Source organism: Enterococcus avium ATCC 14025 (assembly GCF_000406965.1).
Lineage (GTDB): Bacteria > Bacillota > Bacilli > Lactobacillales > Enterococcaceae > Enterococcus_A > Enterococcus_A avium.
Genome location: NZ_KE136362.1, coordinates 338,343 through 396,013, shown reverse-complemented (window position 1 = coordinate 396,013; position 57,671 = coordinate 338,343). Strand labels below are relative to the sequence as shown.

Below are 57,671 nucleotides of genomic sequence, written 5' to 3'. Positions count from 1 at the left end.
GTATAGATATCATCAATATCACCGGTTAATTCAACATCTGGACTTAATGAATTTTGCTCTTCATCTTGATAATGAACGATCACCTTGCCTTGTTCAGCAGGTATTTTCGTGTACACATAAACAACTTTTGTAATTCCTAGTACATATTTTCCAGAAGGAGTTCCAACGACTTCTTTAAACACGTAGCCATCGATGACTTTTTGAGTCGTAGTATATTCACTACCTACCTCACCAGTCATAACTTCGTCGCCGATCAATGGTTTACCAGATTCATCTTGATATTGTGCAAGAACGATGCCCTGTTCTTTCACGGCCTTTGTATAAATCAATGTGATTTCTTTTGCTTCTTCACTAAAGAAGCCGGTAATTGAATCTCCTTCTTTGACCCCTGAGAAAACATAATTATCAATCTGCTTGATGTTTGCATGATACTCTGCACCTAGTGCGCCAGTTAATATTTCGTCTGGACTAATTTGTACCAGCTTTTTATTTTCATCATAGGTCATGTAATGGACCGTCACCGGTTCTGATTTTTTCCAAACAGCGTATAACGTCTCGTTGCCCTTCGGTATTGTGATTGTTTGACCAGCGGCTAAATTTTCATCCGGATCTTTCGCATCCTTTTCTTTCGACCAGCCAGCAAATTGATACCCGTCGCGTGTTGCTTTTAAATCCGTACCCGCTGGAATCGTCTGATTCAAATCCTTATAGCCAACTTGGTAATAGGTTTCAGGTTGCGTTCCTTCATAATAGATCGTGCCTTCATATTTCGACAGTGCCGTGCCTAGATCAAAAATCCCACCATTGCTGTCATACTTAATCCAATCAATTTCCACCGAACCAATGTCTGCTTTCGCTGTTCGTGGCAACCCTCGCTGATCTTCGTTCACTTCACGTAAGTTCTCAACTTGATCATCCGCCAGCTTCTCTGGCGCGATTGGTACTGTTGGCACAATTATCGCATCACCTGACGTTCCTGCAGTGATTTTATTGTAATTATCAACTAAACCAACCGGAGCGGTCCCAAAAACATTCTCCATGGTCACGGATGTAACTGTCCCATTATCGTATCCAAGATTGGATTCAATATTTCCAGCTCCAGTAACATTGGAATCTGCAATATTATTCTTGCTGGCTGTTCGAGATTTGTTTCCAGCAAATAGGTTATTCGCATAACGACCTGCAGATAAATTGGTAACATACCCAGAACTACCAATGGCTCCACCATCATAGACAGCTTCATTCTCAACAAATGAATTATTGATGTAATCAACGACGGCTCTTCTGCCTTCCATTATCCCGCCATTGGCATAAATTTGAATCGCTCCACCATTATTTGCAGAGACATCTTGTCCTAATGCCTTGTTTTGATAAAACGTGTTATTTCTAAATGTCGCTGCACTCGAAATATTTGCGTTGGTCTGAATTAAGATCGCTCCGCCATCATCCCCAGCAATATTTCTAACAAAAGAATTTCCGTCAAACTGAATATCTGTTCCATCAACTGTATTAAAGAAGGCGATCGCTCCGCCATCAGCTAGTTTCTTCGATCCACCACCAGAGACATCTTCAACCGATTTATTTCCTTCAAAATAGTTGTTCTTAAAAGTAAATTTTGCTGAAGCACTCGGTTGGAAGAAATAAATCGCTCCGCCTTCACCACCGACGTTTCCTGTTCCTACTTGCTTTGTTTCATTCGCAATAAATTTGGAATTGTAGGCTTTAAAGTTTGCCGAGTACCCTTTACTCGCGATTGCACCGCCTGAATATCCTGATGCATTGTTTACATTATTTGAGAACGTGCTATTTTTCAGTGTTGTATTCCCACTAGTATAGAAGGCGCCTCCATCATCATATCCGTGAAAATTATTGACGATTGTGTTCTCGAGAATAAATTCTCCTTTATACCCAGAAACTGCTAAAGCTCGCGTATTATTCCCTAAACCTTCAAGCGTAAAATTCTTAAGAGTCAAACTTGAGGCTGCCGTTCCAGTACCGCCCCCATAAGAAAACAGTTGTTTACTTGTAGTAGATTGAAGTGTGATACCAGCGCCATCAACCTCAACTTGATACGGTGATTCTACCAGAGCGATTGTAGCCCCAATATCTGTCGGAAAGCTTCCGCCAAGTGTAACTTTTCGATTTTCTGGCGCATTTTTTACTGCATCCTGAAGATCAGCTACAGTATTAACCGTTACTTCATCAGCTGATACTGTTTGTCCCGCTGCTCCTAATAAGAAAATACTTAAAACAAAACCAAATAAAACAATCCATTTATCCTTTTTCATTTTTATCTTCCTCTCTATCCAAATTATTAACTATATTTTTTTGTAAAATGTTTTATTTACACATACGCAAACGTCCAATTTATACATTTTTACTATACTTATAAAACCAAACACAAAGGCGACATTTTTTTCTATTTAAGTATCGTAAACTGTCATCGTTGTCCCCTTACAAGCAACTGTCGAATAGCCTTCAATAAAAACATTCGTTATTTTAAAATCATGCTCTTTTCATTATCTAAAAAACACATACTATGAATATAGTTTTGTTAGATTAATTTTCACTTATTATTCGTTAAGTGGTCAGTCCAATAGATTTATAATTATCTTTTATCTTCAAAAATTAAATAATATTTGAATTATTTGTAATCATTGTAATTTATAAAAGAAAAAACATCAACTGTTTTTTAATTAAAATATAGGATAAACTTTCAAAAAAATATCTTCTATAATTTATTTCGTATTACCAAAGCTTCAGTAAAGTTATGCAGCGATTCTTTTATGAGTGTTTCAATCTTTTTTGACAAGAAAATAAAGATAAAGTCTCGTTTTAAGTAATTTATCAAAATTATTTCGGAAATTAAGCAAATTAAAAAGCAAGAATCAACAACAACTACATAATTGCTGATTCTTGCTTTTCTTATATTTCTAAGATTTGTTCTCTTACTTTTTATGGCAGGTCATTTCCTGCTGCAAAGTACACATCATACCATTCTTGTTTCGTTAAGGTCACGTCTCCACCTGCTGCGCTTTCTTTAATGCGGGCTGGATTCATGGTACCTAAGATCACTTGCATATTTGCTGGATGGCGCAAAATCCAAGCGGTTGCGATCGCATTTTTATTCGTATCATATTTTTTCGCTAATTTGTCTAATAGCTCATTCAACTCTGGGAACTTGTCATTATCAACAAAAACTCCTTCAAAGAATCCATACTGGAATGGAGACCAGGCTTGAATTGTTACACCTTTACGACGAGAAAATTCTAATATGCCACCATCATGATCAAATGAGCGAGTATCTGTCATATTCGTGTGCATTCCATAATCAATCATTCCCGTGTGCATAATCGAAAATTGCAATTGATTCATCAATAATTTTTGATCTACCTGTGATTGCAATAATTGGAACTGTTCAGGATTGAAATTTGATACCCCAAAGTGACGAACCTTTCCACTTGCCTGTAAGATATCAAACGCTTCTGCGATTTCTTCTGGCTCCATCAATGGATCGGGACGATGCAATAGATAACTATCTAAATAGTCGATCTCCATCCGTTTCAAGATGCCATCAACTGAATCCAATAAATGCTGCTTAGAAAAATCATAGCGTTTTTCATCACCAGTGACGATTCCGCCCTTTGATTGAATAAAAAATTGATCACGAGAAATGCCCGCTTCTTTCATAGCAGCAGCAAAAACCAATTCTGATTTACCATCTCCGTACATATCTGCTGAATCAATAAAATTGATGTCACTTTCTAAAGCAGCCTCTAAAGCTGCGGCTGCTTTTGTTGGCGTTAACGCTGCCATTCGCATAATGCCTAAAGCAATTGCGGAGGTTTCCCAATAGCTGTTGCCAATTTTTCGTTGTAACATGATGTCCATCCTCTCTGGAAAAGCATTTTTTCTTACCTATAGAAGTATAGACTATTTTTCCCATAAAAAAAATCCCTAACCCCTAGTCAAAAAAGTTTGTGCTTGACCCATTAACCCTTTCTTCGTATGCTTATTTTCAAAGGAGTGGCCTATTATGTACTCAATGTTGAAAAAAATTATCACTGAAAAAGACATCCGTCGCCAGATTCTACTCTTGGAACAGCTGCTTAATCATTCCCAATTGACATCTAAAGAACTGGCGGAGAAAATTGACACCACTGAGCGAACCATTTTTTCTGATCTGCAGCTGATTCGTAGTTATCTGCCAGAACATTGGGTATTAGCTTCCGATAAAAGTGGCATTCGTTTGAGCTCACAAAAAAATTCATTAACTAATGATATCTGGGAGTCCTTTTTGCCCCATTCGGTCAGTTTGCAGCTGATCAAAAAATTATTTTTTACAAAGGAATTGAACATTCCGCGTTTTCTTGATGAAACGGGTGTCTCCTATGAAACACTCAAACGTCATCGAACAAAAATCAATCATCACCTTCAGTCTTTTAATATCAAGATTCATTTAACTTCCAAACGAGCCTACTTGAATGGCGAAGAAAGTGCCATCCGAATTTTTTATCATCGTCTGCTGCTGCCCTTTACTCATAACAACTATTTTTTTAAAGATTATGCGATTCATGAGGAGCATTATTTACGTTTCTTAACAAAAGAATTAACCGAAGAGCTAGTTGTAGATACAGAACAAATTTTTGGAATTTGTTGGTTCTTTATTAACAGTATCCGGATCAAAGCAGGTTGTTCAATCAATGATTTCAACTTTGATGCAAATGATTCACTATTTATTCTTTATGCACCCTCTCTTCAAGATTTATACAAAAAAGAGGGGGTCTATCTGAAAGATAAGGAAATCTTTTTTGCTTTCTTCTGCTTTTTAGAAAGCTGGAATTATGATAATCATCTAGGCAAAAATGTTTTAAACGCCCTTACCGAAGACTATCCCTTACTACGAGAGAAAGCTCAACAAATCGTTCAGGAAATCGCAGACAGACTAAATTTACAAGAGTTACTTCAGACAAATCTACAAACAAATTTATTGTTGCTACTATTAAAGTATGCTGAATCACCCGCACTTTCGGAGCAATTTCAATTAGAGTATCAGGAGCTGCTTCTCCAAAGACATGAGGAATACGCCTTTCTAAATGAAAAAAGTATGGCACTTTTTAATAGTCTGCCGCAGTTTTCTACGATTGAAGATACGAGCTATTTTGTTAATCTCTTTTCCTTGCTAAGTCAGCAGGCAATTTTCACGGTTCGACCTCATACGAAAACAGTCTTCTTTATTTTTCAAAGCGAGCCAGCCTGGAAAATTTTTTTACAACAAGAATTAGCAGACCTTTTAGGTAAACGGATCAACTTAGTTCCGCTTGAGGTTTCTCAGTTACAAGAAGAAATTATTCAAACCGGAGACGTGATACTTTCTAATGTTCCGCTGAATTCAACGCCCCTACCGGTAATCTACTTATCTACGATTCCAACAAAAAATGAGCTCAGCCAATTGACTGAACTCACTTCCCATTCCTATCTTTAGTCAAAACGGTTAGTCATTTTGGTAGCGACTGACCGCTTTTTCTTTTCTTCGGAAAATCCCTTTGCTAATCCGCTTCTCGATTTCGACCACCAAAAACAGTAGCAGAGCATTTCCTAAAATGACTAATTGCTGTGCCAAATTAAGCGCTGTAGTCCCAATCAGTTGCTGTCCTAATGGTAGGAAAATCACTCCTAATTGAAGAACTAAAAGGATTCCTAATGAGATAAATAAGAATTTATTTTCAAAGAAACGACGATTGATTGCCGGATCAAACATCTCTCGACAATTGATCATGTAAACCGCTTGCCCTAGAACAATACTCTGTAAAAGAATCGTTTGTTGTAAAGCCGCCCCCTCAAAGCGCATGGACAAAAAGTACGCTGGAATCATGATCAGCAGGGAAACATACAGGATTCTAAAAAAGCTGTAGCCTGATAAAATTCCCTTCTTTGTCTCTCTAGGCGGACGATTCATCGTGTCGCCGCTCGCTTTTTCAAAGCCCAAAGCATATGATAGTGTGATCGTAGTCACCATATTGACCCACAAAATTTGGGTTGGGGTCAATGGCAATGGTTGATTCATCAATAAAGCTAAAATGACTATCAGCCCTTGTGCTAACGCTGTTGGTAAAAAGAAGTTAATCGTTTTTTGCAGATTATCAAAAATCCTTCGTCCCTCTTTAACAGCCTTCACGATCGTGTAAAAATTATCATCCGCTAATACCATATCCGCTGCCTGTTTACTAACTTCACTGCCTTTGATTCCCATCGCAATGCCAATATCCGCCTGTTTCAATGCCGGCGCATCATTCACGCCATCGCCAGTCATCCCTACGACTTCCTCTTTTTTCTGTAAAGCCGTTACGATTCTAAGCTTATGATCTGGTGTCGTTCGAGCAAAGACATCGACTTTTCCAACTGCCTCCGCTAAATCCTCGTCTGTCATGCTGTCAATATCTGTCCCCTCTAAAATTTTAGAGGTGTGCTTCAAACCGACCTGTTCACTAATTGCTTGCGCCGTTGCTTTATGATCACCAGTAATCATCTTGACTGAGATACCTGCCTGCTGCGCCTGTTCAACTGCACGAACGGCACTTTCTTTTGGCGGATCAATAATTCCTGCCAGACCAACAAACGTTAAACCTGATAATGACTCGTGGGTTAACTCCTCTGAAGATACTTTTTTATAACCAAAGCCTAATACACGTTGACCTTTACGAGCTAATTCTAACCCACGTTTCTCCCAATTCGTCTTCTCCTCATTTGTTAAATCAGCTTTTTCCAATAATACTTCAGGTGCTCCCTTAACAAAGATAAGTTGATTTTCTCCATCATTATGCATTGTTGCCATATACTTGTAACTGGAACTGAAGGGAATTTTCGCTGCAACAGGTTTTAATTGCTGTTCTTCTTCCGCTATATATTTCAATAATGCAAGTTCTGTGGGATTGCCATGGATGTCTTCAATTTTTTGATGATCTTTGGTCTTTAAGTCCTGACAATTATTCATGATTTCTTTGACCCGCGGCAGATCTTCTGTTACGACTTCCTGTACAGTCATTTCATTTTTTGTAAGCGTGCCGGTTTTATCCGAGCAGATCACCGTCATTGACCCTAACGTCTCTACCGCAGGCATGGCTTTAATAATCGCGTTCTCATCAGCCATTTCTTTGACCCCCATTGAAAGGATCATCGTTAAAACTGCCGGCAGACCTTCTGGAATCATCGCAACGATCAATGCGATGCTCGCAGAAAACAGCAAGCTCCAATCCATTCCATATCTAAAACTTGTAAAGAATAAGAGGAAAACGATCAATGCCAAAATCCCTCTAAAAATTTGTTTATTCAATTGATGCATCTTTTTAACTAACGGTGTCGTTTGTGCTTGGATCGATTGCAGCGCGTGATTAATTTTTCCAATTTCTGTTGCATCTCCAGTCTCAACTACTACTCCGAAAGCTGAACCCGTCTGTACGAGTGTTCCTGAGAAAGCCATATTTAGTTGATCGCCAGCTAAGGCATTTTGCGAAATCACCGCCACTGTCTTTTCAACTGCCTCAGATTCACCTGTTAAGATTGATTCTTCAACTGTTAAATCATGAACTTCGATCAAACGCAAATCCGCTGGAATAACATCCCCTGCTTTTAGGATCACTACATCCCCTTTAACCAAGTTTTCTGAATCCAATTTTAACGGCTGACCCTCATTTAGAACAGTCGCTTCTTGTCCCATCATTTGCTTCAAGCCATCTAACGATTCTTCTGCCTTACGTTCTTGCCAATAACCGACAAAACCGTTGATAATCACAACTAGAAAAATAATTCCACCTTCAGCCAACTCACCTGTCGCAAACTTCAACAAAGCAGCCGCGATTAATACGATCATCAATAAATCAGTAAAATGCTTTGCGATTTTCCGCCATAATTTTACTTGTTCTTTTTCTTCCATTTTGTTCGGACCATTATTTTTCAAACGGGCCTCACGTTCTTCTTTAGATAACCCTGTAGTTTGTGAATCCACCTTAGTTAAAACCTCTTCAATTGATTGCTTATACCATTTCATATATGTATTCCTCCATATCATTCATTCGATACCTTAAGTATACCTATAAATAACAATTATTAAGGTCGGTAATTTCATGGAAGTCTGAAATAATTGTGTTGAAAAATGCCCCGCGAGTTCGTAAAGCCTGACATGGATATGCCTGCTGCAAAACGATTTATTTATATGGAAATTTTGTACTTTCCCAATAATTAAAAAAATCACACTTCCAAACAAGAAAGTGTGATTCTGAGAATAGATTAGTGTAAAAAGTTTTGCAGATCGTCGCCGTATTTGTCGATCTTCTTCGTTGTCAAAATTGTTCCTGCTACTAAAACGCCGCCTACAATAAGTGTACTAGCAACCATAAACTTAAATAGTGATTTCATACGATTTCCCTCCTAAGTGTTTTGATTATTGTTGAAAAACACAGTAACTAAAATTAGATTAAATGTCTCGATCATTGTATATATTTACCATAGCACAAGTAATTCTATGTATCTCCTAATATGCTCATTCTTTCTCTCAAAAATTTACACTAGAAAGGATTCTAAGCGACCGGATCACGAGAAAAAAATAGTCAAGCTTTATCTATTAAGAAAACGGCTAAACTCAGTGTCCTTTTTAGAGCGTTCTAGCTTTTGATTAAACTCGATGATTCGGTCTCTCAGCCCCATCATTTCATCATCTAATAGATGCGCTTTATCTGAACAGACGCGCAACTCATTTATTAACGCCGGATCTTTATTATCACTTTTATATTTTAATTCGTGCTCAAGGCTGGCCCAAAAATCCATCGCTGCTGTACGAAGCTGAACTTCCACAACAACATTTTTCTTCATATTAGATAGAAAAACGGGTAATTGAACAATCAGATGCAGGCTGCGATAGCCATTTGCCTTAGGACATTCGATAAAATCTTTTTCATTTAATAAAATCACATCATCTTGACCAAGGAACATTTCTCTGATTCGGTATACATCATCGATATAAGAGCAGATCACCCGAACACCGGCACCATCAAATATATTCGACAGAATTTCATCCAATTTTATAGGGATTCCTTTTCTATCACACTTTTCATAAATCGAGGTACTTGTCTTTACTCTTGAGCTAACTCCTTGAATAGATGAGCGTTCATTTTTCATTAATAATTCAGAAAAAAGAATTTGAAATTTTGTTTCGCATTCCTTCATGGCACATTCATAAAAAAACTGCGCTTGTTGGATTTCTTTTTGTTGAAATGAATGAATTTCGTTCATTTTTCCCCACCACTCATAAAATTTATAGTACAGGCATTGCTAGTTTCGTTCACAGTCTAAAAAATAAACGAACAGAGGAAAGAATAATTAGTAATAGAGAGAACAGTACAAATAATAACGAGATCATCAGCTGTTCTGTTGCAGAAAAAGTTTTTTTCCACCATTTTAGAATGATCTTAAAAAAACATAAGACACTAGCTAACAAAATAGCACTTATTGCAAGCATGCTCTTTCCCCTTTTCTTGATTTATTCCGCTCATTCAACGATTTATTGAAAGTCCTCTGTTCATAAAAAATTTCTATCGACTATTAATCCTTAAGAAGCCATCTCCGCCAATTCAATCACCAATTTAACAGCCTTCTCCATTTCTGCAACAGCTATATATTCTTCAGTCGTGTGAATTTTTTCATAGCCAATAGACAAATTAACAACTTCTTTTCCTTTTTCATTAAAAATATTAGCATCGCTTCCGCCGCCGCTAATCTCCTTTATCAAGGAAAGATCCTGTTTATGCATTGCCTTATCTAACCTTTTCATTATCACTGCTTCATCAGGAATATTGTACCCAGTGGCCATTTTTTCTACCGTCATCTCAAAGGAGCCGCCATATTTTTGCACTGCTGCACTAAAGGCCTCTTCTATTTCCTTGAGTAATTGTTCTGCTACTTCTGGCAATACTGAACGTACTTCTCCTTTTAGCACCAACGAATCCATAACAATATTTGTCGCGTTCCCTCCATTAATTGTTCCGATATTCGCGGTTGTCATCTCATCAATACGACCTATCTCAATTTTTTGTAAGGCTTCTGATAAAATTGAAACAGCAGATATTCCCTTTTCTGGTTCTATACCTGAATGCGCTGATTGTCCTTTTACTTGAATCTCATACATAAATAATGTCGGACTGGCTATAGTCACACGACCTACCTCTCCGCCGCTGTCTAAAACATATCCACTTTTGGCGTTGATCAGCTGCATATCTAAGGCTGATGCACCAATTAATCCAATTTCTTCTCCTGGAGAAAAAACAAACTCTAAATCTCCTGTTGTGATGCCTAGTTCTTGAATTGTTTCAATCGCTTCGATGATAATCGCGATTCCCGCTTTATCATCTGCACCTAGTATCGTTTCTCCTTTAGAGGATAAAATCCCTGATTCTTCAATCACTTCAATACCTTTTCCCGGAGAAACTGTATCAGTGTGGCAGGAAAAGAAAAGAGGCAATTTATTGCGGTCTTTTCCATGAAGCCTAACAATTAAATTGTTTGAACCCAATCCGGTATCTTCCTTACTGTTATCTTCCACGATCTCCAAGCCAAGCTTCATAAATTTATTTTTTAAATATTCATGTATTTTTCCTTCATTTCCCGATTCAGAATCAATCTGAACCAACTCAATAAATGTTTTAACCAATCGTTTTGTATCCATAATTTTTCCTCCTTCTTATTTTTGATACTCTTGAAATGACAACTTAACCATTCAATTCCAAGTATTCAATAATATCAGCCATATCTCCAACGGGCACAATTTTCATCTCAGTCTGAATATCCTCTGCCACTTTTCTAGCTTCAAAATAGTTTGTTGAAAAAGTTCCTTCTTCATTTCCCAGATAAGGGACAAAGAAAATATCCGCTTGCGAGTTATGTGCGGCGTAGACTTTTTGCGGAATTCCGCCAACAAGTCCGACACTACCATTCGTTTCTATCGTTCCTGTACCAGCAACCGTTCTTCCATTTAGCAGATCCTGACCTGTAATTTGCTGATAAACACTTAAGGTTAACATCGCCCCAGCTGAAGGTCCGCCGAATCCTTTAGAATTTATGCTAATTGATTCGTTGGCAGTCACTGCCAGTACACCGTTTAATAAATAGCCGCTTCTTGTAATTCTCGGGATAGATAGTTCCTGTTTATTACCTTCCCTCGCAACAACAAGCTCGGTTCGTGCTGCCCTTAATTTTTGTGGGAGTAAGGCTAGAGCGCTAGGTGTGACTGCTTCACCATTTATTGAAAGAATGACATCGTTTATTCTCAGTGAATTCAAGTTTTGCACATCTCGATTAATATTCATCACTCGTATTCCAACAAAATCAAGCTCCTTCTCCTTTTCAGCAAGTCTATGAGCCTCCATCACTGCTGTTTGTTTAGAATTTTCCATGAAAGCCCGCTGAACATCTCTGCTATCCTGTTTTACCGTTTCGTAGTTCTGGCTTTCTTTTGTTAGATTTTGATAAGGATGGATCAAGGCCCTGATTAGCTTAAATACCGTACCTTGTTCACGTTTGACTGTTGTCACCAAAATTTCTGAATCACTTTTTGAGGTGTGGTCTGCTACCGACACCATTTCCATTGCATCTGCTACTGGACCCGGCTTAGTTATATATAAATCAGGAATTCTGTAAAAAAAAGCAAAATATACAACTACAACACTTAACAAAGCAATCACAAAATATTTACTAAATTTCTTCATAATCAACCTCTTTTATCAATGAACACTTATCCCAGCATCAACCCAACAATCAACCCTCCGGTAATGACAGAAGTTATCGTTATTGTAGAAAATCCTGCCGTTACCATGATCGGTAGAATATTTTGCTCAATTACAGCGATTTCTTCTTCTGTTTCCCCTACAGCTGCAGCTGCTTCTTTGGTTAAGACCATTGTTCCTGGAAATCCAAACAAGGTTGTCATACCTACAGCAATCGACAATGAACCAGAGTAACCGACCTTTTTACCGATAAGGAATGACGCTATAAAGATTATCCCCAAACCTGCTGCTAAGTAGAAAGCAATTGGACCAATCAAATGCAATAGATCTGCCGGAACAATATCTGCTAATGGACCAAACGCAATAACCATGATGGAAATCATTAGCAAACCAAAAGAGTCGGTAGATGATAATGCATTAGGCTTCAGAATTCTGAAGTGTCGCAAAATGATTCCCAATAGTAAGGCAATCACAAAAGCATTTACTGTCCCATTAGTTAATTGACTTAAAAATCGAGAAACATACATTGTCAGTCCCAGCAAAAATAACGTGCCATAAGGTGTCCGTAAAAAATCTGGTAAAATACTTTCTTTAGCCTCCGTAGTATTTTCAGCTACTTCCTGTTCAAAAAAAGTCAGCTTACCATCACGATATTGCTTCTTCACGCGAAGCGCTTCTTTTTTCAAAATATTCGCCGTAAATAAGAAACCAACCAAATTTTTTAAGTTTAGTATCAAGAGCGGAAAAACTGCTAATAAGTAACTAGATAAAATCCCTAGATCGCCGCCAGCATTCTGAATCTCATTTACTTTTTCCTGCACCATTAAAATCGATAGTGTCCCTCCGGTTATTGATGCGGTGCCAGCTACGGCAATATTTCTGTCAAAGATCAATTCACCGATAAAGATTAGAATCACCGTCATTAAAACAACTGTTAACGATCCTACAACAAAGGTCTTCCACTGCAACTTCAAATCTTTAAAGCTCATCATTGTTCCTAAATGAACGATAATTACCCCAATAACAGCATTTCCTAAGCCTAACAATCCTGAGTCCTGAATCAGATCATGAGGTAATAAATCTGTTGCAAACCCCACCAAAAAGATCAAAGAAGCTACTAACATCATCGAAATCAAAGCCTTGCTTTTGTTTGATACAAACTCCCCAATCGTCCAAATAAACATTACAATAGTAAAAGCTAATATAGGTTCCATTATTTTTCCTCCTTATTATTGAATCGGATGATACGTGAATCCCAAGCCATGAACTTCTGCCACATTATAAGTGATCATAAAGCTTTTAGGATCAATCTCATCTACGATTTTTCTAACCAACGGATACTCCTGCCCAGTCACCACTACCATGATCATTTCTCTATCACAATCATTTTTTCCGCCTCTAGCGTCGAATACTGTCATACCTCTATCCAATTCATTTGTTAATTGATCGCGTATTTCTTTTGTATAGTCTTGACTTATGATCATAATCGCCTTTCTTCTCTTCAAACCATTTTCAATATAATTCATAACGATTGAAGTAATCCCAATAGATAAAATAGCGAACAAAAACTCTTCGAAACCAAAAACATAAAGACTCATAAATACGATCACCATATCAGTAAACAATAGTCCTAGTGATGGATTCATACCAAAATATTTTTCAAAAATCAGCGGTGGAATTGTTGTTCCTCCACTAGATGCTTGGATCTTATATAAAATAGCTACTCCGACTGCAAAAACAATACTTCCAAAAATAACTGATAGTAAACGATCTTCAGTTAGCATACCGATCGGTACTATACGTAATGCTAAAGGAAACAACAAGCTCCCAATTAACGTATTGAAGAAAATCTTTTTTCCTAAAAATAAAGCAGCTAAAATTAAAACAACAACATTCAATGATAGGACGACCCATGAACGATCGATTCCTAACGCTGATTCTGCTAAAATCCCAATCCCGCTGGCGCCTCCAGCGGCAATATCATGCGGTCCTAAAAATAAATTAATACTAATGGCTAATAGTAATACCGCCACTGATATTTTTAGTAGTTGCACCAGAAAAGAAAATAGCGTATCGCTTTTATTTTTTCTATCGACAACGGATTTTCTTTTTTTCGCTCCTGCTTTTAAGCTTAAAGTAGTATTTTCTTTCATACCCTTTCCCCTTTCGTAATAACTCCTTAATGAGTATGGTGCTAGTTTAGTAAATTAATACCGCCCTCTCAAACAAACTATTTCTAAAAATTGGAAAAAATTTGTTTGAGAGCATTACTGTTTTTTTAATATTGGCGTATTTAATAAAAAATAGCCTAAGAGAAATGGTTATCTCTTAGGCTATTAGTATCTGCTTAAACAACTATGCGGCTGTGAAAAAATTGGTCGTAATGGAAGGACTTCTTGAAAAAGCATAGATGGATATCTCTTGTTTTCTAAGTGAGGTTTTGCTTTTTTAATATTTTCTCTTGCCGCAGAGTGAACAAAAATATTCCATTACATCAGCTATCACTCTCAAGTATTTCTTTCTGCATGTCTTTCAAGGTCTGAATAGAAAAGCGCATTTTTTCTATTTCATCTTTATCTAACGGTATTTCAATGATCTCTCGAATCCCTGATCTATTTAAAACAGCATTAGAACCAATACAAACATCCTTACTATTATATTGACCCTCCAAATGTACCGAGACTGGAAGAACAGAATTTTCATCCAGCAAAATCGCTTTTGTAATCCTTGCCAAAGAAATGGCAATCCCATAATGAGTAGAACCCTTGTAATGAATGATCTCATATGCTGCATTCTTAACGTTTTCTGACAATTCTATTAAGTCAGAGTCGGAAAATTCAGGATGTTGATTCAACCATTCGCTGATCTTTAAACCACCAATATTTCCATGAGACCAAACAGGAAATTGTGTGTCCCCGTGCTCACCTAAAATATAAATATTCACGTCTCTTGGATCTATTTGAAATTTTTCTCCAATGGCACTTCTTAATCTAGCGCTATCCAAAGAGGTTCCCGAGCCAATAACTCTATTTGCGGGAAATCCTGTTAGTTTTTTTACATAATGGGTGAGAACATCAACTGGATTGCTGGCAATCAAAAATATTCCATTAAAATGATGTGCCATAACTGATTGGACAATTGACTTAATAGTGCGTGCATTGCGCTTCACCAAATCCAATCGAGTTTCATTTTCCTTCTGCGCCGCTCCAGCTGTGATAACAATTAAATCTGCATCAGAACAATCCGAATACTCTGCAGAATAAATTCTTTTAGGCCCAACATAAGCCAAACCATTCGTAAGATCTTTCACATCACCGGCAACCTTTTGAGAATCCAAATCAATAATACCTACATTATTCCCAACACCCTGTGCCATTAGAGCAAAGGTATAGCTTGAACCGACATCTCCATTACCAATTACTACAATTTTATTCATCATAATTCTCCTTTCGACTCTCTATCTTATTAATCTACTATCGAACTTTTCCTTAATGATTTTTACAATTATCAAGCAATTTCAAGGATAGCTTGTATAGTAAGTTTAGTGAACAGCTAAGCTTTTCACAAATAAACTAATTCTAGAAATCGGAAATAATTTGTCTGAAGGAATTAAAAAAAAGAAGCTTTAAATAGAAATAAATCATCTGCAAAAAATAATTTATAAATATCAAGACAAATATTTTATTTATAGGCTTCGTTCGTATTATAATGAAACCGTATCACCACTTTTTGATAAGGGGGCTTTTTCTAATGAATACCTACTCCTATGATTTGCTAGTCGATAAATCTATAAAAAGAAAAATAAAAATCCTTCAAATCTTACTTGAAGCCAATCGTCCGGTGTCATTAAAAACTTTTAGCGATCTCTGTGATGTTTCTTTCAAAACGATACAACAAGATGTCGCTTACCTAATCGATAACTTGCCAAACGCTCTCTTATTAGAAGAATTCAATCATACTTTATCCCTTGAAAAATATGGCCCGAGCCGTGAGATTGTCACTTATATTGATAGTCTAATTTCAGATAATCCAATATTTCACATTATCGAATCCATTTTCTATGAAGAAAAGAAAGATTTGGTTACTTACGCTTTGGACTTATACATTTCCGAATCAACAATGAAAAATTACATCAGAACCTTCCGAAACGTTCTTAAAGATTTCAGACTTGACCTCGATACCACTACCTTTTCCTTAGTCGGTGACGAAGCAAATATCCGTTATTTTTTCTTCCAGTATTTTCGCTCCATTCATGAAAGTAGTGCACCCATCATCCATAATGATCAATATCATGAGATAACAGAAGTCTTAGAAAAAATGAAAAGAGACTACGATCTAAATTTAAATTTTGACTACTATAGAGCAACAATTTGGATGTTCATCATAGAAAAACGAATAGAAAACCAGCATTTTATTGAGTTTGATGCTTCAATACTGGAAAAATATGAGAATAAAGATAGCTACCGTCGTTTTAAAACAGCCTTCTCTACTTATTTTCATTCAAAGGTACCTAAGGAAAACAATCGGAACCAAGAAATCTTGTTTTCTTATTTTGCACAAGTCGATACCATTATTTATGAATCAAACAGCTCATACTTAACCAATGACTTTATTCAAGAATTCACTGAACAGGATTTGCTTATTACAAATTTTTTTATCGCCTCAAAGCAGAATTTAGTACTCAACCATAAGGCAAAATCAGCTATTCAATCCTACCTCACAAATCTATCGATATTGACGGAGTGTACGGATCTGTTTCAAAAATATTCTCGCATTTTGATACGCAAGGCTAAAAATAATTACTCTGATACATTTTCTATTTGGTGTCATATTTTAAAAAATCACGAATATTTTTCACAGGTTGAGGATGTCGCCGCCAGATTAACCTTATTGTATGAGGTAAAAAAATATAATAAGAAAAAAGTACTCTTTGCGCTAACTGGAGACTCCTCTTCTGTAAGTTATTACAAGGCTCTAGCAAAAAAAGTTATTCCAAATGACGTTGAATATCATTTTTTATTCAATCGACCATTAACAAATGAATTGTTAAGTACACTGCAGATTGATTTGTGCGTATACAATTTTGAACCGCAGCTCCATCTTACATCATCAGATCTTTATCGTTTATCTGATATTCCCTTAGATACTGAATGGCAGGAACTGCAAGACCTGCTTTTTAACATCTAAAGATAAAAAACACCCCGTTGCTTTAATATCAATTAAAGCAGCGGGGTAAAAAATTCACTTAATCTTTCCTTTACAATCGTCATTGCTCTTCTTTTTTTCTGGCTTTCATTGCTTAGGCGTTCAGATCGGCGAACATCCTCTTCAAACTGTGCTTGAATTTCAGAGACCATCGGACTCGGCCCATATATAAAGGCGGATATTTCATGATTTAGATGGAAGCTTCGAATATCAAAATTTGTCGAGCCTATTGATGCGACGAGACCATCTACAATCAGATATTTACAATGTAAAAATGACTCTGCATCATACGCATAAACTTCAACTCCCGCAGACAGCAGACGATCCACAAACGAATGATTTCCATAATAAGAAATCGCTCGATCTCCTTTGCCGGGAATAATTAATTGTACCTTCAACCCGCACCTTGCTGCACGACGTATAACAGATAAAGATTCCTCGTCCGGCACGAAATATGGGCTTGCTATCTGAATCGTTTTTTTCGCCTTTCCAAACAATTCCATGATCGAATCCTTCAAAATACGTTCTGAGTCATAAGGGCCGCCAAAAATTATTTGACAGATTTCAGTTTGTTCTTCGGAAGAATTCTTTTCTAGTGGGAAGTAATTTTGTGGCTCATTAAAAAAAGGCAGCAATCCTTGTTCATCCTCATTTAAAAAAAGCCAATCCAATAAAAATGCATACTGTACATAGATCGTACTAGGTCCTAATATTTTTAGATTGGTGTCTCTCCAATAGTTAAATTTATCTGTTCGGCTGCGATATTCATTGCCTAAGTTCATACCGCCCATGTGAGCTATTTGACCATCGATGATGACCATTTTCCGATGATTTCGCCAATTTATTCTAGTGCTCAAAGACGGAGAATTCACTAAATCATACGTACGAACTAAAATACCTGCTTCTTTCAGTTTAGAAATGAACTCAAAAGGCAATTTGATCGATCCAACGCTATCATAAATAAAACGAACCTTTACACCTTGTTTGGCTTTTTCTATTAATATATCCGCTAATTCACGACCTGTTTCATCTGCCTTATAAATAAAATACATTAGATGAATATGATGCTTGGCGTTTTGAAGGTCTATCAGTAATTCTTGATAAGCTTTTTCACCATCAGCTAAATGTGTAAGCTGATTTCCTCTCAAGGATTCATTTCCAGAAAGATAAGTCAGTTCTTTCGAAATAGCGTAGGGCTCATTAATTATTTCCGGATGATCGTTTAACAACTGAGACATGTATTGGTGCAATAACTGCTCATTTCTTTTTTGTATTGGAGAAAAACGCCTAAAACTTGGCTTACCCCCTACTAAGAAAAAAAGCAAAATCCCAATATAAGGAAAAAACAAAATAGCGGATAACCAGGCAAATTTTGAAGTAGCAGGACGCTTGTCGATCAGTATTAAATACCCGCACAATGCAAAAGATACCACTTCTGCAAAGATCGTTAGGATAATCATACTATCAAAAAATTGATACGCTGCAAAGCAAACGCAAATAAATAGCAAACTGATAACCAGCAAGCGCTGTAGTTTATTTTTCATTACTGCTCTCCTCAAGATTCACATTGTCATTTATACGCATTTCATAACTTTTATTAATTTAATTTTACGCTATAATTTGGAATCAATCTAGTTTATCGAATTTCTGAATAGCTATTTAAAAAAAAGTATTCCATCTGTCATTCGTACTTCTCATTAGTTAGCTTTCCTTATATAAGAAAAGCTCGTTCGTGAAGCCGGACATGGATATAGCTGTTGTAAAGCCTTTTTTTCTGTGAAAATTCTATACTCCCTTTAATAACCAAAAAAGGAACTGACCCAAAAGTCTTTAGACTTTTGAATCAGCTCCTTTTCACGAACAAACGACAGCAGCTCATAAGTTGATGTGCCAGCGTTTATAGGCTTTATTTATTTAATGAATCTTTAGCTTGGTCAGCAAGCAAAGTCCTTTTATTGAAATTTGTACGAGTAACAATTTGCTGTTAAATCAACAAATTTAGCTGATTACGCTTTTACTATCGTTCACAGATTATAAAATCAATCTGGGTCAATTCTGGGTCAAATTGATTCAATTATTACTTTTTCTTAGTCAAAAATTTCTCATCTAGCGTGGGGCGCTATACATAGTTTCACTTACACTCACAGACCTTTTCACAGACCACCAACGCCAAGATATTTTTTATTTATCATACCTATCATTATTTGTTGTCTTGTTTTATTGCCAAGGGTATCAACATCAGCAAAAAGGAAAGTGCTAAACTTGTTAAAATATAAATCACATAACTTGTCCAGTCGACGGTACTTTTATTAAGATAACCTGATCCTATAAAATACATCAAAATAAGAGCAAATCCCTCAATCTATTGGTAAAACAACCGGATTCTATACCGTATTGTCATTACATAGAAGAAAATGAATATAGCGACAAATACAACATATACTCGTAAAGTGCTAAAGCTAAAATTTTTGAATAATGCATCATATCCCGACACAAATATTGCAACTAAAGTTACGAGTAAAACAGTTCTTAATAAGTAACTGTCCTTATATTTCTGCCTAAATTTATTTATTAATGAATTCATCGCGTTAACTCCTCATACTCTATTAATAATCCTGTCTAGTAGTAGATCATTTGATCGTTTAGTACATCTCAAAGATTTGAGGAACAACAATGTCTAATTTAAGTATCTCATCTTCCGAAAGAACCTTTCCATCTTTTCGCCAAACACGGATTTGACGCTGTTCTTTTTCAAGTGCGTAATTTTCTGAAACATACTTTGCTTGTGGGTTATTCAAAAAACTTCTTATAAAAATTGACCTCAATTTACTTAAAGTCAAACCGTTTTCTCCTTGCATTAAAAAAGGCGACTCATATTGATAAACTCGCTGGTCTTTTGAAAGCTTTCCTCGCATGTTATTCTCCCCTAGTCATCCATTTTACAAGCATAAACTAGTATACCAAAAAAGCCAATCCAAATGATGGACTTGATAATAATTTTAGCTAACTAGGCTTCTTTCCTTAAATCGTGAATATATTAATCCTATCAAGAATCCGATTAAAGCTGGCAATACCCAGCCCATACCTATATTAAAAAATGGGAGGTATTGACCAACAAAACTTAGCCATGACTCTATCGCAGGAATAGTTAAAAGTGATGATGGGCTTGCTGCTAAAGCATCAAAAAGAGCTGCAATAACTGTAAATGACGTGGTTGTTTGATAAACAAGCTTTCTGTGTTTAAATAATGGACTCATAATTGCCAATAAAATCAATGTCATGGCCAAAGGATAAATGAACATCAGTACTGGCAAAGATATTTCAATTATTTTGGTCAAACCAATGTTCGCAAAAAGACACGGTAGCACACTAGAAAGAATGATAAAGAAACGGTAGCTACGCTTAGGGAATAGCTCAACAAAAGCTTCAGAAAAGGCTGTTACTAAGCCAATAGAGGTTTTTAGACAGGCTAAAATAACAATCACTGCGAGTAATATGCTTCCTGTAGTCCCGAGATAATAATTCGCAATTTGTGCCAATGCAACTCCCCCGTTTTCACTAATGGCGAATTTGCCTAAACTCATTGCTCCCAAATAGGACAACAAGGTGTAAATAATACCCATCAAAACAATACTAATAGCCCCGGACTTAATCGTATCTCTAGCGATTTGATTAGGTTTTGTTACTCCCATAGAACGAATCGTAGTAACAATAATGATCCCGAAAGCTAAAGATGCCAAAGCGTCTAAAGTATTATAACCTTCCGTAAATCCTTTTAAAAAAGTTGCGTTTTGATAAACCGGTTGAACTGGTGCTGCTCGAATTGACCCTAGTGGTTGCGTAAATCCTAAAAAAAGTAGCCCTCCTAATAAAATTAAGAAAATTGGATTTAAAAATTTCCCCACATAATCTAAAATTTTTGTAGGTTTGCGCGAAAATAACCATGTCGTTGCAAAAAACAACACACTGAACATTGCTAAAGCAAAAACTAGATGCTTCCCTGAAACAAAAGGCGCGATCCCAATCTCAAAAGAAGTTGTCGCCAAGCGTGGCAGGGCAAAAAATGGGCCTATTACCAAGTAAATTAGGAAAGTAAAAATAAAGGCATATTTTCTGCCAATCTTTGACGCTAAATCGTAAACACCTTTACTTTGAGAAACACCAATCGCTATTATACCTAAAAATGGCAATCCAATGCCTGTAACCAAGAATCCTAGATTAGCTAAAACTATATTACTTCCTGCTAATTGCCCCATGTTTACAGGGAAAATCAAGTTCCCCGCACCAAAGAAAAGACCAAAAAGCATTGATCCTATATAGATGTACTGTTTTATTGAAAGTTTTTTCCCCATATAGCAGCTCCTTACTATGAACAAGAATAATGATGCCAACTAATTGTACACAAGTATATCAATACTGACAAAAGTTTTATTAAATACCACCAAATACCGTTTGAATTGTCAGAGTATTTTCTATTTTATGTTGCAAGCGTATCTGGATGATGTTAACCTTGTCTTAGAAATTCCTTTCTTACCTTCGAACCCAGCAGTTCGGGGGTATTTTTGTATTGCTAGCCATATAACCAAATGATAAACTACCTTTTCAACGACTATATTCTTTGAGTCTGCTGCGGAAACAGTAGGTTCTTTTTTACGCACTTCTAGGGGCAATTTGATTGATCAGGAAAAAATGATTTAGCCCCATCTGTTTTACATTTTTATCCTTCTGAGATATAACCAAAAATAGTGGCCGTTCGGATCGACTACGAGTTATTTTGACACCCTTTTGACGGATATTCTAAAGTAGCGTTACGTGACTTTAGAACTACAGTAGCTATCTATTCGATCTGGCTCTAATTCATAACGAACTGATATCACTCTGTGTGACAACAAAAAATCTGTTACGGTTTTGAATCACAGCGAATCTGATGTCGTTTTAAAACAACTACTTTTAGTCTGCGAAGCTATAAATCACTCAGGGCGGCTGATACATAAGCTTGTGCGCCAATTTAAACAGCCCACACAACTAAAGAAAACTAAATAATTTGTACGCTTTAGCTTACATGACTAAATACGTCCGTTTATCATAATTCACGCCCCGGGAATTATCCCCCTGGGCTAAAATCAAACTTTATTCGAACCTCACCGCTTTTTACTTTCTCCGCAATATCCCGAACAAGTTCAACATTATACTGGCCACTTTCCATAAGCGATTCTTCTATTTTCATCATTTGGAATCGATAACCAAAATTGGTATAAAATCCATGCTTTTCTGTGTTTATATTTCCTATGGGTGCTCCGCCACCTTTGTTCCCTATGGCGTTCTTATTGCCGTACGGCGCGCCTCGTTTCTTCGGGATCGTTAGTGCTATTTTCCCAGCAGAACGGTTCAGACGGTACTCATTTGTGCTTAAAGCAAGCAGCATATAATCAACTCGTCTTCTTTTCTCTCTTGGTTGCATTACGATCACTCCCTCTCATAAAAAAAGGCAGCCAAATCTCTGGCCGCCAATGCAATTTATTTAGAAATATAACTCATATCTGCTGAAGGATCAGTAATATCTACACCTACCCACTTTTCATAAATTTTACTCAATTCACCATTTTTTTTCATTTCAATAATAACATCAGAAACTTCTTTTCCTAATTTATCCATCTCCTTGTCACCTTTTCTATATAAGAATGCTGTATCAGTGATATCTTCAGATTTGCCTACAAATTTTCCATCCACTACTTTATTTTGAATCAATGCTATATTGGTTCCTGCTCCTTCAAAGAACCCAACTACGTCACCATTATTTAGTGCTGCAGCGGCGGTGTCTTTATCTTCAAAAATGACTGGTTCAATGTTAATTTTCTTTTCCTCAATGTACCGTTCTAAGAACTCCCTAGCGTTACTTGTGGCAGTAACCGCAACTTTTTTTCCACCACAATCTTCTAAACCAGAAATATCTTTAGTCTTATTCAAAACAAGTAATTTCATAAAACCATGAGCATAAGGTTCAGTAAAATTATACTTTTCCTTTCTTGTTGGATTAATAGCCAAGTAGCTAGATAAAAAATCTACTTCCTTATTATCGATTTTACCAAACAATACATCAAATCCAGCGGGATCAAATTCAATATTCTTATCTAGTTTCTTTCCAATGTAATTCCAAATATCTACTTCTGCTCCAACAACTTTATCATTTTTCATATATGAAAATGGAGGAACGTTATTGTTTATAGCGACTTTAATTGTTTGCGGATCCTTTTTTTCAGTTGAATCAGACTCCTTCGAATCTTTTTTTTGGCAACCTGATAATACAAATACTATTGTAAAAGCTACGATAATTGTAGTTACTATTTTTTTATAATTTTTCATTCTAAATCCCCCATTAATCTGCTTGTTTTAAAAATTCTTTAATACGTGGATTATCTGATCTATTAAATATTTCTTCAGGGCTACCAGATTCAATAAACGAACCATTTTCCATCACAAATATTCTATCAGATACCTGTCTCGCGAAATTCATTTCATGCGTTACAATCAACATTGTATACCCTTTGTCGCGCTGTTCTTTAATCAGCTCTAATATTCCTTGAATTGATTCCGGATCTAGCGAGGATGTAGGTTCATCAAACAGCATTATTTTAGGTTCAATTGCTGCTGCTCGAGCTATTCCAACTCTTTGTTGTTGTCCCCCGGACAACTGCTTCGGAAACGAATTAATTTTCTCTTGCATTCCCACGCTTTTTAATGCCTTCAAAGAAATATCATATGCAACTTCTTTTTGTAGATTTTTTACAGTAATTAAAGGCTCCATGACATTTTCAATAGCTGTCTTATTTTTGAATAGATTATATTGTTGAAAAACCATAGAAGTTTTTCTGCGAACCATTAAAGTTTGTTTCTTAGAGATGCCTGGAACTGATACTGATAAATTGTCAATATCCATTTCAAGGCTATCGGGTGTCTCTAGCAGGTTTATACACCTTAAAAAAGTTGATTTACCTGCACCAGAGGGGCCTATAATAGAAATCGTTTCACCCTCATTAATTCTCATAGATAAATTCTTTAGAATAGTTCTTTCGCCAAATTTTTTGCTAAGGTTTCTTAATTCAATCATAGTTGTGCTCCTTAACTTTTCGATAACTTTCGCTCTATTAATTTTTGAATTTGCTCAAAAATTAATATGATTCCCCAGTAGATTAGCATAGCTACTAAATAGGCCTCAAACCAATTTCCCGTTAATGAAGCTTCAACTTTCGCTTTGGATAAAATATCTATCACACCGATTGTAAATCCCATAGAAGCTCCTTTAAAAAGCATCACAAAGTTATTCCCAATAGATGGTAAAGCTATTTTAAAAGCCTGAGGCAAAATTATTCTTCTCATTGTTTGTAAATATGTCAATCCCATAGCAAATGAGGCCTCAAATTGTCCTATATCTACCGCCTCAATAGCAGCTCGAAAATTCTCAGCCATAAAAGCTGTGGTATTTAACATCAATGCCATTATCAAAACCCAAGTTGGCGATAGTCCTTGAAAGATTGGTATTATTTGTCTCAACCCAAAATATAAAAAGAAAAGTTGCGCAATAAAAGGAGTAGCTCTGAAAAATGAAATAAAAACACCTAAGATTTTGCTCAGTATAGGTACATCGAAAAAACGAATCAAAGATATAATAGTTGAAAAAACAACCGTTATCAAAAAAGCTACTATTGATACATAAAGTGTTACATAAATACCCGAAAAAGCTATCGGGATTGTTTTCAAAAAAAATGTCCAATCAATATTTTGCATATTATTTACCATACTTTTTATTTAGTAGTTTGAACGCACAGTATGTCTAAAAAGGTAGTTTACTAATGGTACTCTCTCGTCTTTTCTCACTAGTCTAATAGTGAGATACTTCACTATTGGTTTCATAAAACAACGAAACTTGGTCTTAGCAACTCTAAGAATAGATTTTACTCAACATCATGTCAGAAATTTGTTCATAGTCTCGCCTCCAAACGCCCATACCAAAAAGATCATACCAAAAAGATCATACCAACGGAATTATACCTTTTAGATAAAACGATTACAACACCATTAAAATTTGAATATCAACAAACAGTTAAATTACTGTAAATCTAATCCCTTTAGTCCTTATCTTGTATACCAATTCCTCTCCTCATCCTTGCCAATCCTTTGCGCATATCTTCCGCCATAATTTTCATACTACGAAACATGTACATGTCATACCAAAATCGGATATTGTCGTATTTTGACTGCTTCATATACTTAGGCTTGAACATCGGGAACATGAGCGGATGGTTTAATAGCTCGCTGAAACTGTTAAATCGGAAATCTTCATCGATCTTTCTTGCTTGATCAATGGCACGATTGAACCAATACCACCCATCGTTTTTAGAACGTTGCTGACTCCGATAAACTAGATCGTGGCATTTACAGCACTTCCATTCTTTACGCACCTTGTATAAGTCTCTACGCCGCTGCTGACACTCCGGACAGACAAAGAACGGAACAACACCTATGCCTAGATTGCTTGCCACATATTCGATAGTGAACATTTTTCCGAAAAGGAACACGTCGGATTCTAGCAGTTCCCCTACTTTAGTGGCTTCTTTTATATTCAATTTTGGGTATTGCGTGATAGTTCGTTCATTCATTTCTACTCACTCCGATTTTCTGCCTAAATCCCTAGAGAAAAACTGCACGTTGCGTTCTGCGTTACACGGACTAATACTTATTGCACCAGTAATCCTGTACACTTTTTTTGTGTGCTCCGTTGCAACCTTTTTTACGATCAGTTTCACTTTACCATAACTTGGAATTCTATCGCTTCTTTATACTGGGTATTATCGATGTATACTTTATCCATTTTCATCTACTCCTTTATTCGATGTTTATTGACTATCGCCCCAAGTTGCGCCGCATTGATTTTATTTCCTCGGGCTACGTACTCTAAAAATTTCTTTCGCTTCTTTTCATAGACACTCCAATGCATATTCTTAGGCTTATTAGGGAATAAGATATGCGGAGATGAACACAAATAAGAAAATCCATCCTCCCAATAATCCGAATCCAATTCCCGAGCGATCGCTTGAGCTTTGTCATACCACGTCCAAAAATCGCCTTTTGTTTCTTGCTGGCTACGATAAACCAAATTTGCACATTTTCGGCATTTCCAAATTGCATAAGCTCCACCATGAAGAAATAACTTAGTGGTTCGCCCTTCACAAATCGGACAACCAAACCAGTAGCGCTTATTACCATAGTTGCAAGGAGTCGTCTCTATAAGAATTCTACGGCCGCCTAAAAACATGTAGTTCGTTTCCCCGTTAAGTATTACTTCGACTTCTTCTTGATGGAGTATTTCTTTCTCTCCGCCACGCGTTCGGCTCCTAGTAAAAGTGTATGGAAATCTCACCGTTTTATCGATCTTCAGTAATTCTTTAAACTGCTTGATACCAATGCTAAAATAGTTTTCTGCTGTTCGAACATTCGACATAATATTCACCACTTTTTTACCAATCTCATTGTTGCACTTGCTACCATAGATGCAGAATTTGCCTAAATCATTAGAGAAACCAATACTTATCGTACTTTTTTGCTAGTTATTCTCTTACAGCGATGTGCGCCATCCCTCTAAATCAGCCGATTCAATTTGATCTATAAGCTGGGGCATGTCTCTAACCTGCGATTTATAGGCAACTAACTGGTCGTATTTCTATTGCTTTCTCCGATGGGCTCAACAGATCCCGACGGAGAAAGCAATGTCGTCTAAACTTTTGTTTACAGGCCACTTTTATCGTGCGGACCTGCAGATGCTGACCGCAAATTTTTTGGGACTTTTTTGGACTAACCTCTCCAGATACGACTTTCTTATAAAGTTCTTCATCTTCTTTTTTAGCTCTCATAACTCGTTTCATAGTGGACTCACTTATCCCTGCAATATCAGCTAATTTTTTTCTAGTGCTATATTGTTTAACTTTTGGGTCCAAGGACCTAGAAGTTAAATCATTGCGTGTACCTTGATTTTCTTTCGCTTGATTGCGAATTTTGCCAATCAAATCATCACTTCTTAAAACAATATCTACTCGCTGAGCTTTAGATAAATTCCTTCGCTCAATAGCTGTATCCCTTACAATTTCAATTGATTCTGTTTTTATTGTGAACCTTAACAATCATTAACAATTTACTCATACCAGATTGAAACATTGGTTACGCTTTATTTATGCTAGCAATTTCTTCCATGATTCTAAATCTGCTTGCTCAATATTGCGGATCGTTTCTTCTGTAGTCATATGCTGCATTCTCAGCGGATGTAGGCCTTGTAGGCGTTCTGATTCATTGGTAGCCACAAAGATGCCGCCTTCTTTGCCACGAGTCGCTACAATCGGCACGCCTTTGCTTCTTAGTGATTGAATAACCGCATAGACTTCGCGACGGTCTAGGTCTACTAGCTTAGTGATATCCGTAATATTGATTTTGCGTTCCCCACCAATGGGGAGTAATTCAGCTACTGCTCTTTCGATGATGGATAATTGGTTCATGTTAACAATCCTCCTCATATTCATACCAGATTGAAATAGTGATTTTTGTTTCTGAATTATTTAATAATGTTTCTGACTGCAGAACATGTTTTACATCAGCTACACAATAGTCCAGAAACTCGTTTACAATATTCGTTAAAATTTCTTTATTACAATCAGAAAATATTTTTACTTTCATTGTTACACCTCTCTTTTTTTATTCGGCGTTCCAAGTGTTCCATTGTGTGCCATGCCGTTCCATGCTATAAACGTTGATATGAAGCCAATGTTCCAATGTTCCATGTTTTTCACTATATCCTTTATATATTTACTTTTTTCTTCTTTTTTTATTTCATCCTTAAAGAAATAGAAGATTTATGGAACTTTTGGAACAAGCGCGGTATATCAATGTTTTTTATGGAACGCTGATGGAACACCTTGGAACTTTTGGAACACTACTCAGAATTAAAATCAAATTGTGTAATATAAGAAATGGTGAGCCTTAACCCTTGATAACGCCACTGACTGCTACCGCCATCAGAAAACCCCTGACGACTTTTTATTTTAGGAACTCCTATCGATTCTAAATAATCACGCATCGCTTGCGGATTTTTTACTCGATAACCGTTATCTCTACAAAATTGGGTATACTCTTTTTGAACAGTTGTCGCAATTTCACCTCTTGGATCGCTTAAATCTATTTCTGTTGATTCAATGACAAATTCGGCAATATGGTCATTATCCAAAAGCCACTTACTTTTTTCCCTTTCCATACTTTCAGATTTAGTGAATTGTGCTTTTTTGCCATCGAATATTTTTCTAAACTCTTGAATGCACGCATAAACGAATGCTGCTGATTCCTCTTCTACCTTGTCCATATCATGCTGTTGCCAAAAAGTCGCACCCTCTATACGCTGATTGCCGTTAATGAATGGCACAACTGCCAAGCGGTCAGAAAACCCCTCTGATTGATCCCGAAACTTTGGCAATTTGTTTGCACTAAAAATCATTTTGGCATAACTCAAAATCTGAAACCCTTGGATGCCTTTAAATTGCGCATAGACTCGGTCATTTCCGGTCAGTCGTTTGATAATACTTGAATCCTCAATATAATCATCTTTAATATCTGCGCTGATATTTGCCGACTTCCCTAACAATTCGACGACTTGAAAACGATCATTTGATAAATCCTGCGGCGTCACAACGGAATAGTTATCATTTCCTAGAATGTGATTCATAATATAGCCAATGAAAGTACTTTTCCCTTCCCCACCTTTTCCTTTTAAGAAGAGCATTTCTTGCGCGGGCGCATGACTTCGATAAAAGATATAACCGATATACTGCATAAGAAACAATGCGTTTTCACCCACTAAGCCTCTAAATAGTGCAATGGTTTTCGGTGTGGCTCGTTTGCTCATATCCAAATCGTAGTTATAAGCGTTCAAAATATAATCGTTCGGGTCATTTGGCCGCATCGTATCATTTAAAATGTTGTAAGTACCATTTTTGAAAACAACTAACTCAGGCTTGCTTGTTTCAAAAGGCGTAGAATCGGGATAATTTTTATTATAAGTTTTCTGCCAAACATAGGTACGTGTTGATGGGATGTATTTTTGATTATAAAAACCCCATGCTTGTAACGTCTCAAGTGTTTCTTTCTCAGCAAAAGTTTTCATTTCATTTTTCCCAAAATACCGCCAATAACCACGGCTGGAATCGTAAACCGCTCCCTCTAACAGCTTAGGAAATCGTACAAGATGATACTTCTTGATTAATTCATCACCCATTTTTTCATGATCGAAACTATCATAATAACTAAGCTCCTTGTCGCCTACTTCCGCAACACACCAATACCAATCTGGTGTTTTTTCGTTAATTTCTTCAACTGCTTTTACTAAAAAGTCTCCACCAGCTTCAATTCCCATCGTATGGGCTTGTTCCAAAATTTCTTTCATTTTTATTCCAATATGAAATGGCTCCAACTCTCCTTTAGTCACTCCACGCTGCTCTAATTGTATTTTGTCTAATTCTTCCAAATCCAATTGGCGTTCACTCCCTCATGCCTAAAATCGTTTTACAAACACTTGTTACGGTGTCTTTTACTTCTTTTTCTGATAGTGGCGGCTGAAAATACATATTTGCTGTTAACGCCACCTCAAGCATGAGTGATGGTTTCACCCCCTGGCGAACAAACTTTTTTGTTAAAAATGCGATACGGTTGTTCCGACCACCTTCATCACAGCCGCCGTACACTTCAGCAAACATATTATTTAAATAAGAAGCGCGACCACCCATGTAATTGTTTGCACGTTGTTGATTCCGCCGAACCGTAGTTTTATTGTTTCTCTCCCACGCCTTAGCACTTGCCAAACCGTCTGCTGTTGGGAATCGCTGTTTCCCTTTAAAAACAGTAATCAGGCTCTCTCTCGGGTTGTACTGCGTCACAATCGGTAATAGCATAAGCTGACTCCACGTTTCATTACTAGCATCCGGCTTCTTAATAATGTCTGCTAATATCTTATGTGTCACAAAACGGATAAGTAGTTTATAATCCTGTTCTTCCACTGGTTCAGTTATTGGCAATACTAACCGATAACGCACGCCTTTCACTCCATTACTGACCGATGGATAGAGCACATAATCAACTTCATAAAAGATGTTGTGTATCTTCTGTTTTAAGTCGTTTTCTGTGATGTCGCCTATATCGTCAAGATCAAGAATAAGTGCATCACGTCGGATAAGATTCTTATTCGTGCGTTTAAGCTCACTCATTTCACCACTAATGAAACCTAGTGCCGAATATTTCTTGTATGCGATCATTTGTTCTTTATCATCAGTGACTTTCACCGTTTGCGGTTTGTACTTGCTAAAAAAGTCCAGCAAAGGTAGTTTTAATGGCTCTTTCAAATCCGAAGGCGATGCGTTTCCTATATAAATCACTCGGACACCTCCATTGATTCGATTTGTTCAGCAATCTTGATTAAAGTAATACGTACAGTATCCTTAATTTGTTTGTACGCTTCTTCGCGCAAACAATTTGCTATTTCTTTACGTTCTTCCTGATTTGCCGTCATCGCTTGTGCGTATAGCTCTTTAATTGATTCTGCACATTCTTCGCCGGAATATTCAGCTAACGACATAACATGTTCATTTTGTTGTTTTTTCATGCTACAACCTCCAACGATTCTAAATTTTCAGCAACTACAATCGTGTTACCTGATTCGTTGCCACATAGATAAATGTCTGTTTGAAGCTCTAGCAATATTTTTACAAGTGATCCTGGTGCAAGATATTTTGATTTCTTTACTTTACAAACATCGCCGGCTTTAAACATTTGCAGTCACCGTCTCTTTACATGAAGAAATTTGTTTCTCATATTTTTGAATAGTAACAAGTTCTTTTTCTGTATAGGTGATGCGATTGTTTTGCTTTAACTCACTCAATATCCTTGTACCGACTTCTAAAGCAAGCATAATATCTACTTCATGCCAATCTATCCCCTGATCCAAACAGACTCGTTGAATGACAGCTTGAGTCAAGCCACTATGAGCCATTCTATTGTGTAGAAAGAAATCGTTCAGATTATTGTTATAGGGAGTCCCTACATCTAAAATATGCATCACTCAGCACCTCCAGCAGATTGTTTGTGATCACGGTTATAGGCCCATTCGTCGTATCCAAAGAACAGATAGACTGCTAAACCAGTAAAAATAAATAATTTTGCTATCAACGGTAACAAGCTGAGAATCCAGCCGATTAAAATACTTCCTATTACTAAATTAGTTCTTTTTTTCATAGTAATTTCCTCCAATAAATAGATGTGCTATAATTGAAGGACAAAAGAATACAGGCTATTTGCCTACGTTAATTGCCTTTATCACACTGCTTTGGACGGCGATTGGTGATATTGGCTTTTTTCTTTTGTCCTGCATCATAATCATTGCTCCTGTTCCATTTGTGCTAACAAGTGCTTAAAGCCTTCTACGGTATCTCTATCAACATCTAGCTTGCCTTCATCGCATCGCTGGATAATATCCGCCATGACTTCTTTTGGGATTGCTACTTGTCCATTAACAAACTGAAACATTGAATCATCATAAGGCGTGTACAACGGATGATAAACACCTTTAATTTCTGCAATACTTCCGTGCGGATTATCGTAGTTTCTGAAATTGAAATACGTGTTGATCTGATTGAAGATGTCAACGTCACAATTGTTCGCATCAAGAATCGCTTGAATATCTGCAATCACATCTTGAGACACATACCAAATACCATCTTGTTGCGTAAACTCTTTGACTGGATACCCTTTGAATATCGGATACGCTTGCTTAAATTCTTTCAAGGTGCGATGTTGCTGCTTGTATTCTGTGACAATCCCTTGCTCCAATGCCTTCTTAGTCGGCTCGCCTGTTTGTGTCAGCATTCCTTCTTGAACCATCATTTGATACACTTCTGCTTTAGATACCTTAATTCCCTGTTGTGTAATAAATCGATACGATTGTTCCACCAACGGCGGATAAATAATTTCCATCGGTACATTCCTCCTATTTTTGCATTTAGTGCAAAATCTATTCGTGCATTTGGTGCACAATTCAATTCGTCCATTTTTTTGGACAATTACAATTCGTTCGTTTTATGAACGATTAACTTTAGTGACTAACGATTGACTTAGTGACATTTCAACTTATGTGCTCTCGATTTAAGGAGTGTTCCTTCGCCCCACGCTAGGAATTATTTTGCATTGTCTCTTAAAAATCGATCAGCTTCTTCTTTGCTGATGCGTTCGTATCCATCAACCAAAATTACTTTAATTAAGCCACTGTTAATGAGCTTTTTAAGCGTGTTGTAACTCGTTGACAGATATTTAGCCGCCTGCGTGTAATTCATCGCTACAGGCTGTTCTAGCTTCTTCTTATACTCATCAATAAAAATAATCGCCTGTTGCTTGCCTTCTTCTGCAGCGGCTTCTTTGACCATCTCTAAGATGGCTGGTGATAAATCTAGTTCATCAATACTTAATTTCATACGATCACCCGCCTAATGAGCCTTCTCAGGTATTTTGAGTGTCGTCTGATAGATAACTACCCCAACATTTAGAATCAGCTTAATATCATCATATGAGCGACCTAACAAGATTAGACCTGTTGTTAACTCCTCGATCTGATTGACTGCCGCCTGTTCTTTAGTAGTGAGAAAATCTAGCGGTGTAGCTTTTGGTTTTGCTCCTCTTGCCTCACGTAACTGTTTAGCATTGAAGCCTAACGCCTTTTTGTAGACTAAATCAGTGAAGTGTTTGTAAAAATGAACGCTGAACCCTGCCTGCTTGATTGCATCAGTTAATTTGATCCGTTTAATCTTGCCGTTTGATCGTTCCAAACGTCTAGCGTTCAACTCAAATTCCATTGTGAAGAATTGTTTAACTAACTCTTTTTTAAACAATCGAACTGGCTCTGTGTTATCAAGGTAAGTTATCAGCAAAGTTGCTTGCTGCTGATTGAGATGGAATACTTTTGCTTTTTGACCGCTTGGCATAGGTCGGATTTCAAATCCGAGCTTCCCAAACTCTTTTAGATCATCTTGATAGTTTCTAATTAGCCGTGTGACGCTATCACGACTATTTCCGGAAAACTCCGCTATGACCTCATCAGTAGTGAATGGTTCACAATTCAAGTCTTCCGATTCAATAAATACTAATTCCTGCATCACTTAGCCCTCCTTTCGTTCTGCTAACAATTCATCGATTGCTTTTTCTACACGGTGTTTCCGGTCCTTGCTCAATGGTGTTCGTAACCAAACACAAAAACGACTATCAGACAACTCAAGTTTTTCCGCCACTTCCCAATTTCGTAATCGATTCATAAAAATACGATCGCGTATTTCTTGATTGGCTTTCATTTACTCACCTCCTAAATCACCGATAACGCTCCGATTTCAATTGTAGCGTTATCGATACAATTATAATACATACAAAAACGTAGCGAGTCAACAACAATATTTCCATTAATTGGAGTAGCGTTTCAAAATCAATCTTAGTGATTCGATAACGCTTCACAAAACAACAACAACAATGTATAATGATAGAAAAAAAAGGAAAAGAGATAGCAGAAATGATTTTAATAAAATTAGAAGACTTGCTAAAAGAATATAATTTAAATATTAGTGAAGTAAGTGATGCTACTGGTATTGCAAGGAGCACCTTAACCCCTTTAGTGAATAATCCTGAAACTGTAAAAGGGTTAAAAATCGAAACAATAGATACTTTATGCGATTTTTTTGGTATATCTTTGGACGAACTGCTAGAGTTTAAACAGGAAAAATCAAAATATTTCATTCAAACTTATTGGTATAACGATGACTTTAATAAATACACGTTTCTATTTGGTAAGAAAATTGGTAGCAAGATACGTTACTCGCTACTTCAAATCAATATCACAGGCTTCTCTTTTGATAACAGATATGATAAAGGAGCTATGGCGATAGCAGAGACAACTTTTTTCACAAAAGAGAAAACAGAAGAATTTTTAGAATCAGTAGATGACCCTCCTGAATTTACGAGTTTTCCAGATAAAAACATCTTTGAAAGTGACACTTCTAAACAACCTGATAAGAACATAAAAATTATTACAAAAATAATTTTTGATTTGATCAAAGACAAAATAATACAAATTGAACTTTTCAAAAAGGCATCAGTGGCTTACTTTAAGATATTATGGGAAATCAATCAAAAGCATTCAAAAAGAAAGCTTGAATTCATATACGATATTTCAACTTCTGAGGTATCGGAATACGAAGATAAAATAATTAATCCTAGTGAATTAAACCGACACTGATTTCCAAAATACTTACTCACTTTCTGTGTTGAGATATAGCTGCACCCTCCATACATACCCATCGCCCCACGTTAGGTACTGGGAGGAAAACACAATGGCAACACAGATAAAAAAATACACAAAAAAAGACGGTTCAACCGCCTATATGTTCAAAAAATATCTAGGGGTTGACCCGTTAACTGGAAAACAGAAAGAAACGACACGTCGAGGTTTTTCATCAATCAAAGAAGCTAAATTAGCTCTATTAAGACTAGATGTTGAAATTGCTGAGGGTGGAATCAACAAGCGCCCCACAAATCGAAGTTATCAAGAGGTATTTGATGATTGGTTTGAATTAGTGTACAAGCACAAGGTCAAAGAAAGCACGTACTGGAACACTCGTATAGCTTTTGATAAGCATGTTCTACCAGCTTTTGGGAGCTATAAGATAAAAAAAATCTCAGTCACTGCTTGTCAAAAACAAGCGAACCAATGGGCGGCTGAGCAGCCTAATAGATACCAACGGTACATTAATTATGCTGGTATGATTTTCAAGTATGCCGTTTCAATTGATGAGATCAAAACAAACCCCATTGAAAGAATTGAAATACCATCAGTCAGTAGCAACGCAACCGATATTGAAGAAGAAAATTTTTACGATAGAGATGAGCTGCTCGATTTTTTGGAAAAGATGAAAGATAATTTCCCAGCAAAACGTTATACCCTGTTCTCTGTACTCGCATATACTGGATTACGTAAAGGTGAAGCCTTGGCATTAACTTGGCGTGATATTAACTTTAGTAATCAAACAATCACTATTGATAAAACCCTTGCTACTGGTAAAAATGGTACTTTATTGATTCAACAACCTAAAACAAAGGCAAGTAATCGAACCATTAGTTTAGATAGCTCAACGATAGAGTTACTAAAGTTTTGGCGTATCAAACAAAAAGAGGAATTAAGGAAGCTAAACATTATGCCATCAGTCAATCAGCTTGTTTTCTCAAAAATTGAGGATAATGGATATATCTACCCTAGAACGCCTCAAACATGGTTGAAAACCTTCTATAATCATCATAAAGGACTGAAACGGATAACGCCGCATGGGTTTAGACATACGCACTGTAGTTTATTGTTTGAAGCTGGTGCAAGCATGAAGCAAGTACAAGCTAGATTAGGTCACAGTAACATCAAAACAACGATGAACGTATATGCCCATGTAACAAAAGAAGGCAAAGAAGAAACTGCCGATATTTTCGGAAATTATATGAAGAATGGTAAAAATCTGGGTCAATCTCTGGGTCAAAAGAAAAACCCCGCTCAATAAAGGCGGGGTTAACGTTGATTTATCAACGTTTATAAGCTTATTTAGCTAATGAATCTTTTGCTTGGTCAGCTAGTGCTGTGAAAGCAGCTGCATCGTTAACTGCTAAATCAGCTAACATTTTGCGGTTGATTTCGATACCGGCAACTTTAAGACCGTGCATTAATTTTGAGTAGCTCAAGCCGTTCATACGAGCTGCAGCGTTGATACGTGCAATCCACAATTTGCGGAAGTCGCGTTTCTTTTGACGACGATCGCGATATGCGTAGTTGTATGAATTCATTACTTGTTCTTTAGCTGTTTTAAATAGAGTGTGTTTAGAACCGTAGTAACCTTTAGCTAGTTTTAATGTCTTTTTACGACGTTTACGAGTTACTGTTCCACCTTTAACACGTGCCATGTTTAATTCCTCCTAATAAATATAAATCATTGAATTTTTTAAGTTGTAAAGCGGGTTGCGCAATTATTTCATGCGTGCCAATTGTTGGCGGATACGTTTGTAATCGCCTTTTGAAACCATAGACGCTTTACGTAATTGACGACGTTGTTTTTTCGTTTTTCCGTGGAAACGGTGACTTGTGAACGCGCGGAAACGTTTCAAACCGCCTTTACCAGTGCGTTTTACGCGTTTTGCTAAACCGCGATGTGTTTTTTGTTTTGGCATGACTAAATTTCCTCCTACTTTTCATTTCGCATACTCTTTAACTAGAGTCAAAGAAGCATTCTCAAAATTATTGCTAGTCTTTCTTCTCTTTCGGTGCAAGCACTAAGAACATGCTACGTCCGTCCATCTTCGCTTTTTGTTCCACTGTCGCGATATCGGCAGTTTCTTCAGCTAAGCGATCAAGAACTTTTTGACCAATATCTTTGTGGGTAATGGCACGGCCCTTGAAGCGGATCGAAGCTTTCACTTTGTCGCCTTTTTCCAGGAATTTACGCGCATTACGAAGTTTTGTATTAAAGTCGTTCACGTCGATCGTTGGACTCAAGCGAACTTCTTTAACGTTGATCACTTTTTGTTTCTTGCGAGCTTCACGTTCTTTTTTCTGTTGTTCGAAGCGGTATTTCCCGTAATCCATAATACGCGCTACAGGTGGTTTCGCACCAGGAGCTACTAGGACTACATCCAGATTTGCTTGTTCAGCAATCTTTAAGGCTTCTACTTTCGATTTAACACCTAATTGTTCGCCGTCTTGTCCGATCAAACGTACTTCACGTGCACGAATGCCGTCGTTAACCATCATATCCTTTGCTATGGTCATTCACCTCCAAAATTTTTGAGAGAAAAAAAGCAAATAAAAAAACGAGTTCTTTACGAACCCGCACGTAGTTCGACTCATCAAAATGACTCGTCATTAACTATCTGGCCCAGCGAGATATTCGCGTAAGGCGAGAAGCGGGTGCTTCTGCTTTCATTTCTCAACTTTAACAGTATACAAGCTAAACTTCATGTTGTCAACCACTTAAGACTCATTTCTGTTTACTTTCAGAAACTTTCTATTGAGTTTTCTTTGGCTTGTATGCTAACCTGTAATTGAAGCTTTTTTTTACTTTAATACATACATAGCTTAAAAACTTAATCCATTATTTATAGAAGGAAGTGATAGGATGGAACAATCCTTTTTTAAAGAATTGATTCATTACAACAAACCAAAGGAATCACCTGTTCGCTTAATCGGCGCCGGCCTTTGTATGATCAGTGTGTTATTCACCGGTTATTTATTCCACCAGCTCGCAATCTCTAGCTACGGTTCTTTAGGTATCTTCACCTTTCTTTATTATCAACGACTTCCATTAAAACAATTAATGTTACGTTTATCAATAGTAGGTACTTTTTTGACTGCCGCTAATTTTCTTGGCATGCTCTCAACTCATGCTGTTTGGATCGCACCAATTATTGTTGCGGTGGTCGGTTTTTTAGGACGCTTTTTCTTCCGTTTGTATGGCATTGCTAAACCAGGACCTTTTTTTATTGTTATGGTCACGGCAATGGGCGTTAGTACCAATGTCCCATTGGCTAAAATCCCAGTAATGAGCAGCTATTTTTTTATCGGTGTACTATTTTCTTTGGCGGGGGCTTTTATTATGCATTTCATAGAAAAAGAACCCTTGCCTATCAGTAAAACAAAAAAAACACTCAAGTCACGAATTGATGAAGATCCGGCTGTAGTTATCGATAGTCTACTATATAGTGGCATCCTTTTTTTCGCAGTCTACCTAAGTATGGGCTTGCAACTGAAAAATCCTTACTGGCTAGTTGTTTCTTGCGCCGCTATCTTACAAGGAGATAATCTTCGCGCAATGGCCCACCGTAATATCCAACGCATTTTCGGTACAATTATTGGTCTAGCGATCGCTGCATTTCTGCTGAATCTACCTTTATCAATTTTCGAAACACTGTTAATGATCACAGTCTTATTTGTAACAGTGGAATATTTTGTGAAGCGCAATTACGCGATCGCTCAATTCTTTACTACTCCGATGTCATTGATGCTGTCCATGCTAGTGAAGCAGCAATATCTCTACAGCCTGATTCAATTTCGTTTTCTCGGCATTGTAATCGGTAGCCTGTTAGGCTTACTTGCTGCTTGGATGATGACCACCAGTCTGAGTTTTTATAATCGGAAATTTCATTCAAACTAAATATGATTCACCGAAAACCGAGTGGGAACACTCGGTTTTTGCTATAATGAGGACTATATAAATTGAAGGAGGCTCTTCTATGTATCGATTAATCGCCTGCGACTTGGATGAAACCTTGTTAGATAAAAGTCGGCATGTTTCAAAAAGGACGCAGGAAACAATAAAAATGGCCGAAGCACAAGGGCTGATATTTGCACCAGCCACTGGACGCGGCTTTTACTCAATTAAACAGACTTTGGAGGAATTGGAGGCTGTAAACAAATCCAATCATTATATGATAGGGTTTAACGGCGGCGTAGTGGTAGAAAATCACGGACCTACCATTATCAAAGATTTCCCTATGCCCTTTGAAATCCTGTCACGTTTGTTTGAATTCGGTTGCAACTATCAGGTAGCAATCCATCTTTATACGTTTGAACAAACCTATGTCTATCACAGTAATCCTGAAGAAGACGCCTACTTAACGACGATTCCTCACGAAAAAAGATTCGATGATGATATTCACTTTTTAAAAGACCACGTATGTTACAAAGCTTTGTTTCAAAATTTGGACCGCAGCTATTTAGAACAATTAGAGCAGGAAATGCCTAAAGAGCTGCACGATGTATTGGAGATTAGCTATTCCTCTAATCGTTATATCGAATTCAATCCAAAGGGCGTTAACAAAGGTGCAGCATTGCGAACATTGGCAGATCATTTAAGTATTCCGATGAACGAAACCATCGCCATTGGTGACAATATCAACGATCTAGCCATGATCCGCGAAGCTGAATTAGGAATTGCAGTAGCGAATGCTGTGCCTACTATAAAAGAAGCAGCGCAGCATACAACCGTTGCAGATCATGAACAAAGCGCTGTGGCCGAAGTCATCGAAACCTTCATTCTATAATCTATAATAGAAAAAAAGCGAAGCAACTCATTTGAGCTTGCTTCGCTTTTAACGTATTCTGCGCCATAAAATCAAAATCAACCAGATGGACAGTCCAATACTAATCACTACCGTAATCACCCAACCGATTTCAGAATGGGTAAATGGCAGCGGCATGTTCATTCCGAAAAAACCAGTCACAATTGTTGGTATCGTTAATAACAACGACCAGATCGTTAAAATTTTCATTGTGTCGTTCAAATTATTGTTCAATAAATTATTGTAAGTTCCCGATAGCTGATCCAGGACCTCACTGGACAGCCTGGTCATTTCTACCGCCTGCTTGGCCTCGATCAACGCATCATCTAACTCTTCTTTTTCTTTATCTGTGAAACTCGAAAAGATCACTTGGACTTTGACCTGCTCTAAAAGTACGGCATTCTGTTTTGTCGCAGTTACTAAGTAAACTAAACCAATCTCTAGATCAGAAAGTGCTAATAAATTTTTATTTGTTGTTTTCTCTCGAAGTTTTTTATTTAATTGTATTCGTTGGCTATCAACTTCCTCAACTAAAGGAAAATAATAATCAGAAATCAAAAATAGGGTATGGAACAATAAACTCGCGGTGCTTTGATTCGGCTCATTCATTAATAAATTGTCGATAATATTTTCAACATAAGCGGTCCGCTCATTTACAAAAGAAAAGAAATAATGATCCTTTAAAATAAAGGCCATTGGACTTGTCTCATAATGATTATCCTTTTTTAACAAGTTCGGTACATTAAAAATCAGCAGCAAGGCTTTTTCCATCGGATCATACTCCACACGTGCCCGCTCATTATCGTCCAGCGCGTAGGTCAACATCTCATCACTGATTGCGTAGCTTTCCCGCAATTTCTTTACTTCGTGAGATTGCGTGCTGTCCACATTAATCCACGAACACATCTCTTGATTGAATGTTTGTTTGCTGTCCATTAAACCCCTCCTGGTCTAGATCGTTCTAGTCCAGTATAACAAAAACTGGGCTTTGATAGTTCACTGCCGCCCTCCAATAAAAGAAAAACAGAAACGAACTCTTGTCGTTCCTGCTCTCTATCACTTCATTAATTATCCTTTCACGCCGCCAGCTGTGATTCCTTCCACATAATACTTCTGCATCACCATAAACAACAGCGTGATTGGGATCGCGATAATTACACAACCCGCTGTAAAAGGCATAAACCAGTGATTAATTTTATCCGGCTGCAGCATCGTGAACAATCCGATCGCTACGGTATATTTTTGTTTTTGCTGACCCAAAATTACTTGGGCGAAAATGAAATCCATCCATGGAATCATAAATGTCATCAAAGCCGTGTACACAATGATCGGCTTAGATAACGGCAATGTGATTTTAAGGAAAATATCTTTTTTCGTAGCGCCATCAATCATCGCCGATTCATCCAGTGAATACGGAATCGTATCGAAAAAGCCTTTAGCAATATAAAAACCTAACGCGGCCCCTGCAGAATAGACGATGACTAGTGCAACCAGCGTACCATCCAGCTCCATCGCCTTTAAGATGTAATACACAGCGATCATGCTCATAAAGGCCGGAAACATATTCAAAACTAACGCTAATTTCAAGAAACGATTACGAAACTTAAACTTGATTCGAGAAACAGAATAAGCGATCGCCACTGTAATAAAGGTTGAAATAAGGCACGTAGCGATGGCGACAATCAGCGTATTCATAAACCAGCGGGCAAACGGATACGAGCTATTGGTGAATAGCATTTTGTAATTTTCTAACGTGAAGGTTTTTGGAATAATATAATTAACCGACATGGCACCTTCTCCACGAAAACTGGTCAAAACGACCCATAAAATCGGAAATAGCCAAATCACTGAAAGAATGATCAACAAGACATAGACAAACGTTAAGGTACGGCGTTTTTGCTTTTTCATTATTGCAGACCTCCTTCATAAGATTTCGAGCGTGTGTAGGCCAATAAGCTAAAGACCGCACTCAACACAAAAATAATGATTCCGATAACACTAGCCAAATTATAATCGCTGGCGATGACCGTCAGCTTGTAGAGCCAAGTGACCAGCAAATCGGTGTCTCCGGCTTGATACAGGGCAGAGTTGTTCGGCTTGCCCTCTGTTAATAGATAGATCACATTAAAATTATTGATGTTGCCAATAAATTGCTGAATCAAATTTGGTGTCATAATCAACAAAATTTGCGGAAACGTAATCGAGCGAAAAACTTGAAACTTATTCGCACCATCAATCTCTGCCGCTTCAATCTGTTCAGTTGGCAAGTTCATAATGATTCCAGTCGCAATTAGCATCGTCACCGGAATTCCTACCCACATATTGACAAAAATAATTGAAAATTTTGCCCAAGTACCATCACTCAGAAACGGTAATGCGTTAGAAATCAATCCCCATCTCTCTAGCAGCGCATTCACTGGTCCCCAATCGGCTAATAAATTACGCATAATCAACAAAGAGACAAATTGCGGTACCGCCATCGTAATAACGAAAATCGTTCGAAAAATCTTTTTTCCGCGTAAGCCTTTGGTGTTGATCAATAATGCCAACAAAATTCCAAAGAAGAAATTGGTCGCTGTCGCAGCAACGGCCCAGATCAGTGTCCAAGACAACAGTGGCATAAACGTCTCTGCCATACGTCCCGTCAAAATATTTCTAAAATTCGCGAATCCAACCCAATCAAACAAATGCCCTGGCGGCAAGTGATTATGGTCATAATTCGTAAACGCCAGACCGATCATGTAAACCAAGGGTAAAATCGTAAATAGCAATACTCCAATCAATGGTATGATCATTAACGTCATGTGGAAACGACCATTAGTCAGTGTTTTTAGATCCTCCCTAAAGCTCGGAATGCTCTTATGTTCCTTGTTCAAAACAAATAATTTACGGTTGCTCTTTAAACTGCACCAATACACATAAAAGAATATTCCACAAAAAATAATGGCTGCTAATCCATAAATCATTAATAACATGGAATTGTCGCCTTCAACAGAAACCTTCATCCTTATTCCATCAATCGTTTGCCACTGCATTCCTTGCGTTTTCGTCCCTAAAGTTATCAGACCAACGATCCCGGGAATAATTTGATAAATACAGGCGATAATAAAGAAAATTTCAGCTAGTAAAAATAAAATCCCTTTGAAGATTTGCTTATTTAACAGATTACTGAATCCCATAATTAAAAATGATAGCTTTGTTTTGAGATCACCTTCTTTGAACACTTGTTTCATCGAAATCACTTCGCCGTAACTCCCGGCTATTTCCATCGATAAAACCTCCCTTTTTCGAATTAATTCGGACAATTATACAAAAAGATTTCGGAGCAAAAAAAATGATTTCTTTTGCCCCGACATCCGCTAAATCTTACTTATCACCAGAGATATCCTTCACTAACTGATCCAGTTTTGCTTGATATTGATCCGGTTTGATTTTTCCATTATAGGTATCACTTAAAACAGCAGCAGAGGCTGTCCAGAAATTCGTCATTTCAGGAATCTTCGGCATAACGACGGAGTACTCTGAACCACTCATAGTAACGACCGCGTTCGCTAATTCATCATTCGTCACATAATCGGCTTCTTGAATCGTTGTATTCGATGGAATAATATTTCTCGTTTCATCCTTAAACTGGGCTTCTTGCACCGCTTCGCTGGATAAATAAGAAGCTAGCTTATAATCTGCAGCGATTTTCTTTGAATCGCCATTAGCTGGTGCTTGGTTCACCGCGTAAAGCTTCACACCCAAGAAGGCTTTTTGCTGAACCTCATTGCCGCCGATAGTTATTTTTGGATAAACTGCAATTCCTAAATTATCTTTTCCTACCGCTTCGATAGCTTTTTCTTTATCCCATGGACCAGATTCAAATGTTGCAATCTTCTCATTTTCAAATTGCGAAATATAATCATCTCCGACATTTATAAAGCCAGAATTATTTTTCTGATCGGCAATCCACTGTAAGACGGAAATCCCAGCTGAATTGTTCCAATCCGTGCCTTTCACATCTTCTCCAGTATCACCGAACAGCTTATCCCCCACTGACATAAATAATGGTCCGATTTTATAAGCGTCAACAGCTTTCAAATTTGCACCAAATGTCGCGTCTTTAGTGATATTCTCATAAGAGCTGACTTGATTTTCATTTAGCATTTTTTTGTTGTAATACAGAACCTGCGATTCAATCCCATATGGGAACGCATACACTTTATCTTTATAAGTCGCACCAGCCAAAGCTGTTTCTGATTGAGCTGACTTGATCTCATCCACATATTTTTCAGGAATTTCCTGAATGACTCCTGAATCAACCAATTGTCCTAATTGATCATGAGGAAGCGCAAAAACATCCGCAGCGGAGGAAGGATCCTTTTTCACGTTTTCCTGTGCTTTTGCATCTTCTGTTTCAACGACCTTCACATGGATATCTGGATTATCTTTCTCAAAATCCTCTAAAACTTTCGTATAGAATTTTTTTGAATCTGTGGTGATCCATAACGTGACATCTGTTTTATCAGACGAGCCTGATGCTTTCTTTTCACCTGACCCTGAACCGCACGCCGCCAATGTTAAGGCTGTTGCACCTAACATTACCCCTGATAATAAATACTTTTTCAAATTGCTCTTCATTTCGCTTCCTCCTGTGTTAATTGAATTTTTGCTACAAGGCACATTATGCAACCGATTGCGCATAATTGCAAGAGAAAGCGCTTGATTTATTTATTTTTTCTAGAATTATCTTTGTTCGAGTATTTTTACGAAATATCAAAACAAGAAAAGAACCATCCATTTGCGGTTTCCTACCATGTTTAGTACTCGAAATTTCAATTAGAACTCTTAGAAATTCTATTGAGACTATAAATATACTTGTTGCAACCGATTGCACAATATGTAATAATTGCACCACAATAACCGATGAATAAAAAATGATTGCGGTCCAACTTTTCCCAATCTTATTCGTGCAAAAAGAATGTCAGGTGAAACGAGACGATATTATGGCAAGCAGTATAGTTGGATGACATACGACTTGACAATCAGGCTTATTTTTCTGGAGGAAAAAGGAGTAATCAAATGGTCGAACTAAATTTGAAGCACATAAACAAAAAGTATCCGAGCAATAATACCTATTCTGTAAAGGATTTTAATCTCAAAATTGAAAATCGTGAATTCATTGTCTTCGTCGGCCCTTCCGGTTGCGGAAAATCCACTACGTTAAGAATGATCGCAGGTCTAGAAGATATTACGGAAGGTGACTTTGAAATCGACGGCATAAGAATGAATGATACACCGCCAAAGGATCGCGATATCGCTATGGTTTTTCAAAATTATGCATTATATCCCCATATGACTGTGTTCGAAAATATGGCTTTTGGATTGAAACTACGAAAATATCCGAAAGAAGAAATTAAAAAACGCGTAGAGGATGCTGCTAAAATCTTAGGCTTAACAGAATTATTGGATCGAAAGCCAGCAGATATGTCAGGTGGACAGCGACAGCGGGTCGCTATGGGACGAGCAATCGTTCGTGACGCGAAGGTCTTTTTGATGGATGAACCTTTATCAAATTTAGATGCGAAACTGCGGGTTCAAATGCGGGCGGAAATTGCTAAGATTCATCAAAATCTTGGCTCTACCACGATTTACGTAACACACGATCAAACTGAAGCCATGACACTAGCAGATCGCATCGTGATTATGAATCAAGGCGTGATTCAGCAGGTCGGTTCACCGCAAGAATTGTACAACAGACCCGCTAATAAATTTGTCGCTGGCTTTATGGGCAGTCCAGCAATGAATTTCTTTGAGGTCATTTTCAAAAATGGACGCATCACAAATCAAAAAGGATTAGATTTGCCTTTACCAGAAGGTCAGGCGAAGGTCTTATCGGCACAGGGGTATGAAGGAAAATCTTTAACTTTCGGAATCCGCCCAGAGGATATCACGGCTGAAGAGGTTGCTTTAGAAGCTTATAAAGATTCAGTGGTTTCAGCTACTGTCATTGTCAGCGAACTGCTTGGATATGAATCCATGCTGTATTCAACGATTGGTGACACAGAATTTGTTTCTAAAGTAGATGCTCGAGATTTCCATGATCCCGGTGAACAAATTGATCTAGCCTTTAATTTAAGCAAAGCGCGCTTTTTCGATAGTGATACAGAAAAAGCAATCGATTAACTACGGAGGTTTCTATGAATACAGCAGCAATCTATCATCGTACTGAAAGCGAATATGCCTATCTATACACCAACGAACTGATGCACGTGCGTTTGCGTACAGCACGCGCAGACTGCAAAAACGTTTCGTTAGTTCATGGGGATCCCTATGAACTAGAAAAAAAGCGCTGGTACAAGCAGCCGTCTGCAATGCGAAAAACACTATCCACAGATCTTTATGATTATTGGGAAGTTGATGTCACCGCTCCTTATCATCGGTTAAGCTACGGATTTATTGTTACCGGCTATGATGAAACGACGGTGTTCTTCACTGAACATGGAGTTTTTCCGGTTGAAGAAAACTATTTATTGATGGCGAATAATTATTTTCGCATGCCGTTTTTCCATGAAATCGATCGTTTTAAAGCGCCGCAATGGGTGAAAGAAACTGTCTGGTATCAAATCTTTCCGGAACGCTTTGCCAATGGCGATCCGTCCAACGATCCAGAAGGTGTGCTTCCTTGGGACAGTAAGGAATATCCTGGAAAACAGGATTTTTATGGCGGTGACCTGCAAGGTATCATTGATCATCTAGATTATTTAAGCGATTTGGGAATCAATGGGATTTATTTTTGCCCGATTTTTACAGCACCTTCCAATCATAAATACGATACTTCGGACTATTTAGAGATTGATCCTGCCTTCGGTGATAAAGAGCTCTTCCGTAAACTCATTGAGGAATGTCATCGACGAGGAATCCGCATTATGCTGGACGCAGTATTTAATCATATGGGAGATACTTCCCCACAATGGCGCGATGTTCTCGAAAAGGGAGAAAAATCTCGCTTTAAAGATTGGTTTCATATCCATTCTTTTCCTGTTCAATATACGAAAACTGACGATTTTGAAGTTGCTGAAGACTTGAATTACGATACGTTTGCGTTTACTCCACACATGCCAAAGCTGAATACCGCCAACAAGGAAGTTCAGGAATATATTTTGTCGATCGCAAAATATTGGATTCAAGAATTCGACATTGACGCTTGGCGTTTAGATGTTGCCAATGAAGTAGATCATCAATTATGGAAAAAATTTGCAGCGACCTGCCACGAATTAAAGGATGATTTTTATCTGCTGGGTGAAGTCTGGCATAGCTCTCAGCCATGGCTTCAAGGAGATGAATTTACTGCAGTGATGAATTATGCCTTTACCGAATCGATCATTAACTATTTCTTGGAAAGAACGATTCCATTAGATAAATTGGTCAGCAATCTGAATGAACAGCTGACGCTTTATCGCAAACAAACCAATCAAATGATGCTTAACACGATTGATAGCCACGATACACCACGCATATTGACCTTGGCTGGTGGTAATAAAGACCTAATGAGACAGGTTTTAGCCTTTCTTTATTTACAGCAAGGAATCCCCTGTCTTTATTACGGTGATGAAGTCGGTTTGGATGGCGGCATAGATCCAGATTGTCGAAAATGTATGATTTGGGATCCAGAAAAACAAGATTTGCAACTTTTCGAATTTGTAAAGCAGTTGATCGCACTTCGCCGAGAAAATCAATTCACCCTCTGTGAAGGATCGCTTGAATGGCAAAAGGTGGATACATCTACGGGAACGCTGATTTTTTCACGAGACATTTCCAACGAAAAGATCGTCGGTATCTTCAATACGGGGAATCATTCCATTTTCGAGCAGGTATCTGATGAAGTCCTTATGCTGCAGCTTGCGAATATCAAAGGAGATAGTATCGCAATTGAGCCCAATGGTTTTGTCATTTTGAAAAAGTAACCATGCATTTTTTAGGAGGTTAAAGTATATGCATCATTGGTGGCAAGAAGTTGTCGTTTATCAAATCTACCCACGTAGCTTTCAAGATACGAATGGAGATGGGATTGGAGATTTGGCAGGAATTATTTCGCGTCTTGATTATTTACAGAAGCTGGGAATCGGAGCAATCTGGTTAAGTCCGGTCTATCAAAGTCCAAACGATGATAACGGCTATGACATCTCAAATTATCAAGCAATCATGCAGGAATTCGGAACGATGGCGGAAATGGAGCAGCTGATCCAAGCAGCAAAAGAACGTGGTATTCGAATTATCCTAGATTTAGTCGTCAATCATACCAGCGATGAACACAACTGGTTTATTGAAGCCCGAAAATCGAAAGACAATCCTTATCGTGATTTCTATATTTGGCGTGATCCTGTTCACAACACCTATCCAAATAATTTGAAAAGTATCTTCAGCGGACCTGCTTGGCAGTATGATGAGACAACGCAACAGTATTACTTCCATCTTTTTAGCAAAAAACAACCGGATCTGAATTGGGCAAATCCTACTGTACGACAAGTGGTGTACGATATGATGAATTTTTGGATTGATAAAGGGATCGGCGGCTTCCGCATGGATGTGATTGACCTTATTGGAAAAATTCCTGATGAAGAAATTACCGGCAACGGACCAAAGCTGCATGATTATTTACAGGAGATGAATCAGGCAACCTTTGGCGGAAAAGATTTACTGACTGTCGGGGAAACCTGGGGTGCTACTCCCGAAATCGCCAAGCTCTATTCTGATCCGGAACGCGATGAACTGTCGATGGTCTTCCAATTTGAACACATCGGCTTAGATGAAGTCGCCGGTCAATCCAAATGGGTGAGTCGCCCCTTACAGATAAAAGAATTGAAGGAAGTCTTTTCAAAATGGCAGACCGAATTAGGTGATCAAGGTTGGAATTCACTTTTTTGGAACAACCATGACCTTCCTCGTATTGTGTCACGTTGGGGAAATGATGAGGATTATCATGAAAAATCAGCGAAATTATTAGCCATTTTGCTCCATTGTATGAAAGGAACTCCCTATATCTATCAAGGAGAAGAAATTGGCATGACCAATCATGTCGTCGCGGACATCACAGAAGTCGAGGATATCGAAAGTCGAAATATGTATGCCGAACGGCTCGCTGCCGGACAATCCAAAGAAACGCTTTTAGCAGCAATCAATCGAAAAGGACGGGACAACGGACGAACGCCAATGCAGTGGGACGCTTCCCCTTACGCCGGTTTTACAACAGGTACTCCCTGGCTGGCAGTCGTGCCAAATTATCCCAAGATCAATGTGACACATGCTTTACGTGATCCTCACTCCATTTTCTATACCTATCAACAATTGATCCAGTTGCGAAAAGAACAACCGATCATGGTATGGGGCGAGTACAAATTATTGACTGAAACAGCCGATGACGTCTTCAGCTATCTCCGAATTTATGAAAACAAGCGCTGGCTGATTGTCACGAACTTTTCAAATGATCCTCATTCATTTACTTATCCCGAGGGAACGTTAGGAAAGGTCATCATTTCAAATTTAACGACTGATATCCCACGTGAACAAACCATTCACTTAGAACCTTGGGATGCCTTTGTCGTAGAGCTAGGAGAAGACACATGACTAAATGGTGGAAAAATGCCGTAGGATACCAAATTTACCCTCGCAGCTTTATGGATAGTAACGATGATGGTATCGGTGATCTAAAGGGTATCCAAGCAAAACTCACTTATCTAAAGGAGCTAGGCATTGATTTTATTTGGCTAAATCCTATTTACAAGAGTCCAAATGTAGATAATGGCTACGATATTTCAGATTACCAAGCCATCAATCCTGAATTTGGGACACTTGAGGACTTGAAAGACTTGTTGGCTGCTGCTCATGAGCTGGGGATTCGTCTTATTATGGATTTAGTTGTCAACCATACCAGCGATCAGCACCCTTGGTTTATAGAATCAAAAAAAGGCAAGGACAATCCTTATCGCGCCTATTACTTATGGGCCGATGCGACGCCGGAGAAAATGCCGAATAATTGGCAAAGCTTTTTTGGCGGATCAACCTGGACCTATGATCCCAACACAAAACAGGCCTATTTTCACGTCTTCGCTAAAGAGCAACCTGATTTAAATTGGAAAAATCCAGCGATGCGGGAAAATATTTACCGAATGATTCGCTGGTGGCTGGACTTCGGCATTGACGGTTTTCGTTTAGATGCCATCAGCCACATTCAAAAAGAACCTTGGGATTTTAAAATCACGTCTAACCCTTGGGCGCCCTTCATGAATGTTGTCGGAATCGAAACGTATATGGCCGAATTGCGAGAGATTTTCCGAAGCTATGACATCATGACTGTCGGTGAAGCAAGCGGGGTGAATAGTAAAACAGCCCCCTTTTGGACCGATGAAGAAGACGGCTACATCGACATGATCTTCGAACTGGAGCATCAGGTTCGAACTGGTGAACCCGGCTCTGAAACAGGCGATCTGCTGGGCTTCAAAAAGGTATTATCCCGCTGGCAAAAAGACATGCAGCCGCTAGGATGGAATGCATTGTATACCGATAATCATGATAATCCCCGCAGCAACTCAACCTTTGGCAATGAAACCCGTGAATCAGCTACGGCACTAGCTACTGCTTATATGCTATTGAGAGGGACACCTTTCATTTATCAAGGTCAGGAATTAGGAATGACGAACTTCCCTTTCGAATCGATTGAAGAGGTCAATGCAACAGATTCACTAGCGGCGTATCATGATTGTCTAAATAAAGGAATTCCACCAGAAGAAGCCTTGCGTTTAATCACTCATTGGACCCGTGATCATTCTCGAACACCCATGCACTGGACTGACTTTGGCGGCTTTTCAACAAATCTCCCTTGGATGAAGATCAATCCTAACACGGATAAGATTAACGTTGCACTTCAGGAAGCAGACCCGTTTTCTCCATTAAACTATTACAAGAAATTGATTGCACTGAGAAAGTCATTGCCTGTTTTTCTAAACGGTAGTTATCATATCGAACTAGCAAAACATCCCAAAGTCTGGGCCTACACCCGCAAACTAGACTTAGAGGAAGCGTATGTCCTCACAAATTTGAGTGACCAATCGCAGTCTGTCACCCTACCCAATCGCTGGGTAAACGCACCAGCCATGATTTTATTGGCGAATTATCAATATTCGTCATGGAAAAAAACAATGACACTGCGACCATTTGAAGCGGTGGTGGTAAAAAAAGATGCTTAACCAATTAAGATTAAGCATCTTTTCATTATTCGACTACGACACCTTGGACTTCTAAAATTTTTTCATCAATCAAGCGTATGACTTCATCGCGTGCGGCAGCATCATCTACAAAGTTCAAACGATCCCCGTCGATTTGAATTTTAGGACTCTCATTGTAGTCCTCATACCATTGATCGTAACGGCTGTTCAATTCTTTATAATAATCATAAAGGGTTGGATCAAATTCCAGTTGTTCATATTCACGTCCACGCTTTTGAATCCGTTCCATCATCGTTTCAAAAGAAACACGGATATGAACCAACAAATCTGGATGCTTCTTGTGAGCGGCATAAGGCAATTCCTGCATCATATTCGCCAACAATTCATCATAAACCTTCACTTCTGTCTCCGTTGCCCGACCAAGATCGGCATTTAGATGGAATAATAAAGAATCCTCATATATTGAGCGATCTAGCACATTATTGTCATCCTGCATTGCTTTTTTGATGCTGTCAAACCGTTTGTTTAAAAAATAAATCTGTAATAAAAAAGCATATTGCTCTGGATCAGCATAAAACAGCGGCAATACCTCATTATCATCAATTGATTCATAAAAAGCCTGACTACCTAGATGCTCTGACAACATCGCGGTCAAACTTGATTTCCCTGCTCCAATGGTACCTGCTAATACAATCACGCTCATAAACCTCCAACTCACTTCATACAAAATATAGTAATTATTTCTCAACTTTTCTAATATACCCCCAATATCTTGTATCGTCAATCAAAATACCTATCTAAAAAATCACTTTTTTCTTCTAAAGAATGTTTAAAAAATCACTGATTTTCAAAAACTTTTCAGTCGTTTCGTTTACTTGTCCGTCTTCTCTGAGTAAAATGGGAAGAGACTAAAGTAGGTAATTATTACTAAGTAAGGTTTCTGTTAGCACTTCTAGTAAAAGATAAAATGAAAACAAATTGTTTTTACTACAAGAACAGTTCAATTAAAATAAATATTAACAAGAATATTTTAATTTTTCTTATGAGAAAGAACGACTCTAAAACGAAATAGGGGTTTTTTGAATGAAATCGATTGGCACGGGTTATGCCAGCGGGAAAATCATCTTAATGGGGGAACACTCAGTTGTCTACGGGGAACCAGCGATTGCCTTTCCTTTTTCAGGAACGGGCATCCAAGCAACGGTCCGCGCAAATAAAGTAGAATCATGGATCGAATCTAGTTTCTTCCATGGGCCGCTTTCAGAAGCCCCAAATACAATGCGCAACGTGACGGTCTTACTATGGTATTTAGTGAAGCATTTTAAAATTCCAGAACCATTTTATTTAAAAATTGAAAGCTCCATCCCCGCTGAACGGGGAATGGGCTCTAGTGCAGCAGTAGCGGTCGCAATTACACGTGCTGTTTTTGACTGGATGGAAGAACCCGCTACACAAGATAGCGTACTGCATTTTGTCAATCAAGCTGAAGCGGTTGCTCACGGCAATCCTAGCGGTATTGATGCGACAACCATCAGCGGTACTGAACCGATCCTTTACCAAAGAGGCATTGGTTTCCAACCTTTCCAGTTAAATATGGATGCCTTTTTAGTCGTGGCAGATACAGGTGTGAAGGGACAGACACGTAAAGCGGTTAAAGACATCGCAAAATTAATGGAGCTGCGTCCTTATGAAACTAATAAGCAAATGCAGACACTAGGAAAATTAACCAGTCAAGCACAAAAAGCCATTTTACAAAACCAACCACGGAATTTAGGCGACTGCATGAATCAGGCACAAGGCTTATTACGATTATTAGGTACCAGCAATCGTCACTTAGACCACTTGATTGAAACAGCTTTAGAAAATCAAGCCCTGGGAGCAAAATTAACGGGCGGCGGACGTGGCGGCTGCATGATCGCTCTGGCAGAAGATGAGACTAGCGGACGTCAGCTGCAGCAAATTCTATTGGATGCCGGTGCGCGAAATACATGGATCGAAGGGTTAGGTGTGTACGCACATGTTTAGTGGTAAAGCTCGAGCTTATACGAATATTGCCTTGATTAAATATTGGGGCAAAGAAAACCAAGAATTAATCATCCCAATGAACAACAGCTTATCGCTGACATTGGATGCTTTTTATACAGAAACACATGTGACCTTTTCAGAAGAGCTCATTGAAGATCAATTCTATTTAGACAATCAACTACAAGATTCGAAAGCGACCTTAAAAGTGAGTCGCTTTCTTAATGTCATTCGCGATAAAGCCGATTGTTCCTTGCGAGCGATTGTTAAAAGTCAAAACTTCGTACCGACCGCAGCAGGCTTGGCTTCTTCTGCTAGCGGATTGGCCGCTTTAGCAGGTGCCGCAAGTGCCGCATTAGATTTGAAGCTCTCTTCTGCAGAGCTGTCTCGTCTCGCACGTCGTGGATCTGGTTCTGCCTGTCGCAGCATTTACGGCGGTTTTGCGGAATGGCAAAAAGGCGATTCTGATGAAACCTCTTATGCTGTCAACATTCCCAGCGGCGGCTTTGAAGATGACTTAAGTATGATCTTTGTCGTCGTCAATGATGCACAAAAAGATGTTTCAAGTCGCGATGGCATGCAGCGCACTGTGGAAACTTCTGCTTTTTATGATGGCTGGCTGCAAACTGTACCAGCAGATTTAGCTAAGGCAAAACAAGCAATCGCTGAAAAAGATTTCACTGCTTTAGGCGAAGTAACCGAAGCCAGTGCATTGAAAATGCACGGTACCACTTTAGCAGCGAATCCGCCGTTTACTTATTGGTCAGCGGAAAGTATGAAAGTGATGAACCTTGTTCGTCAAATTAGAAGCAGCGGATTGCCTTGCTACTTCACGATGGATGCTGGTCCAAATGTAAAGATTTTAGTAGAACGTAAAAACGAAGAAGCATTACTTCGCATATTGAAGGATCAAATGGACAGTCAACAACTCGTTGTCGCCCACGCTGGTCCTGCAATTGAAATTTTGACAGAGGAGGAAATAAAATGATCGAAGTAACAGCACCTGGGAAATTATATATCGCCGGTGAGTACGCGGTGGTGGAACCGGGACACCCGGCTATTATCGCAGCGATTGATCAATTTATTTCCGTTTCGATCGGCCCTACTAAAAAAAGCGGCAGTATTCAATCTGCCCAATATAGTGATATGCCGATTCGTTGGACAAGACGTAAAAATGAATTGGTTTTAGATATTCGCGACAATCCCTTCCATTACATTTTGGCGGCAATCCATTTTACTGAAAAGTTCGCTCAAGAAAAAGGGAAACAACTAGCCTTCTTTGATTTGAAAGTAACCAGTGAATTAGATAATTCTAACGGTCGTAAATATGGTTTAGGCTCTAGCGGTGCGGTAACAGTTGCAACGGTTAAAGCGTTGAATGCTTTTTATAATTTACAGCTTTCTCAGCTGGAATTGTTCAAATTAGCAACTTTAGCCCATTTAAATGTACAGGGAAATGGCTCTTGCGGAGATATTGCGGCAAGCTGTTACGGCGGCTGGCTGGCCTTTTCTACTTTTGATCACGATTGGGTACTAAACAAATTAGAAACTGAAAGACTAACTACATTAATTGAAAGTGACTGGCCTAGTCTAAAAATTGAACCTTTAGAAGTGCCGGAAGATTTACGTTTATTGATTGGTTGGACTGGCAGTCCCGCATCGACTTCCGATTTAGTCGACCAGGTTCATCAATCTCGGGACGAGAAGAAAACTTCCTATGAAAACTTTCTTCAAGAAAGTAAAAAATGTGTCGATAAAATGATTCAAGGTTTCAAACAAAATGATGTGGCTTTGATTCAAAAAATGATTCGTAAAAACCGTAGTCTATTGAATCAATTAACCAGTCTTAGCAACGTTTCGATTGAAACAGAAGAATTGAAACGTTTGAATGATTTAGCAGAACAATATGGCGGCGCGGCGAAATCATCTGGTGCTGGCGGCGGCGATTGCGGGATCGTGATTGTTGATAAGCGCGCAGGTATTCTTCCTCTGATGAGTTCTTGGGAAAAGGCCGGCATTACACCGCTTCCTTTACACGTCTATCATTTCACGGAGGGCTACCATGAATCGTAAAGATGAACATGTTTCCTTGGCGCGAGCCTTCCATCAACAACCAAAAGAAAATGATTTCGATGCTGTTCGTCTGATTCATTCCTCTTTCGTCACTATACGACCAGAAGAAATTGATTTAAGTACCGAGATTCTCGGCTTGCAGCTTAGCGCCCCCTTCTACATCAATGCGATGACCGGCGGCAGTGAGAAAACCAAAAAGATCAATCATGATCTAGCGATTATCGCTCGTGAAACAAACTTAATGATGGCTACCGGTTCTGTCAGTGCGGCGTTAAAAGATTCAACTGTTGCAGACTCTTATAGTGTAGTCCGTGAAGTAAATCCTGACGGTTTGATCTTAGGCAATATGGGTGCAGGCAGAACAAGTGAGGATGCTAAAAAAATCGTCGATCTGCTTCAAGCCGACGGAATGCAGATTCACGTAAACGTGCCACAGGAACTTGTCATGCCTGAAGGCGATCGTGATTTTCACGAATGGCCGCATAATATCCAGCAAACCGTTCAACAATTAGATATTCCTGTAATCATTAAAGAAGTTGGCTTCGGGATGACCCGAGAAACCATTCAGCAATTCCAAACACTTGGCGTAAAAGCCGTAGATGTTTCTGGGCGCGGCGGTACCAGCTTCTCACAAATCGAAAATGCTCGTCGTAAAAAAAGAGAACTGAACTATTTAGATGACTGGGGCCAATCAACGGTAATCTCTTTGCTAGAAGCCCAAGAATTTGATCATCTGACGTTTCTTGCTTCCGGCGGAATTCGCGATGCTTATGACATTTTTAAAGCTCTTTGTTTAGGAGCTAAAGCAGTCGGCATCTCCGCTACGATTCTAGATCATCTAATCAGCAATGGCATTGATGCTACGATTGAAATGATTGAAGATTGGAAATCCCAGCTTCAACGTTTGTATCTGATGACTAACAAAGCAAAGACTGCAGATTTGATCCATAATCCTATCATTATCAGTGGCGCACCAAAAGAATGGTGCCAAGCTCGCAGCATCGATTATAGAAAACTAGCGGTACGCAATTAAGGTACAAATAATAAGAGGATGAGATCAATAGGTCTCATCCTCTTTACTTATAGTAATATTTTACTTCTAAAATCAAGAGCAGTATTTATTTTCCGAAAAGACGTTGCAGCCAATTTTTCTTTTCACCGATCCGAATATTACCGCTAATCTTTTTAGCATCTAACATTGATTGGAAAAAGATATTGTCCTGTAATAATAATTGATTAATAACCTGCAGACGTCGAAAATGCTTTTTCTTATCCTTATCAAAGGTTAGCTCCTCAGGGATAGTTCCCTGAGCCTCAAGCCGAGCATAGTCTCTTTGGATCATTTTCATCAATTCGTATTGTCGTGTTAGCAAATGATTAATTTGTTTGATTTCAGGAAGCGCCACAGACTTTTTCGAATCCGAAGGTGTTAATTTTTTTAGCGCAGCTACATAATCCTGCATATCTAACATAAAAATATGGTTTGACTTACTTGCCATTAAATTTTTTTCGTCCACTAAATAATCAATCAACATGCCTAATCGTGCATTTGATTCAGCCAACTCATTTATCTCTCGTTTCAGTTTCTCCATGCCCTTCGAATCCTTCCTCTTATCCTAATTCTAGTCTATCGTTTTTCACAGACTATAACAATCAAAGAGGACCATTTTGCGTTAAAGAATTGAATTTTTTAAACAAAAACATCTATTGTTATTTTAGTGAACATGCACAATAAAAGTTTGATTCTTCATTCTTAAATATTATAGGATTTTAAAATATTAAAAATATCAAGAAAGAGTTAGTTATATTATTGGGGCCACTGAAAAAGTCCAGTTTTTTTAAATTCAAAAAATCGAATCCAAAAAAAGCAATGAAATATCTATGCAAAGTGGAGATTAGCGACCAATATTTGGCAGTTAATCTCTACTTTTGTGAGTATATGTTTTTTTTATTTAACTTTATCAGTGGCGCCATATTATTCACACCATTTGTTTTGTATTTGACACAATAAAAGAACTAAATAATTTGAATGAAATGTACGTTCATTCAGACTAGGCATCTTATTAGATTAATATGGAAGTTACATGTAATAGTTTATAAATTAGATAAAAAGATGCCGATAAAATCACCATCTGCAAATGGCCCTTTAAACAACTGATAAACTACTACAAGACAAATTAAACTCAAAAAGAAATATTTATATGCAAATTTTACTTTATATTGATTTTTAAGTAACGAAAACTGAGCAGTCTGATAAAACCAGAAAACACTTAAGAAAAGCAACAAGCAGAAGTTAAACACTCCCCAAGTATCAGAATTTGAAATTTTATCTAAGAAAACAGTCTCTGTTTCAAATAAAATTTTCAATAGCATAATTTGAATCATACTGATAACTATTGGGTAGATGAATTGTTGTACTTTTCGAAACATTTTGGAGATCATGTCCTCTTTGGAATTTTTCACTGAAAAATAGTAGTTCCTTCTAAAAAATTTATATAAATGTCCAACGTTCAAAGCCAGAGATAATACGCAAAAAATTGTAGAAGCAAAGTATATCGTTCTTCCAAATTTATCCGAGTTGAAAAAGTACGAACTAAGAAAAAAAGAAAGAATATATATACCTAAAATAAATAATTTCAAATAAATATTTGTTATCTTGTACGTTTCCGAAAAATTCTTTTGATAAATCTCTGCTTCTTTTTCCTCCACTAAAATATCAGAAATCTGAGTTTGAACGGATTTTATATTTATTGATGAGTTGTTTCCGCTAGTAGATATGTTTTCATAATGTTGATTTTGTTTTTGTATAGCACTAGCTCGAGCATGATCCTCTTTTCGTTCTTTTTCCTCCTTTAAAATTATCGCACTCAAAGTCCCTGCAAATGTCAAAAATGCCGTTATCAATTCAATATTCTCTTTCATGTTATCCCCTTAATGTATAGTATTTATCAAGTATATTGTAACATGCAAATAACATAAAAAAATATTTATGTGGAATAGCGTATGTCATGCTTACATTTTCTCAATACTTATTTCTAAAAAAAAGAAGAGCCCTCTATAATGAAAAGGCTCTTGCTAATTTTTTTGGTTCTATAATATTTTGTGTTGGTGGAAAATCGAAGGCGATTTTCTACTAACACTTTTTTCTTCGTTTCAACTCAAAAAGAGACTCACTTTTGGT

At 37.8% G+C, this 57,671-nt stretch carries 54 protein-coding genes and 1 other annotated feature (1 of these 55 only partly in view); of the genes, 14 read left to right on the top strand and 40 right to left on the bottom strand.

Annotated features, from left to right (window positions below; all coding sequences use genetic code 11):
• On the bottom strand, window positions 1–2,288 hold the 5' portion of the coding sequence (locus tag OMU_RS08995; RefSeq protein WP_016179600.1) for a MucBP domain-containing protein. It extends 1,198 nt beyond the left edge of the window; only the first 2,288 of its 3,486 coding nucleotides appear in the window; it begins with the start codon at window positions 2,286–2,288; its stop codon lies off the left edge, out of view.
• Between the two features lie 667 nt (window positions 2,289–2,955).
• Window positions 2,956–3,882, bottom strand: coding sequence for an aldo/keto reductase (locus OMU_RS08990; RefSeq protein WP_016179599.1), 927 nt, complete (start codon window positions 3,880–3,882; stop codon window positions 2,956–2,958).
• A 154-nt stretch (window positions 3,883–4,036) separates the two neighbouring features.
• On the opposite strand from OMU_RS08990, the gene mafR reads away from it, so the two are divergent.
• On the top strand, window positions 4,037–5,485 hold the full coding sequence (mafR, locus tag OMU_RS08985) for a global transcriptional activator MafR (RefSeq protein WP_016179598.1): 1,449 nt from the start codon (window positions 4,037–4,039) through the stop codon (window positions 5,483–5,485).
• Between the two features lie 9 nt (window positions 5,486–5,494).
• Here the strand turns inward: mafR and OMU_RS08980 are convergent, their stop codons facing one another.
• The 8 genes from OMU_RS08980 to OMU_RS08950 form a co-directional block, all read right to left on the bottom strand.
• Complete coding sequence (locus OMU_RS08980; RefSeq protein ID WP_016179597.1) at window positions 5,495–8,047, bottom strand: HAD-IC family P-type ATPase; 2,553 nt, start codon at window positions 8,045–8,047, stop codon at window positions 5,495–5,497.
• A gap of 239 nt (window positions 8,048–8,286) precedes the next feature.
• Window positions 8,287–8,415, bottom strand: a complete 129-nt coding sequence (locus tag OMU_RS23905; RefSeq protein ID WP_016179596.1) for a hypothetical protein — start codon at window positions 8,413–8,415, stop codon at window positions 8,287–8,289.
• A gap of 198 nt (window positions 8,416–8,613) precedes the next feature.
• Window positions 8,614–9,288: a GTP pyrophosphokinase gene (locus OMU_RS08975; RefSeq protein WP_016179595.1), complete on the bottom strand. Its 675-nt coding sequence runs from the start codon at window positions 9,286–9,288 to the stop codon at window positions 8,614–8,616.
• Between the two features lie 316 nt (window positions 9,289–9,604).
• Window positions 9,605–10,717 (bottom strand): M20/M25/M40 family metallo-hydrolase, encoded by a 1,113-nt coding sequence (locus OMU_RS08970; protein WP_016179594.1) that lies wholly within the window; start codon window positions 10,715–10,717, stop codon window positions 9,605–9,607.
• Between the two features lie 43 nt (window positions 10,718–10,760).
• The gene (locus tag OMU_RS08965; RefSeq protein WP_016179593.1) at window positions 10,761–11,756 is read right to left on the bottom strand and encodes a SepM family pheromone-processing serine protease; all 996 of its coding nucleotides are present in this window, start codon (window positions 11,754–11,756) and stop codon (window positions 10,761–10,763) included.
• Window positions 11,757–11,782: 26 nt separating this feature from the next.
• Window positions 11,783–12,988 (bottom strand): hypothetical protein, encoded by a 1,206-nt coding sequence (locus OMU_RS08960; protein WP_016179592.1) that lies wholly within the window; start codon window positions 12,986–12,988, stop codon window positions 11,783–11,785.
• A 15-nt stretch (window positions 12,989–13,003) separates the two neighbouring features.
• Window positions 13,004–13,927, bottom strand: coding sequence for a YitT family protein (locus OMU_RS08955; RefSeq protein WP_016179591.1), 924 nt, complete (start codon window positions 13,925–13,927; stop codon window positions 13,004–13,006).
• Between the two features lie 341 nt (window positions 13,928–14,268).
• The gene (locus tag OMU_RS08950) at window positions 14,269–15,210 is read right to left on the bottom strand and encodes an L-lactate dehydrogenase (protein ID WP_016179590.1); all 942 of its coding nucleotides are present in this window, start codon (window positions 15,208–15,210) and stop codon (window positions 14,269–14,271) included.
• Between the two features lie 314 nt (window positions 15,211–15,524).
• On the opposite strand from OMU_RS08950, the gene OMU_RS08945 reads away from it, so the two are divergent.
• Window positions 15,525–16,961, top strand: coding sequence for an AcpB/EbpR/MafR family transcriptional regulator (locus OMU_RS08945; RefSeq protein WP_016179589.1), 1,437 nt, complete (start codon window positions 15,525–15,527; stop codon window positions 16,959–16,961).
• 32 nt (window positions 16,962–16,993) lie between these two features.
• On the opposite strand, the gene cls is transcribed toward OMU_RS08945, so the two are convergent.
• From cls to OMU_RS08850, 20 genes are all read right to left on the bottom strand, one after another.
• The gene (cls, locus tag OMU_RS08940; RefSeq protein WP_016179588.1) at window positions 16,994–18,523 is read right to left on the bottom strand and encodes a cardiolipin synthase; all 1,530 of its coding nucleotides are present in this window, start codon (window positions 18,521–18,523) and stop codon (window positions 16,994–16,996) included.
• A 1,098-nt stretch (window positions 18,524–19,621) separates the two neighbouring features.
• Window positions 19,622–19,894, bottom strand: a complete 273-nt coding sequence (locus OMU_RS08935; protein WP_010742892.1) for a hypothetical protein — start codon at window positions 19,892–19,894, stop codon at window positions 19,622–19,624.
• Window positions 19,895–19,978: 84 nt separating this feature from the next.
• Window positions 19,979–21,331: a branched-chain amino acid transport system II carrier protein gene (brnQ, locus tag OMU_RS08930; protein ID WP_010742891.1), complete on the bottom strand. Its 1,353-nt coding sequence runs from the start codon at window positions 21,329–21,331 to the stop codon at window positions 19,979–19,981.
• Window positions 21,332–22,083: 752 nt separating this feature from the next.
• A complete protein-coding gene (locus OMU_RS08925; protein ID WP_016179587.1) occupies window positions 22,084–22,440 on the bottom strand; it encodes a hypothetical protein in 357 nt (118 codons plus the stop codon).
• 56 nt (window positions 22,441–22,496) lie between these two features.
• Window positions 22,497–23,342, bottom strand: coding sequence for a transporter substrate-binding domain-containing protein (locus tag OMU_RS08920; protein WP_010742889.1), 846 nt, complete (start codon window positions 23,340–23,342; stop codon window positions 22,497–22,499).
• A gap of 13 nt (window positions 23,343–23,355) precedes the next feature.
• Complete coding sequence (locus OMU_RS08915; protein ID WP_010742888.1) at window positions 23,356–24,087, bottom strand: amino acid ABC transporter ATP-binding protein; 732 nt, start codon at window positions 24,085–24,087, stop codon at window positions 23,356–23,358.
• 11 nt (window positions 24,088–24,098) lie between these two features.
• On the bottom strand, window positions 24,099–24,764 hold the full coding sequence (locus tag OMU_RS08910; protein WP_010742887.1) for an amino acid ABC transporter permease: 666 nt from the start codon (window positions 24,762–24,764) through the stop codon (window positions 24,099–24,101).
• A gap of 341 nt (window positions 24,765–25,105) precedes the next feature.
• Window positions 25,106–25,636 (bottom strand): hypothetical protein, encoded by a 531-nt coding sequence (locus OMU_RS08905; RefSeq protein WP_016179586.1) that lies wholly within the window; start codon window positions 25,634–25,636, stop codon window positions 25,106–25,108.
• 218 nt (window positions 25,637–25,854) lie between these two features.
• Window positions 25,855–26,478, bottom strand: a complete 624-nt coding sequence (locus OMU_RS08900) for a hypothetical protein (RefSeq protein ID WP_227131755.1) — start codon at window positions 26,476–26,478, stop codon at window positions 25,855–25,857.
• Between the two features lie 724 nt (window positions 26,479–27,202).
• Window positions 27,203–27,523 carry an HTH domain-containing protein gene (locus tag OMU_RS08890; RefSeq protein ID WP_010742884.1) on the bottom strand — a complete coding sequence of 107 codons (321 nt, stop codon included), beginning with the start codon at window positions 27,521–27,523 and terminating at the stop codon, window positions 27,203–27,205.
• A gap of 434 nt (window positions 27,524–27,957) precedes the next feature.
• Entirely contained in the window at window positions 27,958–29,544 is a 1,587-nt protein-coding gene (locus OMU_RS08885; protein ID WP_016179585.1) for a DNA primase family protein, read from the bottom strand.
• A 7-nt stretch (window positions 29,545–29,551) separates the two neighbouring features.
• On the bottom strand, window positions 29,552–30,442 hold the full coding sequence (locus OMU_RS08880) for a primase alpha helix C-terminal domain-containing protein (protein WP_010742881.1): 891 nt from the start codon (window positions 30,440–30,442) through the stop codon (window positions 29,552–29,554).
• Complete coding sequence (locus tag OMU_RS08875) at window positions 30,439–30,669, bottom strand: hypothetical protein (RefSeq protein ID WP_016179584.1); 231 nt, start codon at window positions 30,667–30,669, stop codon at window positions 30,439–30,441. Before OMU_RS08875 ends, OMU_RS08880 begins: the two co-directional genes overlap by 4 nt.
• The gene (locus OMU_RS23370; RefSeq protein ID WP_010742879.1) at window positions 30,666–30,836 is read right to left on the bottom strand and encodes a hypothetical protein; all 171 of its coding nucleotides are present in this window, start codon (window positions 30,834–30,836) and stop codon (window positions 30,666–30,668) included. The genes OMU_RS08875 and OMU_RS23370 overlap by 4 nt, the downstream gene beginning before the upstream one ends.
• The gene (locus OMU_RS08870; RefSeq protein WP_010742878.1) at window positions 30,829–31,122 is read right to left on the bottom strand and encodes a hypothetical protein; all 294 of its coding nucleotides are present in this window, start codon (window positions 31,120–31,122) and stop codon (window positions 30,829–30,831) included. Before OMU_RS08870 ends, OMU_RS23370 begins: the two co-directional genes overlap by 8 nt.
• The gene (locus OMU_RS23365) at window positions 31,122–31,298 is read right to left on the bottom strand and encodes a hypothetical protein (RefSeq protein ID WP_010742877.1); all 177 of its coding nucleotides are present in this window, start codon (window positions 31,296–31,298) and stop codon (window positions 31,122–31,124) included. The genes OMU_RS08870 and OMU_RS23365 overlap by 1 nt, the downstream gene beginning before the upstream one ends.
• A 141-nt stretch (window positions 31,299–31,439) precedes the next feature.
• Window positions 31,440–32,036: a hypothetical protein gene (locus tag OMU_RS08865; RefSeq protein ID WP_016179583.1), complete on the bottom strand. Its 597-nt coding sequence runs from the start codon at window positions 32,034–32,036 to the stop codon at window positions 31,440–31,442.
• Window positions 32,037–32,236: 200 nt separating this feature from the next.
• Window positions 32,237–32,530, bottom strand: coding sequence for a helix-turn-helix domain-containing protein (locus tag OMU_RS08860; protein WP_010742875.1), 294 nt, complete (start codon window positions 32,528–32,530; stop codon window positions 32,237–32,239).
• A gap of 12 nt (window positions 32,531–32,542) precedes the next feature.
• On the bottom strand, window positions 32,543–33,208 hold the full coding sequence (locus OMU_RS08855; protein WP_016179582.1) for a Rha family transcriptional regulator: 666 nt from the start codon (window positions 33,206–33,208) through the stop codon (window positions 32,543–32,545).
• A gap of 3 nt (window positions 33,209–33,211) precedes the next feature.
• Window positions 33,212–33,400 (bottom strand): hypothetical protein, encoded by a 189-nt coding sequence (locus OMU_RS08850; RefSeq protein WP_010742873.1) that lies wholly within the window; start codon window positions 33,398–33,400, stop codon window positions 33,212–33,214.
• A gap of 212 nt (window positions 33,401–33,612) precedes the next feature.
• On the opposite strand from OMU_RS08850, the gene OMU_RS08845 reads away from it, so the two are divergent.
• A complete protein-coding gene (locus OMU_RS08845) occupies window positions 33,613–34,335 on the top strand; it encodes a helix-turn-helix domain-containing protein (protein ID WP_010742872.1) in 723 nt (240 codons plus the stop codon).
• Window positions 34,336–34,429: 94 nt separating this feature from the next.
• Window positions 34,430–35,641, top strand: coding sequence for a site-specific integrase (locus OMU_RS08840; protein ID WP_010742871.1), 1,212 nt, complete (start codon window positions 34,430–34,432; stop codon window positions 35,639–35,641).
• A gap of 37 nt (window positions 35,642–35,678) precedes the next feature.
• On the opposite strand, the gene rplT is transcribed toward OMU_RS08840, so the two are convergent.
• From rplT to infC, 3 genes are all read right to left on the bottom strand, one after another.
• On the bottom strand, window positions 35,679–36,038 hold the full coding sequence (rplT, locus tag OMU_RS08835) for a 50S ribosomal protein L20 (protein ID WP_010747118.1): 360 nt from the start codon (window positions 36,036–36,038) through the stop codon (window positions 35,679–35,681).
• Between the two features lie 63 nt (window positions 36,039–36,101).
• Window positions 36,102–36,302, bottom strand: coding sequence for a 50S ribosomal protein L35 (gene rpmI / locus OMU_RS08830; RefSeq protein WP_010747119.1), 201 nt, complete (start codon window positions 36,300–36,302; stop codon window positions 36,102–36,104).
• Window positions 36,303–36,375: 73 nt separating this feature from the next.
• Window positions 36,376–36,900 carry a translation initiation factor IF-3 gene (gene infC, locus OMU_RS08825; protein WP_010747120.1) on the bottom strand — a complete coding sequence of 175 codons (525 nt, stop codon included), beginning with the start codon at window positions 36,898–36,900 and terminating at the stop codon, window positions 36,376–36,378.
• Window positions 36,901–36,927: 27 nt separating this feature from the next.
• Window positions 36,928–37,056, bottom strand: a sequence feature (ribosomal protein L20 leader region).
• Between the two features lie 190 nt (window positions 37,057–37,246).
• Between infC and OMU_RS08820 the strand changes: the two genes are divergently transcribed.
• Both OMU_RS08820 and OMU_RS08815 read left to right on the top strand, forming a co-directional pair.
• Entirely contained in the window at window positions 37,247–38,281 is a 1,035-nt protein-coding gene (locus OMU_RS08820) for an FUSC family protein (protein ID WP_016179581.1), read from the top strand.
• A 79-nt stretch (window positions 38,282–38,360) separates the two neighbouring features.
• On the top strand, window positions 38,361–39,170 hold the full coding sequence (locus OMU_RS08815) for a Cof-type HAD-IIB family hydrolase (RefSeq protein ID WP_016179580.1): 810 nt from the start codon (window positions 38,361–38,363) through the stop codon (window positions 39,168–39,170).
• 48 nt (window positions 39,171–39,218) lie between these two features.
• Here the strand turns inward: OMU_RS08815 and OMU_RS08810 are convergent, their stop codons facing one another.
• The 4 genes from OMU_RS08810 to OMU_RS08795 form a co-directional block, all read right to left on the bottom strand.
• Window positions 39,219–40,124, bottom strand: coding sequence for a magnesium transporter CorA family protein (locus OMU_RS08810; RefSeq protein ID WP_016179579.1), 906 nt, complete (start codon window positions 40,122–40,124; stop codon window positions 39,219–39,221).
• A gap of 132 nt (window positions 40,125–40,256) precedes the next feature.
• Window positions 40,257–41,096, bottom strand: coding sequence for a sugar ABC transporter permease (locus OMU_RS08805; RefSeq protein ID WP_016179578.1), 840 nt, complete (start codon window positions 41,094–41,096; stop codon window positions 40,257–40,259).
• Window positions 41,096–42,457, bottom strand: a complete 1,362-nt coding sequence (locus tag OMU_RS08800) for a carbohydrate ABC transporter permease (protein WP_016179577.1) — start codon at window positions 42,455–42,457, stop codon at window positions 41,096–41,098. Before OMU_RS08800 ends, OMU_RS08805 begins: the two co-directional genes overlap by 1 nt.
• 97 nt (window positions 42,458–42,554) lie before the next feature.
• Complete coding sequence (locus OMU_RS08795; protein ID WP_016179576.1) at window positions 42,555–43,811, bottom strand: extracellular solute-binding protein; 1,257 nt, start codon at window positions 43,809–43,811, stop codon at window positions 42,555–42,557.
• A 441-nt stretch (window positions 43,812–44,252) separates the two neighbouring features.
• Between OMU_RS08795 and OMU_RS08790 the strand changes: the two genes are divergently transcribed.
• From OMU_RS08790 to OMU_RS08775, 4 genes are read left to right on the top strand one after another with little or no spacing between them, the layout of a single operon-like run.
• Window positions 44,253–45,356 (top strand): ABC transporter ATP-binding protein, encoded by a 1,104-nt coding sequence (locus tag OMU_RS08790; RefSeq protein WP_016179575.1) that lies wholly within the window; start codon window positions 44,253–44,255, stop codon window positions 45,354–45,356.
• Window positions 45,357–45,370: 14 nt separating this feature from the next.
• The gene (locus tag OMU_RS08785; protein ID WP_016179574.1) at window positions 45,371–47,137 is read left to right on the top strand and encodes a glycoside hydrolase family 13 protein; all 1,767 of its coding nucleotides are present in this window, start codon (window positions 45,371–45,373) and stop codon (window positions 47,135–47,137) included.
• 28 nt (window positions 47,138–47,165) lie between these two features.
• Window positions 47,166–48,797: a glycoside hydrolase family 13 protein gene (locus tag OMU_RS08780; protein ID WP_016179573.1), complete on the top strand. Its 1,632-nt coding sequence runs from the start codon at window positions 47,166–47,168 to the stop codon at window positions 48,795–48,797.
• Window positions 48,794–50,416 carry a glycoside hydrolase family 13 protein gene (locus OMU_RS08775; RefSeq protein WP_016179572.1) on the top strand — a complete coding sequence of 541 codons (1,623 nt, stop codon included), beginning with the start codon at window positions 48,794–48,796 and terminating at the stop codon, window positions 50,414–50,416. Before OMU_RS08780 ends, OMU_RS08775 begins: the two co-directional genes overlap by 4 nt.
• Before the next feature lie 25 nt (window positions 50,417–50,441).
• Here OMU_RS08775 and OMU_RS08770 read toward each other — a convergent pair whose 3' ends face one another.
• The gene (locus OMU_RS08770; RefSeq protein WP_034875542.1) at window positions 50,442–51,098 is read right to left on the bottom strand and encodes a deoxynucleoside kinase; all 657 of its coding nucleotides are present in this window, start codon (window positions 51,096–51,098) and stop codon (window positions 50,442–50,444) included.
• 380 nt (window positions 51,099–51,478) lie between these two features.
• Between OMU_RS08770 and mvk the strand changes: the two genes are divergently transcribed.
• From mvk to fni, 4 genes are read left to right on the top strand one after another with little or no spacing between them, the layout of a single operon-like run.
• Complete coding sequence (gene mvk, locus OMU_RS08765) at window positions 51,479–52,420, top strand: mevalonate kinase (protein WP_016179570.1); 942 nt, start codon at window positions 51,479–51,481, stop codon at window positions 52,418–52,420.
• Window positions 52,413–53,405: a diphosphomevalonate decarboxylase gene (gene mvaD, locus OMU_RS08760; protein WP_016179569.1), complete on the top strand. Its 993-nt coding sequence runs from the start codon at window positions 52,413–52,415 to the stop codon at window positions 53,403–53,405. The genes mvk and mvaD overlap by 8 nt, the downstream gene beginning before the upstream one ends.
• Entirely contained in the window at window positions 53,402–54,490 is a 1,089-nt protein-coding gene (locus OMU_RS08755; protein ID WP_016179568.1) for a phosphomevalonate kinase, read from the top strand. Before mvaD ends, OMU_RS08755 begins: the two co-directional genes overlap by 4 nt.
• The gene (gene fni, locus OMU_RS08750) at window positions 54,480–55,523 is read left to right on the top strand and encodes a type 2 isopentenyl-diphosphate Delta-isomerase (RefSeq protein WP_016179567.1); all 1,044 of its coding nucleotides are present in this window, start codon (window positions 54,480–54,482) and stop codon (window positions 55,521–55,523) included. Before OMU_RS08755 ends, fni begins: the two co-directional genes overlap by 11 nt.
• 85 nt (window positions 55,524–55,608) lie before the next feature.
• Here fni and OMU_RS08745 read toward each other — a convergent pair whose 3' ends face one another.
• Complete coding sequence (locus OMU_RS08745; RefSeq protein WP_016179566.1) at window positions 55,609–56,082, bottom strand: hypothetical protein; 474 nt, start codon at window positions 56,080–56,082, stop codon at window positions 55,609–55,611.
• 502 nt (window positions 56,083–56,584) lie between these two features.
• Window positions 56,585–57,412, bottom strand: coding sequence for a hypothetical protein (locus tag OMU_RS08740; protein ID WP_016179565.1), 828 nt, complete (start codon window positions 57,410–57,412; stop codon window positions 56,585–56,587).
• Window positions 57,413–57,671: the final 259 nt, after the last annotated feature.

Bases quoted from the DNA above. Each gene is read 5' to 3' on its own strand.
- OMU_RS08820 (WP_016179581.1), top strand. From the start codon at position 37,247: ATGGAACAATCCTTTTTTAAAGAATTGATTCATTACAACAAACCAAAG.
- OMU_RS08860 (WP_010742875.1), bottom strand. From the start codon at position 32,530: ATGAAATTAAGTATTGATGAACTAGATTTATCACCAGCCATCTTAGAG.
- OMU_RS08850 (WP_010742873.1), bottom strand. From the start codon at position 33,400: ATGAAAGCCAATCAAGAAATACGCGATCGTATTTTTATGAATCGATTA.
- OMU_RS08890 (WP_010742884.1), bottom strand. From the start codon at position 27,523: ATGAACCAATTATCCATCATCGAAAGAGCAGTAGCTGAATTACTCCCC.
- OMU_RS08810 (WP_016179579.1), bottom strand. From the start codon at position 40,124: ATGGACAGCAAACAAACATTCAATCAAGAGATGTGTTCGTGGATTAAT.
- OMU_RS08970 (WP_016179594.1), bottom strand. From the start codon at position 10,717: ATGGATACAAAACGATTGGTTAAAACATTTATTGAGTTGGTTCAGATT.
- OMU_RS08905 (WP_016179586.1), bottom strand. From the start codon at position 25,636: ATGAATGAACGAACTATCACGCAATACCCAAAATTGAATATAAAAGAA.
- OMU_RS08780 (WP_016179573.1), top strand. From the start codon at position 47,166: ATGCATCATTGGTGGCAAGAAGTTGTCGTTTATCAAATCTACCCACGT.
- OMU_RS08935 (WP_010742892.1), bottom strand. From the start codon at position 19,894: ATGCGAGGAAAGCTTTCAAAAGACCAGCGAGTTTATCAATATGAGTCG.
- mvk (WP_016179570.1), top strand. From the start codon at position 51,479: ATGAAATCGATTGGCACGGGTTATGCCAGCGGGAAAATCATCTTAATG.
- OMU_RS08900 (WP_227131755.1), bottom strand. From the start codon at position 26,478: ATGTCGAATGTTCGAACAGCAGAAAACTATTTTAGCATTGGTATCAAG.
- OMU_RS08815 (WP_016179580.1), top strand. From the start codon at position 38,361: ATGTATCGATTAATCGCCTGCGACTTGGATGAAACCTTGTTAGATAAA.
- OMU_RS08875 (WP_016179584.1), bottom strand. From the start codon at position 30,669: ATGAAAAAACAACAAAATGAACATGTTATGTCGTTAGCTGAATATTCC.
- mafR (WP_016179598.1), top strand. From the start codon at position 4,037: ATGTACTCAATGTTGAAAAAAATTATCACTGAAAAAGACATCCGTCGC.
- OMU_RS08795 (WP_016179576.1), bottom strand. From the start codon at position 43,811: ATGAAGAGCAATTTGAAAAAGTATTTATTATCAGGGGTAATGTTAGGT.
- OMU_RS08870 (WP_010742878.1), bottom strand. From the start codon at position 31,122: ATGCATATTTTAGATGTAGGGACTCCCTATAACAATAATCTGAACGAT.
- OMU_RS23370 (WP_010742879.1), bottom strand. From the start codon at position 30,836: ATGTTTAAAGCCGGCGATGTTTGTAAAGTAAAGAAATCAAAATATCTT.
- rplT (WP_010747118.1), bottom strand. From the start codon at position 36,038: ATGGCACGTGTTAAAGGTGGAACAGTAACTCGTAAACGTCGTAAAAAG.
- cls (WP_016179588.1), bottom strand. From the start codon at position 18,523: ATGAAAAATAAACTACAGCGCTTGCTGGTTATCAGTTTGCTATTTATT.
- OMU_RS08785 (WP_016179574.1), top strand. From the start codon at position 45,371: ATGAATACAGCAGCAATCTATCATCGTACTGAAAGCGAATATGCCTAT.
- OMU_RS08775 (WP_016179572.1), top strand. From the start codon at position 48,794: ATGACTAAATGGTGGAAAAATGCCGTAGGATACCAAATTTACCCTCGC.
- OMU_RS08845 (WP_010742872.1), top strand. From the start codon at position 33,613: ATGATTTTAATAAAATTAGAAGACTTGCTAAAAGAATATAATTTAAAT.
- OMU_RS08960 (WP_016179592.1), bottom strand. From the start codon at position 12,988: ATGGAACCTATATTAGCTTTTACTATTGTAATGTTTATTTGGACGATT.
- OMU_RS08965 (WP_016179593.1), bottom strand. From the start codon at position 11,756: ATGAAGAAATTTAGTAAATATTTTGTGATTGCTTTGTTAAGTGTTGTA.
- OMU_RS08745 (WP_016179566.1), bottom strand. From the start codon at position 56,082: ATGGAGAAACTGAAACGAGAGATAAATGAGTTGGCTGAATCAAATGCA.
- OMU_RS08925 (WP_016179587.1), bottom strand. From the start codon at position 22,440: ATGCAACCAAGAGAGAAAAGAAGACGAGTTGATTATATGCTGCTTGCT.
- OMU_RS08955 (WP_016179591.1), bottom strand. From the start codon at position 13,927: ATGAAAGAAAATACTACTTTAAGCTTAAAAGCAGGAGCGAAAAAAAGA.
- OMU_RS08805 (WP_016179578.1), bottom strand. From the start codon at position 41,096: ATGAAAAAGCAAAAACGCCGTACCTTAACGTTTGTCTATGTCTTGTTG.
- OMU_RS08980 (WP_016179597.1), bottom strand. From the start codon at position 8,047: ATGAAATGGTATAAGCAATCAATTGAAGAGGTTTTAACTAAGGTGGAT.
- OMU_RS08800 (WP_016179577.1), bottom strand. From the start codon at position 42,457: ATGGAAATAGCCGGGAGTTACGGCGAAGTGATTTCGATGAAACAAGTG.
- OMU_RS08865 (WP_016179583.1), bottom strand. From the start codon at position 32,036: ATGGAAATTATTTATCCGCCGTTGGTGGAACAATCGTATCGATTTATT.
- OMU_RS08975 (WP_016179595.1), bottom strand. From the start codon at position 9,288: ATGAACGAAATTCATTCATTTCAACAAAAAGAAATCCAACAAGCGCAG.
- fni (WP_016179567.1), top strand. From the start codon at position 54,480: ATGAATCGTAAAGATGAACATGTTTCCTTGGCGCGAGCCTTCCATCAA.
- OMU_RS08945 (WP_016179589.1), top strand. From the start codon at position 15,525: ATGAATACCTACTCCTATGATTTGCTAGTCGATAAATCTATAAAAAGA.
- OMU_RS23365 (WP_010742877.1), bottom strand. From the start codon at position 31,298: ATGAAAAAAAGAACTAATTTAGTAATAGGAAGTATTTTAATCGGCTGG.
- OMU_RS08915 (WP_010742888.1), bottom strand. From the start codon at position 24,087: ATGATTGAATTAAGAAACCTTAGCAAAAAATTTGGCGAAAGAACTATT.
- rpmI (WP_010747119.1), bottom strand. From the start codon at position 36,302: ATGCCAAAACAAAAAACACATCGCGGTTTAGCAAAACGCGTAAAACGC.
- OMU_RS08740 (WP_016179565.1), bottom strand. From the start codon at position 57,412: ATGAAAGAGAATATTGAATTGATAACGGCATTTTTGACATTTGCAGGG.
- OMU_RS08950 (WP_016179590.1), bottom strand. From the start codon at position 15,210: ATGAATAAAATTGTAGTAATTGGTAATGGAGATGTCGGTTCAAGCTAT.
- OMU_RS08920 (WP_010742889.1), bottom strand. From the start codon at position 23,342: ATGAAAAATTATAAAAAAATAGTAACTACAATTATCGTAGCTTTTACA.
- OMU_RS23905 (WP_016179596.1), bottom strand. From the start codon at position 8,415: ATGAAATCACTATTTAAGTTTATGGTTGCTAGTACACTTATTGTAGGC.
- OMU_RS08910 (WP_010742887.1), bottom strand. From the start codon at position 24,764: ATGCAAAATATTGATTGGACATTTTTTTTGAAAACAATCCCGATAGCT.
- OMU_RS08770 (WP_034875542.1), bottom strand. From the start codon at position 51,098: ATGAGCGTGATTGTATTAGCAGGTACCATTGGAGCAGGGAAATCAAGT.
- OMU_RS08840 (WP_010742871.1), top strand. From the start codon at position 34,430: ATGGCAACACAGATAAAAAAATACACAAAAAAAGACGGTTCAACCGCC.
- OMU_RS08855 (WP_016179582.1), bottom strand. From the start codon at position 33,208: ATGCAGGAATTAGTATTTATTGAATCGGAAGACTTGAATTGTGAACCA.
- OMU_RS08755 (WP_016179568.1), top strand. From the start codon at position 53,402: ATGATCGAAGTAACAGCACCTGGGAAATTATATATCGCCGGTGAGTAC.
- brnQ (WP_010742891.1), bottom strand. From the start codon at position 21,331: ATGGGGAAAAAACTTTCAATAAAACAGTACATCTATATAGGATCAATG.
- infC (WP_010747120.1), bottom strand. From the start codon at position 36,900: ATGACCATAGCAAAGGATATGATGGTTAACGACGGCATTCGTGCACGT.
- OMU_RS08990 (WP_016179599.1), bottom strand. From the start codon at position 3,882: ATGTTACAACGAAAAATTGGCAACAGCTATTGGGAAACCTCCGCAATT.
- mvaD (WP_016179569.1), top strand. From the start codon at position 52,413: ATGTTTAGTGGTAAAGCTCGAGCTTATACGAATATTGCCTTGATTAAA.
- OMU_RS08790 (WP_016179575.1), top strand. From the start codon at position 44,253: ATGGTCGAACTAAATTTGAAGCACATAAACAAAAAGTATCCGAGCAAT.